This is a genomic window from Olleya sp. AS48 (genome assembly GCF_038900355.1).
Taxonomy (GTDB): Bacteria; Bacteroidota; Bacteroidia; order Flavobacteriales; family Flavobacteriaceae; genus Olleya.
Map to the genome: position 1 here is coordinate 1 of NZ_JBBMRD010000009.1, position 57671 is coordinate 57671.

40 protein-coding genes (1 of these 40 running past the window's edge) are annotated in these 57671 nt (G+C 30.7%); 4 read left to right on the forward strand and 36 right to left on the reverse strand.

The genetic code is table 11. From position 1 onward, the window contains the following. From WNY60_RS11570 to tssO, 4 genes are all read left to right on the forward strand, one after another. Positions 1-730: phage baseplate assembly protein V (locus tag WNY60_RS11570; RefSeq protein ID WP_342862465.1), on the forward strand; the 730-nt coding region annotated here is incomplete at its 5' end. Positions 731-744: 14 nt separating this feature from the next. Continuing rightward, positions 745-1578: a hypothetical protein gene (locus tag WNY60_RS11575; RefSeq protein ID WP_342862466.1), complete on the forward strand. Its 834-nt coding sequence runs from the start codon at positions 745-747 to the stop codon at positions 1576-1578. Continuing rightward, a complete protein-coding gene (locus tag WNY60_RS11580; RefSeq protein ID WP_342862467.1) occupies positions 1578-1859 on the forward strand; it encodes a hypothetical protein in 282 nt (93 codons plus the stop codon). The genes WNY60_RS11575 and WNY60_RS11580 overlap by 1 nt, the downstream gene beginning before the upstream one ends. 718 nt (positions 1860-2577) lie before the next feature. Then, positions 2578-3087 (forward strand): type VI secretion system TssO, encoded by a 510-nt coding sequence (gene tssO / locus WNY60_RS11585; RefSeq protein WP_341588505.1) that lies wholly within the window; start codon positions 2578-2580, stop codon positions 3085-3087. Positions 3088-3159: 72 nt separating this feature from the next. Here the strand turns inward: tssO and WNY60_RS11590 are convergent, their stop codons facing one another. The 36 genes from WNY60_RS11590 to WNY60_RS11765 all read right to left on the reverse strand — a co-directional run. Then, complete coding sequence (locus WNY60_RS11590; protein ID WP_339809329.1) at positions 3160-4518, reverse strand: DUF5458 family protein; 1359 nt, start codon at positions 4516-4518, stop codon at positions 3160-3162. Between the two features lie 2 nt (positions 4519-4520). Further along, positions 4521-4970, reverse strand: coding sequence for a hypothetical protein (locus tag WNY60_RS11595; protein ID WP_339809327.1), 450 nt, complete (start codon positions 4968-4970; stop codon positions 4521-4523). A gap of 71 nt (positions 4971-5041) precedes the next feature. Further along, positions 5042-7513: an ATP-dependent Clp protease ATP-binding subunit gene (locus WNY60_RS11600; protein WP_342862468.1), complete on the reverse strand. Its 2472-nt coding sequence runs from the start codon at positions 7511-7513 to the stop codon at positions 5042-5044. Between the two features lie 224 nt (positions 7514-7737). Then, positions 7738-8547, reverse strand: coding sequence for a glycoside hydrolase family 16 protein (locus tag WNY60_RS11605; RefSeq protein ID WP_342862470.1), 810 nt, complete (start codon positions 8545-8547; stop codon positions 7738-7740). Then, positions 8544-10844, reverse strand: coding sequence for a beta-glucosidase BglX (gene bglX, locus WNY60_RS11610; protein WP_342862471.1), 2301 nt, complete (start codon positions 10842-10844; stop codon positions 8544-8546). Before bglX ends, WNY60_RS11605 begins: the two co-directional genes overlap by 4 nt. Before the next feature lie 2 nt (positions 10845-10846). Then, the gene (locus tag WNY60_RS11615; protein ID WP_342862472.1) at positions 10847-12478 is read right to left on the reverse strand and encodes a glycoside hydrolase family 16 protein; all 1632 of its coding nucleotides are present in this window, start codon (positions 12476-12478) and stop codon (positions 10847-10849) included. A 48-nt stretch (positions 12479-12526) separates the two neighbouring features. Continuing rightward, positions 12527-14539, reverse strand: a complete 2013-nt coding sequence (locus WNY60_RS11620) for a carbohydrate binding domain-containing protein (RefSeq protein ID WP_342862473.1) — start codon at positions 14537-14539, stop codon at positions 12527-12529. A gap of 10 nt (positions 14540-14549) precedes the next feature. Next, a complete protein-coding gene (locus tag WNY60_RS11625) occupies positions 14550-16016 on the reverse strand; it encodes a RagB/SusD family nutrient uptake outer membrane protein (protein ID WP_145001353.1) in 1467 nt (488 codons plus the stop codon). A gap of 3 nt (positions 16017-16019) precedes the next feature. Next, positions 16020-19070 carry a TonB-dependent receptor gene (locus tag WNY60_RS11630; protein ID WP_342862474.1) on the reverse strand — a complete coding sequence of 1017 codons (3051 nt, stop codon included), beginning with the start codon at positions 19068-19070 and terminating at the stop codon, positions 16020-16022. 231 nt (positions 19071-19301) lie between these two features. Next, entirely contained in the window at positions 19302-22067 is a 2766-nt protein-coding gene (locus WNY60_RS11635; protein WP_342862475.1) for a triple tyrosine motif-containing protein, read from the reverse strand. Between the two features lie 250 nt (positions 22068-22317). Continuing rightward, complete coding sequence (locus tag WNY60_RS11640) at positions 22318-23148, reverse strand: hypothetical protein (protein WP_342862476.1); 831 nt, start codon at positions 23146-23148, stop codon at positions 22318-22320. 75 nt (positions 23149-23223) lie between these two features. Further along, on the reverse strand, positions 23224-23610 hold the full coding sequence (locus WNY60_RS11645) for a hypothetical protein (RefSeq protein ID WP_145001346.1): 387 nt from the start codon (positions 23608-23610) through the stop codon (positions 23224-23226). 3 nt (positions 23611-23613) lie between these two features. Beyond that, positions 23614-24033: a hypothetical protein gene (locus WNY60_RS11650; protein WP_292949293.1), complete on the reverse strand. Its 420-nt coding sequence runs from the start codon at positions 24031-24033 to the stop codon at positions 23614-23616. Between the two features lie 11 nt (positions 24034-24044). After that, a complete protein-coding gene (locus WNY60_RS11655; protein WP_145001342.1) occupies positions 24045-24464 on the reverse strand; it encodes a GreA/GreB family elongation factor in 420 nt (139 codons plus the stop codon). A 16-nt stretch (positions 24465-24480) separates the two neighbouring features. Further along, positions 24481-25785: a Glu/Leu/Phe/Val dehydrogenase gene (locus tag WNY60_RS11660; RefSeq protein ID WP_145001340.1), complete on the reverse strand. Its 1305-nt coding sequence runs from the start codon at positions 25783-25785 to the stop codon at positions 24481-24483. Positions 25786-25960: 175 nt separating this feature from the next. Continuing rightward, on the reverse strand, positions 25961-26125 hold the full coding sequence (locus WNY60_RS11665; RefSeq protein ID WP_186439174.1) for a hypothetical protein: 165 nt from the start codon (positions 26123-26125) through the stop codon (positions 25961-25963). A gap of 187 nt (positions 26126-26312) precedes the next feature. Continuing rightward, complete coding sequence (locus tag WNY60_RS11670) at positions 26313-27641, reverse strand: sigma-54 dependent transcriptional regulator (protein WP_342862477.1); 1329 nt, start codon at positions 27639-27641, stop codon at positions 26313-26315. A gap of 9 nt (positions 27642-27650) precedes the next feature. Further along, the gene (locus WNY60_RS11675) at positions 27651-28739 is read right to left on the reverse strand and encodes a HAMP domain-containing sensor histidine kinase (protein WP_342862478.1); all 1089 of its coding nucleotides are present in this window, start codon (positions 28737-28739) and stop codon (positions 27651-27653) included. 48 nt (positions 28740-28787) lie between these two features. Then, positions 28788-29105, reverse strand: a complete 318-nt coding sequence (locus WNY60_RS11680; protein WP_145001334.1) for a hypothetical protein — start codon at positions 29103-29105, stop codon at positions 28788-28790. Positions 29106-29286: 181 nt separating this feature from the next. Continuing rightward, a complete protein-coding gene (locus tag WNY60_RS11685; RefSeq protein ID WP_339809305.1) occupies positions 29287-30051 on the reverse strand; it encodes a hypothetical protein in 765 nt (254 codons plus the stop codon). Positions 30052-30286: 235 nt separating this feature from the next. Then, complete coding sequence (locus tag WNY60_RS11690) at positions 30287-31759, reverse strand: hypothetical protein (protein ID WP_339809303.1); 1473 nt, start codon at positions 31757-31759, stop codon at positions 30287-30289. Positions 31760-31820: 61 nt separating this feature from the next. Continuing rightward, complete coding sequence (locus WNY60_RS11695; RefSeq protein ID WP_145001328.1) at positions 31821-33269, reverse strand: cell wall anchor protein; 1449 nt, start codon at positions 33267-33269, stop codon at positions 31821-31823. Between the two features lie 2 nt (positions 33270-33271). Continuing rightward, a complete protein-coding gene (locus WNY60_RS11700) occupies positions 33272-35233 on the reverse strand; it encodes a T9SS type A sorting domain-containing protein (RefSeq protein ID WP_342862479.1) in 1962 nt (653 codons plus the stop codon). Between the two features lie 68 nt (positions 35234-35301). Further along, the gene (locus WNY60_RS11705; RefSeq protein ID WP_145001325.1) at positions 35302-35718 is read right to left on the reverse strand and encodes a hypothetical protein; all 417 of its coding nucleotides are present in this window, start codon (positions 35716-35718) and stop codon (positions 35302-35304) included. Positions 35719-35725: 7 nt separating this feature from the next. Then, the gene (locus WNY60_RS11710; protein ID WP_342862480.1) at positions 35726-36145 is read right to left on the reverse strand and encodes a hypothetical protein; all 420 of its coding nucleotides are present in this window, start codon (positions 36143-36145) and stop codon (positions 35726-35728) included. A gap of 184 nt (positions 36146-36329) precedes the next feature. Then, positions 36330-40814: a sigma 54-interacting transcriptional regulator gene (locus WNY60_RS11715; protein ID WP_342862481.1), complete on the reverse strand. Its 4485-nt coding sequence runs from the start codon at positions 40812-40814 to the stop codon at positions 36330-36332. Between the two features lie 6 nt (positions 40815-40820). Beyond that, on the reverse strand, positions 40821-41201 hold the full coding sequence (locus WNY60_RS11720; RefSeq protein WP_145001319.1) for a response regulator: 381 nt from the start codon (positions 41199-41201) through the stop codon (positions 40821-40823). Positions 41202-41277: 76 nt separating this feature from the next. Continuing rightward, a complete protein-coding gene (locus WNY60_RS11725; protein WP_342862482.1) occupies positions 41278-43806 on the reverse strand; it encodes an ATP-binding protein in 2529 nt (842 codons plus the stop codon). A gap of 28 nt (positions 43807-43834) precedes the next feature. Further along, entirely contained in the window at positions 43835-45229 is a 1395-nt protein-coding gene (locus WNY60_RS11730; RefSeq protein WP_342862483.1) for a PAS domain S-box protein, read from the reverse strand. Between the two features lie 258 nt (positions 45230-45487). After that, positions 45488-45847: a hypothetical protein gene (locus WNY60_RS11735; protein WP_145001313.1), complete on the reverse strand. Its 360-nt coding sequence runs from the start codon at positions 45845-45847 to the stop codon at positions 45488-45490. A 228-nt stretch (positions 45848-46075) separates the two neighbouring features. After that, entirely contained in the window at positions 46076-47659 is a 1584-nt protein-coding gene (locus WNY60_RS11740; RefSeq protein ID WP_342862485.1) for a hypothetical protein, read from the reverse strand. Then, a complete protein-coding gene (locus WNY60_RS11745) occupies positions 47649-49772 on the reverse strand; it encodes a tRNA (adenosine(37)-N6)-threonylcarbamoyltransferase complex ATPase subunit type 1 TsaE (RefSeq protein ID WP_342862486.1) in 2124 nt (707 codons plus the stop codon). The genes WNY60_RS11740 and WNY60_RS11745 overlap by 11 nt, the downstream gene beginning before the upstream one ends. Positions 49773-49836: 64 nt before the next feature. Further along, positions 49837-52014: a response regulator gene (locus tag WNY60_RS11750; protein ID WP_342862487.1), complete on the reverse strand. Its 2178-nt coding sequence runs from the start codon at positions 52012-52014 to the stop codon at positions 49837-49839. After that, entirely contained in the window at positions 52011-53321 is a 1311-nt protein-coding gene (locus tag WNY60_RS11755) for a hypothetical protein (protein WP_342862488.1), read from the reverse strand. Before WNY60_RS11755 ends, WNY60_RS11750 begins: the two co-directional genes overlap by 4 nt. Before the next feature lie 9 nt (positions 53322-53330). Then, positions 53331-54500, reverse strand: a complete 1170-nt coding sequence (locus WNY60_RS11760; RefSeq protein WP_342862489.1) for a reverse transcriptase domain-containing protein — start codon at positions 54498-54500, stop codon at positions 53331-53333. A gap of 358 nt (positions 54501-54858) precedes the next feature. Next, positions 54859-57671, reverse strand: partial view of a type I restriction endonuclease subunit R gene (locus WNY60_RS11765; RefSeq protein ID WP_342862490.1) — the 3' portion only. Its footprint extends 475 nt past the window's final position; only the last 2813 of its 3288 coding nucleotides appear in the window; its start codon lies beyond the right edge, outside the window — the gene reads right to left on this strand; it ends in the stop codon at positions 54859-54861.

Here is a 57671-nt window from a genome sequence, read left to right on the forward strand (position 1 = left end):
AACTGCAGATTTTGATGCCTATCCAAACACCAATATCAATGCTTTTCCTAAAAGCGAAACACAGACTGCTATTGTTATGGAAAATGCAGATCCTGATGGTTTAGGCAGAATACGTGTACAATTTGCTTGGCAAAAAATAACTGGAGAGATGACTCCTTGGATACGTATAGTAACACCACATGCAGGAGGAGACAAAGGGTTTCATTTTATACCAGAAACAGGAGAAGAAGTCTTAATAGGTTTTGAAGGCGGTAATGCAGAACATCCTTATATGATGGGTAGTTTATATAATGGTTCTGGAAAAGCAGGCGCTTTTCAAAATGCTAATAATGATATTAAAGCACTGCAATCTAGAAGTGGAAACAAAATGGTTTTTAATGATAATGAAGGATCAACAACCAATACCGATTCTGGAACAGCAGGAATAAAACTTGATGGTTCCGGTACAATAATCAATCAGGCAAATGATAAGTTTGAAATAAAAATTGGTGACAACTCTGCTATAATGATAATGGATAACGAAGGAAATATAATTTTTGAGGGTAAAAAGCAATTTCAAATAATAGTTGGTAAAAGCTCAATTATACTAAATGAGGATGGAAATATTGTTTTAAATGGAAAAAACATTTTGATTAATGGATCAGAAAGTTTAGATAGTCGCTCTAACGGTAGTCAAATTTTATTAAATGATAATGCCAAAATTACAGGTAGTAAAGTCGATATAAATTAATTCAAAACTGAACAATGAAAACTCCCGAAAGAAGAAAAAGAAAAAGTTTTTTATTAGATGACGATAATGATCAAAAAAAATCATCTGAGGCTATTTATACAACACAAGATTCCAAAACACTAGCTAATAAGTATAGAGCTGTTCAAATCAACTCTACCAAAATTGAAGATGAAATAAGAAGTCATTCTGAACTTAAAAAACAATATGAAATCATTTTAAATAAGTCAGGTAACAATGCTTCTGTAAGCCTTTCGGATTTATATTATGAATTTAAACCTCATGTTATGAATAAGGTTTACGAATTTGTTTCTGCTACAGAATATATTCGTAATAATGTCAAATTTAATTTAGATAAAAATGGTAGATTAAGAAACATTTCAAATAAAGAAGAGTTATTTCAAAATTGGACAGAATTTAAAAAAAAAGATCTAAAAACCATTGACTTTATTACAAGTTTAAAAAAAGATAATAAGTCACAATATGATCAAATTCTAAAAGAAGGAGATCAGCAATTTTCAACTTCAAATAACCTTATGGAGCTTGACTATCAAAGAGACTTGTTATATATGATATTATTTGACAAACATATAACAGCTCCTAACCTATCAAATATTGCTCCTGAAGAATATATTTATACCTCTCAATTATTTCCTAGAGTTAAAGTCCCTATCACCACTAGGTATGATGTGATAGAAGATAATGATAATTTTACAACAATTAGAAAGGTTGCTGATAGTATATTAAATGAAAAATTATTGAAAGAAATTGAAGAACAATACAATACCCTTCATAAACCATTAATTAAATATAGTTTTACGGAATATAAACTCACTTTCAGAACAAGGTAATGAGACGAAAAGGTAGTGGCGAGATTTTACCTAGAACAAAAACTCAAAATAAAGGTAATATAGTTACTGCCAATCATCGTGGCAATGCTCAAGCAGCAAGATCGCAAGCTATGTGGGGAACAAAAGCCAAAGGATTTTCAGACGGAATGGCTTTTAATGGCGTCGCATTAATGCTTCCGTTATTAATAACCCCTTTAGATGAATACACTATAAAAGCTATAGCTGACTTTGCAGAAGAAGATATTGCTAATGGAAACTCAATTACCTCAACAACTCATTAAATTTTAAGTTCTGGACCAAACTCATATTATATAATTTAATTAGTGCTAATGGTAAACAACTGCAAAAACACCAATTTCATGAGCACTAAAAAAGAAATAAATTTAATTACACGAAATGGAACATGTCTTTTTGATACAAACCAAAATAATATTTCAAAAACAATGATTATGTAACAAAAAAAAATCGTTTTAAAGTATTTGAATTTGTAACAAAAAACGGACTTAAAATTAAGATTATTACTAAAGATTAAGACCAAAATGGTACTTTTAACTTACTAATTAGTGCTTAATTAATAAACTAATGAAATTTCAAATAAAAAATGGTAAACAATGACATGCTTTTATTATGAAATTTATAAAAAACAAATCCTTAATACATTCAATATATTGTAAGATATTTTTGCTAAGTATCAGTATGGGATTATATGCTATATGGTTTAAATATATAAGCTGATAAGACATTTCAATTTAATAATGTATAAGTTTATTTATTTATTTATTTATGTAAAATTTCTTATGATTTGCATACAAAAAACATCTAAAAAATAGAGTTAGATTTCGCTAGGATTATTTAGATACGCTTAACACTAAAATGAAACAGTAATAAAAAAATGCTTAATGCTATAACTGTAGTTTGTATTTAAATATTAACTGCACCTTTTTTTAAATCATTTACTATATTTGTATACTACGTAATCACTTACATGATAAAAAACATATGAAACCAAAAAACACTAAAGATAGAAGAAATAGCTTTCTAAAATTTTTGCTCCTTTTTTTATTAACTACTGGAACCATAATTACTGCTATATTCTTTAATTTTAAAGTTCCGGCTAAAGAAAATGCCTTGTTAAAGGAACAGTCCAAAATGGTTAAAAAAGAAATGGATTTTCAAAGTAAATTTTCTAAAGAGATGTTTGAAGTTAAAAGCCTTTTTGATTCATTAGAAGTAGCAGGTTCTAATCGTACATTTAACAACTCATTAATTAGTAGTAAGTTGGTAGATATGCAAAAATCTATTCCTACTAAAGACTCTACCTTTAGGTATGATATGTACACAAGAATTGTGGATTTACAGGTTGAACTTCAGAACACAAAAAAGAATTTACATGAATTAAGAGATGCTGAAGAAAAAATTAAGGAATATAAAGAACTATTAGACAAGTGTTTAGATGAATATAAAGATTTGCAACGTCACAATGCGCTTTTAAATTCTAGATCTAATTAATATAAAATACTTGAGTAATAAAAAAGGGTTTGAAAAATTTCAAACCCTTTTTTATTTACAAATACTAATCAATTATTTTTTTTCTTGCTCATACTCAGCGTCCCACTCGTTTCCATTATCCCCTTTTTGACCATCCATTTTAATTAAAAAGTTTTTAGCTGGAAAATACGGTTTCATGTGTACGTCTAAATAAACACGATCTTTTTGATTTGGATCTTGTTCAAATCTTTTAATTGAAAAATCTTCAATTAATTTATCAGGACCAGTTATGTTATCTAAAAACTTAACAATCTGTCCCATTAATTCTTTTCTAGTTTTAGCATTAAAGTTTTCAAAAGCACGACGATTTAAAAAGTCCATCAATACTTTAGTTACATAATCAAATACTCTAACTACAGAATAAGTTTGTAATCCAAGATTATCACCATTAAATAAAGTCTTAGCAGAAAACGCCATAACTTTACCATACTCGTTAACCATTGGTACTAAACCTAACTTTTCTAACTGTGCAATTTCACTTTTCTTTAAGTCAAATCTTACACCATCAATCTCGTTAATTCCACCATGTTTTTTACCAGCTGTAACCTGAGACATTAATGTGTTATAAATTTTACCTGCTAAAGCACCAGAAGGCGGTACAAATAAATCGTCCTCTTCTCCTACCTCATCATGTTTACCTCTACCTACTAACCAGTTACAAGACATTATAACGTTAGATCTATATTTGTCTCCTCCAGTTAAGTTGGCTGCTTCAAACATTTCCATAACATCATCTGGCTCATCCAAGTGTGCAAAATCTGTTACTAACATTACTTTATTTTCGTAAGCAATTTTAGCCCATTTTTCAACTACTTTATTTGACCCTAAATAACCTGGTATAACTAATAAACCATAGTTTTCACGTAAGTCTAAACGATCATAAGATGCATTCAACTCCTCAGCTACTGCATCAATAAATCTAGTATTATCTAAATCTTTAACCTGATCTAACTCTGCATTAACTATAGATATATTTTTAAGCTTATCTGACTCAGTATTTTTGTAAAACAATGCTACTGATCTGTATGAACGCTCCAGGTCTCTAGTCGCATTAACTGCCTTACCTAGATTTTTTTCTAAAGATGCTCTTGCTATTTGAGAACGTTTTTCTGAGTCCTCAACAATATCTGTAATATTATCTGACTGTGATAACGCATTTGCCCATATCTCTAGGGTTTTCTTTAAGGTATCTCTGTCCTCCTTTTTAGCATTTTCAGTTAAAAAGATTTTTTTTCTTGCTTTACGACTTGGGTTCATGTTTTGAACACCTTCTACACATGCCTCTAATAAATCAAACCCACCATATTTAGCTAATTTTTCATTATTTTGTTCTAAGTGTTTAGCAGGATTCTCTACTGGACTAAACTGTTGTGCTTTTTTAGATTCAGCCATAATTATTTGTTTTCTTCAATTTCGGTTATTAATGCACGAATAGATTCTAATAAAGCAGCTTTTGCTTCAGCATCAGACAATGCAGCTTTTAAAATTTTATTAGTTTTTAATTGCTTAATTATCTTTACATACTGATCTTTTTCAGTATTTAAATCTTTTAAAAACTTACTTTGTCTAGTAATTCCTTTTGCTCCAAAATCACCAAGGTGATTAAAGTTTAAGGTTTCTTTTTTTCCAACGCCATCTTCATCTTCAAAGTCAACATCTATTTCAGGTTTAAAATGTTCAAAAACTTCATCAACAGTTTTTAAACCTTTAACAACTTCTGGTTTGATAGGTTGCGAATCTGTTAGTTTTTCAACTAACAAAGTTCTGTTTTGTGGTATTTCCTGAATGGCTTCATTAGCATCTGTTTGTACTTCTGTACCACCAAGTCCATATGTTTGACTCATAACTACGCGCTTTTTTTATTAATGTATGTTTTATAAATATAATACTTTTTTTGAACGAAAAAATACACTTATTAATATTTCCACTTTAACTGTTCGTTTTTATCGATATCTAGCACAATTTTTGTCCCTTTTTTAATCTTTCCTGAAATTAATAGCTTAGAAAGTGGTGACCTTAAATCATTTCTTATTACTCCTCTTAACGGTCTAGCTCCATATTTTGGGGTAAATCCTTTTTTAGCTAAAACGGTTATTGCTTTTTCCGAAAGTTCTAAACTAATATCTTGTTTGGCTAATGCTTTATATAAATCTTTGAGCTGAATTTTGAAGATCTTAGCTACATTATCCTCTGTTATTGGAGAAAATGGAATTATTTCTGTCAATCGTCCTAAAAACTCTGGTCTAAAATGGTTACCCATCATTTCTAATAAATCACTTGATTTAGGGATTATACCTTTACCAAAAGTTTCTACAATGTGGTTACTTCCAATATTTGAAGTAAATAATATTACTGCGTTAGAAAAATCGCCTTCTTTACCAAGTCTGTCATGTAATTTTCCTTCATCTAAAATTTGAAGAAAAATATCAAATACAGAAGGGTGTGCTTTTTCAATCTCGTCAAATAACACAATAGAATAGGGTTTTTGTCTAATTTTGTTAACTAGTAAACCTCCTTCTTCATAGCCTACATATCCTGGAGGTGCACCATATAATAAGGCAGCAGAATGCTCTTCTTTAAATTCTGACATGTCAAATCTTATGATATTAGTTTCGGTTTGAAACAAAAACTCGGCTAATGCTTTTGCTAATTCAGTTTTACCTGTTCCTGTTGGTCCTGAAAAGAAAAATGAGCCAATGGGTAATCCTGGTTTACTTAGTCCAGAACGCGACTCTAAAACTGCTTCTGTTATAACCTTAATTGCGTGATCTTGACCAATTACGCGCTGTCTTAATACGTCTTCCATATTAAGTAAACGTTCCTTTTCATCGGATTGCAATTTACCTGTCGGAATCCCAGTTTTGTTTGCTATTGTAGAGGCGACATCTTCTTTAGAGACACTTTCTTTTTTCTTACTAGCTAATTTTTCTAAAGTTTTTAAAATCTTTTCTAATAGTTTAAAGCCTTCTTTAGAGGTTTTAATGTTTTGATAAGTTAATGCTTCTGGTATTTCATCAAATAATAAATAGCTAAGCTTATTCTTCATTTGTAGATAAAACCAAGACTGCTCTAACAATAAATCTTCCTCTTTTAATGTACTTGTCTTTAAGGTTTCCAATTGACCTTTTAAAACTTCAATTTCTGCTTTAGATGTTTGTACCATAAACTTAATTGCAGACATTGTTCGGTCTATTAAATCTATTGCAGAATCTGGTAGGCTTCTTTCTTTATTATAACGTTTTGCTAGTCTTATTGCTTCGCTTATACTGTCTTTTTCAATATTTAATTGGTGATGATCTGTGTAGTAATTAATGGTATTAACAATCATACGCAACGCTTCATCTTCCGATGGCTCATGCAGTCTAACCACTTCAAATTGTCTAGATAAACCTTCGTCTGTTTCTATATGCTTTCTAAAGGCATCGTTTGTTGCGGTTCCTATAATGGTTAAATCTCCTTTAACCAATTCTGCTTTTAAAATATTTGCTAACCCTTGATTTCCAGAGTTTTTATCTGTAAGATTATTAATTTCATCTATTAACAAAATGGGCTTATCATGTGCTTTTACTGCTGCTATTACCTTTTTAAGTCTGTCCTCAATTTCTCCTTTATAACCTGCTCCAGATACTAAATGAATAAAATCTAATTCAAATACCTTAGCATTTTTAAGGTGTTCTGGTATGGCATCATTTAAAGTCGCATATGTTAATCCATTTAATAATACGGTTTTACCTACTCCTGGATCACCTAAAACCAAAACGTTTGGCTTAGAGCGTCTTCCTAAAATTTCTGTAATCATTTTGATTTCAGAGTCGCGACCCGAAATTTTTTCTAAACTTTCATTTTTAGCATGTAAAGTTTTATCCACGCAATACGTGTTTAAAACCGAATTATCTGAGACAGAATTAGCTTTTTGTGTTGTATCTATTTGGTCAGCAATTAAATTATCAACATTTCCTGAGTTTGCAAAATGACTTAACAACTCATTTGGAGTTAGCGTCAATGTTTTTAGTTGTTCATAACTAAAACCAACACCAGGTGTACAAATAGCTATTAAAACGCAAAACTCATTTAATGTTTCCGTTTTTATTTTAAGCTTAACACTTTCTGCTTCATAAAAGATTGCTGTTACAGCGTCATCGCCAGAAATATTATCCGATGGTTTGGAGGTTTTAGGTAAGGATTCCAAACGGACTTCTGCCCACTCTTCTACATAATAGCCATCTTGACCAATGCTTTCTAAATACTTAAGCATTCCAACGTCTTTATGCAGTAATGCCTTTAATAAATGTGCTGACGAATACTGTTTATGTGAGTATTCTTTAGCTATAGATTGCGCAATATGAATCGCTTCTTTTAATTTATCTGAAATTAATTGATCAGTCATTTAAACACTATATTTTATAGTGATTAAAGCTACTAAAAAAATTAAATTAAGTATTAGAATATAACGAATAATTAAATTTAAATTAAATCACACCTATTTTGACTTGTTTTTTTTATTGTTTTTATATGAAAAAAGTAATAATAAAAATCTCCTTTTATTTAATCAAAAAAGCCATATTACTGTTGTAATATGGCTTTGCACTTTGGCTAGTTATATTTACTTTTTTATTTTAAACCTGAAACCTTTACATAATCAATAATAAACTCTTGCGGAAAAATAGAATCGTCCACTTCTGGACCTCCAAAGTTACCTCCAATTGCAAGGTTTATTATTAAGTAAAAAGGTTTATCAAAAGGCCAAGTTTTTTCGTTTTTAATTTCTGGTGAAAAGGTGTACACTAAATTATCATCTATATAAAATGAAATAGAGTCTTTAGTCCACTTTGTTTTATAATTATGAAATCCTTCCTCAATATCTTTTATTGTTGTAATTTTTGTATTAACAGATTTACCATAACTATCAGGCGTATGTAACGTCGTAAAAATTTGATGTGGTGCCTTACCTACATATTCTAAAATATCAATTTCACCGCAAGCTGGCCAAGTATTAGTATCAATATCATTACCTAACATCCAAAATGCAGGCCATAATCCTGATCCTTTTGGCAATTTAGCGCTAACCTCTACTGTACCATATTGAAATTCAATTTTGTCTTTACTAGTGATTTTTCCCGAATAATACCCAACCGAATCCTTAGTTGCTTTTATTACTAGTTTTCCATCCTTTACTGTAATGTTTTCTTTAGTATAAATTTGTCTTTCGTTGTTTCCCCAACCACATAAGTTTGGACAACCATCTCCTAAATCGTAATTCCAATTAGCATCGTTTAATTGCGTCCCATCAAATTGATCTATAAAGTTAAACACTTGATTATTGTTGTCTAACTTTGTGTCAAGCTTAACTACTTCCTTGTTTTCTTCTTTACAAGCCAAACATAGCAATGCGACTACTACTAATTTAAATACTTTTATCATAATTTAAATGTGTCTGTTAAAACAGTTTTAGAGCTTCCTCCAATATAGACTTCAAAATCTCCAGTTTCGACGTTAAACTCACCTTGATTATTGTAAAAACCAAGTTCTGCTTTAGTCAAAATTAATTGAATAGTTTTGGTTTCATTTGGATTTAATTCAACTAATTCAAACCCTTTTAATTCTTTAATTGGTCTTGTTACACTAGCAAATAAATCCTTTAAATATAGCTGTACGACCTCTTTACCCTTAAATTTACCTGTATTAGTTAAGTCTACAGAAACTTTTATGGTTTCATCATCAGAAAAGGTATTACTAATTTTTAAGTTACTATACTTAAACGTCGTATAACTTAAACCATGTCCAAAAACATATAATGGATCATTTGTTTCGTCTTGATAATGTGACCAAAACACCACGTCCTTACCTGGTAAAGTAGGCCTACCTGTACTTTTGTAATTGTAATAAATTGGAACTTGACCAACGTGTCTAGGAAAAGTCATTGGTAATTTACCACTTGGATTATAATCGCCATATAATACTTGAGCAATAGCGTTACCACTTTGTGTACCTAATTGCCAAGCCTCTACAATTGCAGGAATATTATCATCTGCCCAAGTAATAGTTAAAGGTCTTCCATTGTTTAAAACTAAAACTATGTTTTTGTTAACTTTATAAACCGCTTCAAGTAACTGTTGTTGGACACCTGGTAAGCCTAAGTCTGTACGACTTCTACCTTCACCACTTTGATAACCATGTTCTCCTAAAACCATAATAACTATATCTGCTTGCTTTGCGTTTTTAATAGCTGCATCAAACTCACTTTTATCAGTGGTGTTTATATTTACTTCAATCGCAAATTCGGTTTTACCTAAAGCGACATCTGCACCTTTGGAATAGGTAATTGTGTTTCCTGAATATTGATTTAATCCCTCTAATACAGAAATAGCTGTGCTATCCTTAGCAGCTATACGCCAACTTCCTAATGGACTTGTTTTATCTGAAGCCAAAGCACCAATAACTGCTATTTTTTGACCTTCTTTTTTTAATGGTAAAAGGTTATTTTCATTTTTAAGTAATACAATGGACTTTTTAGCCATATCTAAAACTGCATCCTGAATTTCCTGGCTTCCAATGACTAGTTTCTCTCTGGTTTCATCCAAATATTTATAAGGATCATCAAATAGACCCAACTCAAATTTCACGCGTAAAATTCGGCTTACAGCATCATCAATAAGCTTGATATCCACTTTACCTTCGTTAACTAAACCTGCAAGTTCTTCTACATACAAATAAGATTCCATGTCCATATCAGAACCCGCATTAACTGCTAATTGGGCAGCTTGTTTACCATCTTTAGCATAACCATGAGCAATCATTTCTGTAATTGATCCCCAATCTGAAACCATAAAACCATCAAAACCCCATTTTCCTTTTAAAATATCGCGTTGTAAATATTTGTCTCCAGTTGCAGGAATACCGTTAAGCTCGTTAAACGAATTCATAAACGTTCTCACACCTGCATCTTTGGCAGCTTTAAAAGGCGGTAAAATAATATTGTTTAACGTGGAAGTCCCTATGTCTGCTGTATTGTAATCACGTCCAGCCTCTGCAAACCCATAAGCTGCAAAGTGTTTAGCACATGCTGCAATTGAAAAATGAGAAGATAGGTCGTCACTTTGAAACCCATTTACCCTAGCAATTGCAATTTTAGACCCTAAATAAGTATCCTCTCCTGCACCTTCCATAACGCGTCCCCAACGTGCATCTCTAGAAATGTCCACCATTGGTGCAAATGTCCAGTTTATACCTGCAGCAGACGCTTCCTTAGCTGCAACTTCTGAAGATTTTTTAATCGCTTCTAAATCCCAACTTGCTGATTCTGCTAATGGAATAGGACTTAATGTTTCGTAACCATGAATTACATCAAAACCAATGATTAAAGGAATCCCTAGACGCGTTTCTTCTACTGCAATTTTTTGCACAGCTCTTACGTCCTTTACACCTCTAACATTAAGCATGGAACCAACATATCCTTTTCTTAAATGTTCGTATTTTTTAGCTTGGTCTCCATTTTCAGGAACAGGACCTGTTACATCCCAAAACCCATTATACTGGTTCATTTGACCTATTTTTTCTTCTAAAGTCATTTTGGCTAGCAAATCTGATACTTTAGTTTCGATATCCGAATTTTTAGAGGTCGTATTGGTTTTTAAAGCTAAGTTTTTCTCATTATCATTATTACATGATATAATGAGAAAACTAGCTAAGACTAATACATAATACTTTATTTTTTTCATATTTATTGATAAACTCTAACATATTCAATTTCCATAGACGATTGTGTAAATGCTGGATCTATGTCTCCACCAAAGGTTCCTCCCATTGCTACATTTAATATTAGGAAAAATTCACTATTAAAAGGTGAAGCACTAGTATTTGTATAGGTATGATATACTGTATCATCTACCAATATTTTTATTACATCTGGAGTCCACTCTACTGTATAATTGTGAAATTGATTAGCAACAGCATCTACAACCGTTGTACTACCATCTGCACTACCTGCAAACGCTTCTGGATAATGTAACGTACCATGTATTGTGTTTTGCTCGTTACCTTTATGTTCCATAATATCAATTTCTCCACAAGCTGGCCATACATTTGTCTGATAATTAGCACCTAGCATCCAAATTGCAGGCCAAGTTCCTCCTCCTGTTGGAAGCTTTGCTCTAACCTCTACACGACCATAAGTAAAATCATAAAGACCTTCTGATTTTAATCTTGCAGATGTATAACCACTTCCTGTTGAGATTGCTGTAATTTTTAACATACCATCTGCTACTTCTGCGTTTTCTAAATTGTTGGTATAGCTTTGCGCCTCTTGGTTACCCCAACCATCAGTACCATTACCTAAATCGTAAGTCCAATTTGCTGGGTTTGGTGCTCCATTGGTGTCAAACTCGTCTGACCAAACTAAATCTGTATAAATAGTTTCGAATCCTGTGGTGGCTCCTTCCTCTTCAGAAGTTATTATAAACCACCAATCAAACTCGCTGTTACCATCTGTTGTTCTAATAGTAAACTCGTTAGGTATATCACGACTAAAGATTTCATATTTATGATTACCACCTGTATAGTATCCAATAAAACCTAAGCCTGTAATGTTTATTGTTTCTGCTCCTCCAGGTGCTGTAATTACCCAGTTTTCTGAATAATCTTGATATGGATAGTTTTCTATATCTGCTCCAACAGGTGTCTCGCTGTGTGGACCTAATTCTGTAATTAAAGGTTCTCTTCCAAAAACAGTACCTGTTACATCCACTGAAGGATCGTCATTAGTGCTATTTACGATGTGTGTAAATGTACCATCTGCATTAAAAACATAACGATCATCATACATTCCTGTCGTTGCTTTCTCTCCAGGACCAGCTGCATACCACTCTGCAGCAACCTCACCTCCAACTGGTCCAAGACCAAAATGCGCTTGCTTTTCTGACTTAATTCGCCACGTTTTAGAACCATCACCAACCAATGCATTTAATAAATCTGCTGGAGGAGCGTAAGTTGCTAAAACATCAATATCTATAGTAGCTGTTGAAGAAACACCACCTGTACCATATGCTACCACTACTACTGTGTACGTATTAACTCCTAAATTTGAATAGGTATACGATGTTACTCCTGAAGGAGCATTTTGCTCTGCATTACCAAAACTAAATTTATAACTTAATGCATTATCTGCTGTTGCTGTAAAGTTAACCACACCACTACCATCTCCATTTGGATTAGTTGCATCTTGACCAACTATTTCTGGTACAATAACAATATTAGATGGTGCGACGATGTTTCCGAAAGTCTGATCTTCTTCTTGGCAACCTATAAATAAGGCTGTTACAAGAATGAATGCTATTATTTTAAATTTATTTTTCATCTTCTATTTTTTAATATTAACTGCTATAAATAAAGCATAGATCATTAACTAGTTGCTTGATAAAGAAACATCGTCAATATTAACCATACCTATTTGTGCTCCTAAATCAAAAAGAACACGAGCATCTGGTGCTCCAAAATCCGTAGCTACCAAAGTCAATGTATAAGTTGTTTTAGTTGTAGTAATATCAACCGTTTGTGTAGCATTAGACCAAGGGTCTGCACTTAAACCAATACCAGCAACAATTGCTCTATCTACATCTGACCAAGCATCAAAAGTTAATGTGTAAGTATTACCCTGAATAATTTCTAGCTTTTGACTAAGATTTACGTCATAAGAATTTCCTGCTGTTGCAACATCTACTGAATAATATGTATTACCTGCTACTGTAACCACAGGTATTACAGACGCATCATCAACACCTATTATCCAAGAATCACTTCCATTTTCAAAATCACCATTAACGACAGTGTTACCTGTGCCTATAATTAATGATACATTATCAATATTAACCATACCTACTTCTGCACCTAAATCAAAAATTACACGAGCATCAATAGCTCCAAAATCTGCTGCACTAAGTGTTAAAGAATATGTCGTACTAGTTGTTGTAATGTCTACTGATTGTGAATCATTAGACCAAGGGTCTGCACTTAAACCAATTCCTGCAACAATAGCTCTGTTTACATCTGACCATGCATTAAAAGTAAGAGTGTAAGTATTACCTTGAATAATTTCTACTTTTTGACTTAAGTTGACATCGTATGAATTTCCTGCAGAAGTAACATCTACAGAGTAGTAAGTATTACCACTATTAGTTACCACAGGAGCAAGAGCTGCATCATCTACACCAATTATCCAAGCCTCGCTTCCATTTTCAAAATCACCATTAATTAACAATCCATCATCAAATGTTCCAGTAGAAACACTTTGCTTATAAAAGTAAAAGTTGTCTATATAAACTATATCTGCAACAACATCTGCATCAATTAAGATTTGTGTAATTTTTTGCGTGTTGGCTAAATTTCCGCCATCAAAACCTGTCATGTCAATATCAATACTTTGCCAAGAACCACCTACTGTTGCTCCTAAAGATTCGACATCCTCACCACCATCAATGGTATTAACAATTTTAACTAATAATTCGTTTTCTGTTCCTGAGGGTACCCAATAATCAATATGTAACATTTCCATAGCTGAAACATCTACTCCGTTATCATAGTTACTTACCATACCAATAAAGTCTAAATTGGTTAATCTCCAAACATTATCACTATCTACAGTAGTAGCCTCAAATCCAGAAGCAGACCAATCCGTAGGTAATTCGTTTAAAGTAATATTAGCATACGCATCACTAAAAATAGAAACTACATCACTAGCGTCTCTGTTAGGAGGCGTTGGAGCTGGAGTTAAAGGAGCTAATATTTCTGTTACTTGAAATTCTTCTGTGTACGAAATAGTATCTACAGACCCACTATTAGCTGTTACTGTAATTGTGTAAGTCCCAGCTGCATCATATACAAATGATGTTACGTCACCAATATTAGATGTTAAAACCGTTGCTGCTGCATCTCCAAATTCTACTTGATAAGACACTGCAAAATCCGCTGTAGCAGTTACATTTACTTGTCTAGACACTGTTGGGTCATTCTCTATTGTAACTACTAAGTTTTCTGGAGCTTGAAATGACACTACGATAGTTTGTGCAACAGTAGTTGTTTTACCATTTATACCTGAAGCAGCAATTACGATGTCGTAAGTTCCTTCTAGATACGTGTTTTGAGTACTTTGTCCAGGATTTAAAAGTCCTGAATCTGCACCTGAGTCATCACCATAATTAACTCTAAAATTAGCTACATTTTCTCCTGTTGGAGTAATGGTAACTAAACCAGAATTATCTTGAGCAATACTAATTACTGCTGCAACATTAGTTGGTGCTGGTAATGCACTAACATCTGGTAAATCATCATCTTGAGAGCAACCAATTACTGAAGCTACTACTATGAATAAACTAAGGATGTACTTAAAATTTTTCATGCTATGTTGTGTTTTAATTTTCATATTTATTTTTTTAATAACCAGAATTTTGTGTCCAACGATTACCTGTTAACTCTATTTCTATTTGTGGTATAGGAAAAACCTCATGTTTGCCTGTCGTAAAACCATCAATTTCTGAAGCTGCACGACCTGTTCTAACTAAATCGAAAAAACGATGTCCTTCACCTACTAATTCCACACGACGTTCTTGATAAATAGCATCTGTTAAGGCACTACCTGTAGCTGTAATGTTGTGATCCATATCTCCAAATGCGCGTTGTCTAACTTGATTTAAATAATTTTGAGCTCTGTCATCTGCTATAGATCCTCTATTTAAAGCTTCTGCAGCCATTAATAAGACGTCTGCATACCTAATAGCTCTGTAATTATTAGGGTTGGTCAAGTTTTGATCACCAATATTAGAATCGCCTTGACGCGCTATATATTTTCTGTTATAATACCCTGTGTGCTCATTACCTGTTCCAAAAGTTGCACCTGTTGCTGTAGCCCAAGCATTAATATCTAAGATTGCAGTATCTATTCTTGGATCATCACTCTCAAAAGCATCCACAGCTTCTTGAGTTGGTACATTAAAACTAAAACCGGAATCAAACAATGGTCCATTATAATTACGGATTCCGTTAAAACCAACAGCCACGTTACCTTCACTACACTGTAGACAACCAAACCCTGCACCTTCTAAATCTGCATATTGCACTTCAAACACAGACTCGATACTATTCTCATTATCGTTTTCAAAAATGGTTGTGTAATCTGCTACTAAATCATGAGGTCCAAAATTTATTAAGTCTTCTAAAACAAGAGCAGCAGCTCCAAATTTATTTTGATACAAGTAGACTTTACCTAATAATGCTTCAGCAGCTCCTTTAGTTACGCGTCCTAATTGTGTTTGCGTATATGGTAAATTATCTGCTGCATACATTAAATCTAATTCAATTTGCGCGTAAACTAATGCTTTAGGTGTACGGTCCACTTCAAATTGATCTCCAAATAAGAAACGTTGATCAACTACTAAAGGCACATCTCCAAACCATTTTACTAATTCAAAATAGTAATAGGCTCTTAAAAATCTAGCTTGTGCTAAAACATTTTCTTTTCCGCTAAAGTCTATTTTGTCCTGAAATTCTAAGATGTAATTCGCACGATTAACACCTGCAAACATCCAGCCCCAAATTGAGCGTAACTGTTCGTTATTAGCAGTATGAATCATATCATCAATTTGCTGTATTCCTGGCACATCTGTAGCACTTTCACCTCCAGCTAAAGTATTATCTGAAGCGATTTCGCCTAACATAACATTTAAATAGGTTGATTGTAATAAATCGTATGCACCAATTAAAGCATCTTGGTAATCTTGCTCTGAATTAAAGTAGTTTTCTGAACTTTCATTTTGAGAAGCGACATCCACAAAATCATCACTACACGATATTACTGTAAAAGTCGAAACTAAAAAGACGATTATATATTTTATTTTTTTCATTGTTTAAAATTTTACGTTTGTTCCGATTAAAAATGTTCTTGGGTTTGGATAAAAACCACTATCAATTCCGTCTCCTATTGGAGCTCCATTTGATGTCGTTGGGTCAAAACCTCTGTATTTTGTTAATGTAAAAGCATTACTTACAGACGCATAAACCCTGATATTATCTAAACCTATATTTTGTAATTTATCTTGATTAAATGTATAACCTAATTGTACATTTTGAGCTCTGATGAATGAACCGTCTTCAACAAAATAATCTGAAAATACACTATTAGAAGTTGCGCTATTTGTTACTCTTGGATCTGTGTTTGATGTTCCTGGACCAGTCCACCTATCTAAAACATAACTTGTAAGATTAGTTTTGGCACTGTTTCTATCATAGTTTCTAACAATATCATTACCTACTGACGCAAAGAAATAGGTTTGAAAATCGAAATTTTTATAATCAAATGATAAATTTAAACCCATTGTAACATCCGGAATTGGGTTACCTATAAATGTTCTGTCATCTGCATCAATAACTCCATCTTGGTTAACATCCACAAATCTTATATCTCCAGGTTGTGCGTTAGCACCTAAGTCTAATTGTGATGGATGCGCATCAACTTCGGCTTGGTTTTGAAAAATTCCATTGGTTTGCATTCCATAAAACACACCTATTGGTTGTCCTACTTGCATTCTAGAAGGTGGATTTGCTTGACCAATACCAAAGCTTCCTCCAACTTCATAACCTATGCTATTGTTAACTTCAACTACATTATTATTTAAAGTTGAAATATTATAGCTTACATTAAACTTAAAATTATCAGATAATTGATCTTTATAAGATACCGCAAACTCTAACCCACTATTTTCTACCGTTCCAGCGTTTACAATAGGATTTCCTGATCCTGGAGCAGCTCCTCCTAATATTAACGAACTTTCAACAGGAAGTAATAAATTTTCTGTGGTACGTTTAAAATAATCTGCTGTAATATCTACTTTGTTGTTAAATAATCTTGTTTCAAACCCTATATCAAATGCTTTTTGCTCTTCCCATTTAATTTCTGGATTAGATATCGCACCAACTGCTGTACCAAGTGCTAATGCATCATCTAAAACGTAAACACCTTCACCATCTAATAATGATTCAAATCTAAAACCAGGAATTCTATCATTACCTAAAACTCCATAAGAGCTTCTAAGTTTTAAGAAATCTATGGTATTACTACTTGATAAAAAGTCTTCATCAGAGACAACCCAACCAATTGAACCTGAAGGGAAAATTCCGAATTTATTTTCTGGACCAAAAGCTGTCGAACCATCACGTCTAACTACTGCAGAGAATAGGTATTTTCCTTTATAGTTATATTGCAATCTTCCAAAATAAGATAATAATCTAGAATCGAAAAAACGATTACTTATTTGAGCATAAGGATCTGTAATGGTAGTAGCATCATTAATATCTGCATCACTGAACATTGTATTTTCAGGCATACCGTCTCCAACAGATAAGTAATAATCTCCTGTTGATTTAAAAACTGACGTCCCTAAAGTTGCTTTAATATTATGAGTATCATCATTTAAAGATGTTTCATAATTAACAAAAGCATCAAACGTATAATCTCTAAAAAAGTTTATGCCTTCTGTGAATTGTAAATTTTCGGTATTATCAAATACAGAACCATTTCCATATTCTACTATAGGGTTAAGACCTCTTGTTCTAACTTCTGAGTAATTCCATTGGTAGTTAGCTTCTGCACTAAAGCCTTTTAAAAACTTATAGTTTAACCCAAAAACACCACTTAGTTTATCAACTTTTGTTCTATTAAATGTATTTTCGATTTGCTTTAATGGGTTTACAACCTCTATTGGATAATTAGCAGAAGAAGTATACTCTCCATTTTCGTCTCTTGGCGCATCTGTTGGTGAAAAGTTAACTGCATTAAATAAAACAGATCCTAAGCCACCTTCTGGTAACGCTTTTCTTAATGTCCCAGTATATATAAGATTAGCCTTTAAGTTTAAACCTTTAATAATCTCTAATCCATAATTAGCACGTGTTGTGTAACGCGTAAAATTAGCTTTACTACCTCCTATAATACCATCTTGAGTTAATAAAGACGCTCCAAAAGAGTAGGTAGATTTTTCAGTACCACCACTTGCAGTAATAGCATTATTAAATATTGGTGCAGTTTCAAACACCTCGTCTTGCCAATCTGTTCCTTTATTTAATCCAAATGTATCAGGAAAAGGTAAAGTACTTCCGCTAGCTGCAGCAGCTTCGTTTTTAATTAAAGCATACTCTGTAGCATTTAGTAATGGTATTTTTCTAGTCGTTTGTTGAAAACCAACATACGAATCATACTGAAATGTCATTGGTTTATTTTTGCGACCAGTTTTAGTCGTAATTAAAATAACTCCGTTGGCAGCTCTTACACCATAGATACCTGCTGTGGCATCCTTAAGTACTGTATAACTTTCTATATCACCTGGATTTACAACACTTAAATCTTCAATAACATTACCATCTACTAAGATAAGTGGTCTATTGTCACCATTAGTGGATACACCTCTAATTCTAATATTAGATGCACTACCTGGAGCACCAGATTGTGATGTAATATTAACTCCAGCTACTTGACCTTGTAAGGCTTGTTCTATACGTGTAGGTTTAAGCGCTTCAATAGTTTCACTAGAAACCGTTGATACTGCTCCTGTTACTTCTTTACGTTTTTGAGAACCATAACCTATAATAACCACTTCCTCTAGTGCCTCAACATCTTCAGTTAGTTGCACATTAACTGGATTACCATTAGTTACTACTACCTCTTTTGTTTTGTAACCTATATAGGAAAAAACTAAAGTTGAATTTTTAGATACGTTATTAATAGTATAATTACCATCAAAATCTGTGGTTACACCATTAGATGTATTTTTAACTAGTATATTAACCATAGGAATAGGTAATCCATCCTGTTGACTAGTTACATTTCCTGTTATTATATACTCCTGAGCAAAAGCAGAGAAAGTCATTAAGAATAACAAAAAGGAGAAAAAAGTTTTTTTCATGTTTAAAAGTTTTTGTGCTTTTATCAAATTTAAGCAGATATAATGCTGATTTGATAATTTTAACCGCTACAAAAAACATACATCACAAAAAAAAGTTAGTTTAATTATCTAAATCTCATTAAAAACAAGCATTAACCTTATTTTAACATTTATATAAAGAAAGTCCATTATTACTAGTAAAATTAGATTTGTTGTGGTAATGTATAGGTATTTCAACTAATTGTAGTGTTATTATATACTTAAGATGTAGTCTGTTAAATTAACATCATGCTCTAATTCCATCTTTTTACGCAAACGATATCGTTTGACCTCTACACTTCTTGGAGATATATTAAGTAAAGGAGCAATCTCTTTTGAAGATAAATTTAGTCTTAAATAAGCACACAATCTTAAATCGTTAGATGTCAAGGCTGGATGTTTGGTTTTTACCTTTTTCAGAAAGTCTTTATCTGCATTATTAAATGCTTCTTCAAACAAATTCCAGTCATCTTTATTATTAATATTTTTATCAATAATCCTAATTACGGATTTTAGATTAGTACTTTCTACCTTTTCATTTAGCTCGCTTTTAATGGTATTTAAAAATTCATTCTTTTTAATCAAGCTCATGGTAGAAATTGCTAATTCTCGGTTTTTATTGTCAATTTCTTGTCTTAATTTATCATTATTTAAAGCCATTAATTGTTGTTTAGTTTCTAAATCTTTAAGCTCTAACTCACGTTTTGATTTTAGGACTAGTTTTTCTTTTTGCTTTCTATAATACAGTTTATAAAAATAATTTATTAAAAGAATAATAATGAAACCCATCACACAATAGACCATTATCATTATGTTGGATAAAAACCAAGGCTTGTCTATTGTAAATGTAAAACTGTCTTGATTAGTCACCTCTACACCTCCTACTCTAGCCTTAACAATAAAGGTATATTCACCATAGGGTAAGTTTTTATACAATACTTCTGCATTTGTACTCCATGTACTCCAATCCTCATACAAACCTTCTAGTTTATGCGAATATTCTGCTTCTAAATATTTATCATACTCTGCAACACTGTATTTAATTTCGATGTTATTCTCATTATTTTTAAAAGCATTTTCATCTTTTAAGCTAATTAACCGTTTCGACTTTTGAAGCGGTGTTTTATTTATTGTATTAATTTCAACTTGATACGTTTTAGGTTTTATCTTAGAAAGATTTAAAGTTATATAACCTTTAGAAGTCCCAAATAAATATAAATTAGGTTTTAGGTTAAAGATGCTTTCGTAACCTGATAAACCTTCCCTAAGCGAACTTGGCAACGCTATGAAGGAAATATCTGGCGTTGTGCTTAATTTACCTGGACTTACGTAATTAATCCCTTTTTTAGTAATTAACCATAGTGCATTATTTGCCTGATCTGTAATAATTTTACCTGAAGAATAGCCTTGCGTTTTATAAATATTACTTAAAACAGTGTCTTTAACAAATGTATTATCCTCTAAGTGCTTTTTAAAAACACCTTTATCTGTTGCATAATACAACGTGTTATTATTAGTTGTTAATGAAGAAAACAAGCCTTTTTCTAAAGTTTCAATTTTAGAAATTTGTGTTGTAGTTGTGTAATCCGAATCTATTTTAATTTTAAAAACACCTTTATACTCATGATTTACTAATATTTCATCCTTTTTAGAAAACACAAAAAATCTAGACGAATTATTAAATCCTTCAATCTTGTTTCTAAATTGCCAAAGACCTGCTTTTTTTTCTAAAATATTAAGACCATTATAGTTACCCTGTATCAATAAGTTTGGATTATCACTAATTGTTTTAATATCCCAAGTACCTTCTACTGATGCAATACGATTTGCTACATTGTTATTAATTATAAATGTGCCTGAATTATGACCGCAAAACAATTGATTATCAATAATTTTAAGACTCCATACTTGACCGTTAGTATTGACTACAGGTTTAAACGCTGTTTGACCTAATTTTTTATAAAACAATCCTTGATTAGTCCCTAAGTACAACGTATTGCCATAAATTAAAGAGGTATAAACAGTACCCAAAACACCATGATCATCGTTAAATATTCTGAAAGGAGAGTTAATATTTACACAGTTTATACCATTATCTAAAGCTAGCCAAATATTACTTTCTATATCCTGAAATATTGACAACACAGTATTGTTGCCTAATCCATTGGCTTGGCTAATTTTTTGAAAAATATTACCATTTACATCAATTTGTATAATTCCGTTAGAGATAGTCCCTAGAATTAAGCTATCGTCATTTAATTGCAGGCTACTATATATGCGATACTCTTTTAATTGCGAGTTTAAATTAGCATTCCAGTCTTGTACTGCATTATTATTTATTGTTACAATCCCATGATTTTGAGTAACAACAAGCAAGTTGTTTTTTAATGTATAAACACCAGCTATTATCTTATTTTTAAAATAATTAGATTGTAATATAGCTTTAGGTTGTCCATTTTCTAATTTTAATAATCCTTCTATTCTATCCTGATAATAAATGCTATTATCAACCTTAAACATCTTGATTATACCAGCTTTAGATTCTGTAATTTTAAATTGATCGGTTTTAGTGTTATAAATATAAATGCGACTAAGCGATTGAAACAGTATCCAATCATCTAAATGAGTTATTTTCCAAAATTGCTCGTCCTCCAATAAAGTGCTACTAATTTTTTTAGAAAGTGAGGTGTATTTTAAATCGCCAACATCTGTTCTGGTCCAATAACCAAACTCCATATAACTACCTGTATAAACCCTATCACTAACAACATTAACAGATCTTATAATGGTCTGATTTGGTGATGGATATAAAATCCATTCTGAACCATTAAACTCTAATAATCCTTTAGAATTTGCGACATAAATATGTTTGCTCTTACATTGGGAAATTTCCCAATTTTGATTTTCGGCATTGTATTGTTTGGGAGAAAAATATTGTATAGGAGGTAAATCTTGTGCTACAGATTTTGTAAACAACATTAACAAACTTAGTAAAACTAGGGGTTTACTAAAGTCACACCAATTATTAGGATTAAATTTAAGCATTAAGCAATATACAACTTTGTATGGTTAAATTATACAACGTAATTAAACTATACTATTGCTTATGTGCTATTAAAATTACTTTTACATAATTGGTGGTGGTACCATTAAAGATAATATTGTAATAATTATGATTGTAATTACAATGATAAGACCATTAAATTTCCGGTTACTCATAACAAAATTTTTATTGGTGAACAGTTAACACTGTGTTAGTATGTAGTTGTTTTAAAGTTGAAAAAATGTCTGATTTAAACACTCCCATTTTTCTTAATAAATGCGGTTTTTTATCAATTACACACATAATACCATCTAAATGCGATTGCGCATAAGCCTTTAAATTATAAGAAGACGCTGTGTAGTGTAATGTTGCTGTATGTCCTGAAATTTCTTTTAGATATCCTAGCATAGTCTCTAAATTTTTAGATGCGCAATCGCTTATAGCATTTTGTTTTGCTAAGATTAAAACTGTAATTTCTAAATTGGTGTTTTCCAAAATATTTAAAAACTTGTCTATTTGACGCGTGTTTATTTGCTGTTTAAAATCTGAGGCAATAGTTATATTAATCTTATTGCTTGCTGAAGCATGTGGAGGCACTATTAATACTGGACAACATCTAATTTTTTCGACTATATTTTGTGTTATTTTTCCTAAATTTTGTTCCTTTTTACTTGTCAAAATAACCAGATCTATGCTTAACTGTTTAATGTTTTTTTGAATGCTTAATACTAAATCAGAACAGTCAGATATTGCAAAAAACTGATGATTTAATGCTGGACAATTTAAAGTGTAGCGCTCAACTAGTTTTCCTAATTGCTTTAACGCATTCTGTTTAGGCTTATCAAACCAATCGTCGTCTGCTTGAAGCATTTGTATGGCATCTAAACCATTAACATTGTATGAATAAGTATTTAAAAAATAAAAGTCGCAGGTTTCGTTTTTAAATAGTTTGATCACATAATCTATAGTTTGAAAACTATTTAAAGTAAAATCTGTTGGAATCAATATTTTTTTCATCTTATTACTTTTTAAATTAATATTTAGCCTATACTTTTAACTGAGTTATCGTTTAAACAACTACGGTCACTTTAGCTACCTTTTATACCTTGCTAGCATAGTATAAAACCTAATTCTAAAGTCATGAAGCTCGTTTAAAATTTGGATATACTGCTGCCTTTTTAATTCGTGCACCTTGGCACGACTATCATTATATTCTGTCTTTCCGTATTCTATTTCATTTATAATCTCTTGTTCATATTTGCAAAAATCAGCCATGCTTAAGGTGAATTTTCTGCGTAAAGCCAACATATTATTAGATGTCTCTATATTTTTTATTAGTTGTTTTTCTATAACATAAAAATGTTCAAACTCTTTAACCGCTAATTCTAGTACAGAAATCCAATGATTGGCCTCCTTACAATCTTTAACTAAGCACACGCGTCTGTGTGTCTCTATTTTATAGGCTGAAGCTGTATTCAATTATTAATTAACTTTTAAAAGCGTGAATTTACCTTGTACTTTATTAAAAAACTCGTCCTTAAGTCTTCTGTATTTATCTAAATGATACAGGTAGCTGCGTCTATAACTTTCATGCTCTGTGATGTATATCATATCACATTGCGTGTCTTCACACTCGATGATATTTAGTCTTGATTTAGAATAAGTGTTTAATGCGTTTAAAAGCGTTTCGTTTTCTATCTCTTTTTTCTCAAATTTATTTGCTACACTTTTGTCATCTAACTTATCTTTTAATTCGTTTTTACAAATATTGATAAGGTTAGACAGTTCTTTTTTTATGTATTTTAAATGATTAATCCAATTGTCTAACTCCATTGTATTAATTTTATGTGTCACATCTACATTAGTATCATGATCAAAAATTTGTATGTTTTCTGTTTTCATAATAATCTATTTTAAATATTTATATCAACACCTTTTAAATTCTCCTGCTTTTGGACATCAATAATTTTAATTTTTTGTGCTCCACCAGGAAAATCCCAATCAATTGTATCATTTTTAGAATAACCTAAAAGCGCTGCTCCCATTGGAGCTAAAACGGACACTTTGTTAAGTGCCACGTTTTTGTCCATAGGTATAACCACTTGTAATTCTTTTTCCCAACCATTATCCGACGCTATAGTCACTATACTATTAAAACGTACTATATCCTCTGGTACTTGGTCGTCATTTACAATTTGTGCAGTCTTTAACTCTTCTGATAACTTTACTAAAGATTTAGTGACGCTTGTATCATCTCCATAACCCGAAATATTGAGTATGCGTTTTAGGTACACATACTCTTTTTTTTCTAATATTAAACTTCCGTACTTCATCTTCTTTGTTTTAAAATCAAGGAAAAATCCCTCTTTGTATGTATGCTTTTTCTATGCGTTGTATGGCTATACAAAATGCAGCTGTACGTAAATCCACAGTTTCATTTATAGCATAATCAAACACTTTATTAAAAGATTCATTCATTTTTTTATCCAATTTGGCCATCACCTCGTCCAATTGCCAAATCTCTCCATTTCGGTTTTGTAACCACTCAAAATAACTGCCTACAACACCACCAGAATTACATAAAATATCAGGTATAATTGTAATACCTCTTTCTAATAAAATCTTTTCGCCTTCAACATTTGTTGGTCCATTAGCACCTTCTGCAATTAATTTTGCTTTAATTTTTGGTGCATTTTCTTTAGTAATTTGGTTTCCTAAGGCAGCAGGAATACAGATATCACAATCCAAAGCAAAAAACGTATTGCTATCTACTGTTTTAGAATCGGGAAAGTTTACAATACTACCATCGTTAATTTGACTGTATTTAAATAAGTCTTCAACCTTGATGCCATTTTGATTTTGAATACTTCCAGAAGCATCTTGTACTGCTACTAATTTTGCACCATCTTTTTCTAAAAAATGAGCTGCCCAATAGCCAACATTACCAAATCCCTGAACAATAAACTTTTTACCAACTAAACTAGTATTGCTTTTTTCTGCCCAAAATTTAATGGACAAATACACACCATAACCTGTTGCTCTGTCACGTCCTTCTAATCCGCCACTTGCATCAGGCTTACCTGTTACTACATGTTGATTTGCAGTACGTTCTGCTGGTGGACGTGTACTCATGTAAGTATCTGCAATCCATGCCATAGTTTGACTACTAGTGTTAACATCTGGAGCAGGAATATCATGCTCTGGTCCAATATTATCCGCTAACGCAAACGTAAAACGTCTTGTAATACGCTCTAACTCTGATTGCGAATATTTTGAAGGATCTATTTTAATACCACCTTTACCTCCACCATATGGCAAACCTGCTAATGATGTTTTCCAGGTCATCCACATCGCTAATGCTCTAGCAGCATCAATATCCACTGTTGGATGGTAACGTAAACCACCTTTATATGGTCCTAACGCATTATTATGTTGCACTCTGTAACCTGTAAAAATCTCGACGTCTCCATTATCCATTTTTACCGGAAAGTTGACTAAAATCTCGTTGTTAGTAATGCTTAATATTTTTCTAATATTTGGATGTAAATTGATATGGTCGGCAGCACTATTAAACTGCTCCATAACATTATCCATCATACCTCTTACAGGTACTTTTTTTGTTACTTTTTTCAAATCTGCTGTTACTGTTGTCATTGTAAAGTGTTTATTATTTTATTTGAAATAGCGATTGATTATTGATCTTTCGTGATATTTTTGTGAGATATACTTATCTCTAGATTGGCTTTTATTAGATTTTTTTTCTAAAGAATTTTTACTGCCAAATACTGAAACTATTGTGTTAAAAAACATAGCTTTTATTATTAAATGATTAAACTAAAACTAACTCTTGATCTGGTTGTTTTACTTGTTGTAAAGTTGGTTGGTTTGGTTTAAAGGCATCAAACTCGCTACAAGACCAAACGGTATCTTTTTGGGTTGTCAATACGCAAGAATTGCGATGGATACAATCTGGGCAAATATTAAAATGACTCATAGGTGTAAAATTTATAATCGATTATACTCCAATTTGCAATGCTTGTGCCAAAGGAAATTCACACACTGCTACAAATGCAAAAAACCCTTTAAAATAAAGGGTTTATAGAATAATATAGTATAAAATACAAAATAACAAGTGGTACATAATTACCCAACTGGGTAAAAACGCACCAGTTTTAAATAGCTTATTCAGATAATTTTTGACGAATTGTTTTTCTGTCTATTTGAAGAATTTTGGCAGCTTTGGTTTTATTGTTTCCAGTAGCTTTTAATACTTTTTCTATGTATTGCTTTTCAATAACTTTTAAAGGTTGTAATGTGTCCGAAGTGTGTTGTATTGTATACTTTAAATGCTCTGGCAAATGACTAACGTCAACGGTTTTATCACTTAATATCACTGCACGTTGTATGATGTTTTCAAGTTCTCTAATATTTCCTGGCCAATCGTAACGCTCTAATATTTTTAAAGCATCTGGAGTTATTTTTACATAGCCATCTTTATACTCGACGCCATATTTAAATAAAAACTTATCAACCAATAATTTAATATCGTCTTTGCGCTGTCTTAAAGGAGCCACATCTATCTCTACCACTGTTAATCTGTAATACAAATCTTCCCTAAAAGTTTGCTTTTGAATCATGTCGCGTAAATCACTATTGGTTGCCGCAATTATTCGTAAATCTACTTTTTCAGCTTTTGTAGATCCTACTTTTACCACTTCTTTTTCTTGTAAAACACGTAGTAATCTAGATTGCACAGTTAGTGATGCGTTACCAATTTCGTCTAGAAAAATAGTACCACCATTTGCAGCTTGAAAAAAACCTTCGCGATTAGTTTCTGCTCCTGTAAACGCACCTTTTAAATATCCAAATAGCTCTGCTTCAAGTAAGTTTTCTGGTATTCCACCACAATTTACTGCAACAAAAGGCGCTTTAGAAAACTTACCTTGGTAATGGATGGCACGTGCGACAAGCTCCTTACCTGTACCGCTTTCACCTTTAATAAAAACTGTTGCTTTGTTATTTTTAACACGTTCAATAACTTGAATTACAGCATTAATTTTGTCGGAATGACCTATAATTTCGCCGTAAGGCTTATTATTATTAATTACTGAATTTTTAGATGATTGCGCTAGATTATCTGCATTTACCAAATATTTGTCCAACGCCATTTTAAGCTCGTCTTTAGTAAATGGTTTGGTTAAATAATCTACTACACCTGATTTTATGGCAGCCAACGAATCTTGAACCGATGGATAACCTGTAACCACTAATTTAGGCAATTTAGGATAATGCTCTGACACAAATTTAATAAGCTCTGAGCCATCCAATTCCGGCATTTTTAAATCGGTTATTAATAAATCTATAGTCGAATCCCTTAAAATACTAACCGCTTCTTTAACAGAAAGCGCTTTAAACACATGATAATTCCAAGATTGTAAATGACGCTGTAATAACTCAAGGATATTAATATCGTCGTCAACTATAAGTATGTTTTCTTTACGTAATTGCATTAGAAAATATTATTTTGGGAGTGTTATGGTAAAGGTAACGCCTTTATTTTTATTATTTTTTGCAGTAATAGTTCCTTTATGCGATGCCACAATACCATGGACGACACTTAATCCTAATCCAGAACCGTCACCTATAGGTTTGGTAGTAAAAAAGGGTTGAAAAATTTTATCTAAATCTGCTTGATTAACACCTTTACCTTCATCTTTAATTTTTAAAACAATTGCTTTTTTACTGGTTTTAGCCTCAATAGTGACCAACCCTTGTTTTGGTGAAAAATAAATAGCATTAATTAGAAGATTAAAAATAATTTGGGTTAATTGTATTGGATCTGCACGCAGTAACAAGTTTTCTTCTTCTATTTTAACAACGTATTTGACCTCTTCTTTTCTAAAAGTAGCATCTAATAAATTTATGGCACTTTTAATGTTAGGCACCAAATTTACTTCTTTCATTTCCTGAGGCATTTCGCAAGCAAAAAACATTAATTTTTTAACTACTTCTCTAGAAAATATGGCGTTTTTAATAATCTTATCTAAATCCAAAGAGGCATTTTTATCTGTTTTAAAATCCTCTTTTAGCAGCTCTGCAAAGCCTAAAATATTAGCCAAAGGGGTATTTAACTCGTGCGCTATTCCAGCTGTTATTTCGCCTAAAATACTTAAACGGTCGGCATGTTCCATCTGACGTTTCAAGGATGTTTCGTTTTTCTGAATTTCGATACGTTCTAGAAAACTTCCTATTTTTAAAGCTATATTATCTAACAGTAATTGCTCTTCGTTTAAGAAATCCTTTTGAGAATACTGTTCTTGATTTAAATAGGCTATTAACTGCCCTTTTTCTTCATTAAATAATTTTATTTTAGATTGAATACTAATGGTACTTTTTATAGCATTAGCGGTTGAAATGCTATTATTTTCAGTGTGAATCTGAATATTTGTTTTTTTAGGATACTGAAATCCTTTTTTGATGCTAAACACTATGGCTTGCAAAGTATCCTCGATTAGCTCTTCGTTTGCGTTTCCTATTATTGAAGATACCTCATAAAGACAAGTTAACTCCTTAATACGTTCTTTTAATGCTTTTTCAGTGGTATTCATTGACATTAATTTTAAAGCAATTATTTAATTTACGTTTTGAGTATCAACTTATATTTTTTTTAAATATAGATATTCTGACGTTTTAAAAATCACGTAATAAAAAGCAAACAATAATTTAAAGCCAGTTAGATTTGAGCCTAATTCTAGTTTTGATATAGCGTTTTCTTTTGTGTTAATTTTAAGTGGTTTTGTTTTGCACCAATCAATTTTTGCATACACTTCGTTTTGAATAGGATCCACTTGAAAAGATTTGGTTTCTCCATCTCTAATAGTATCTGTTTTTTTGTTATTTATATAAATTTCGATTGCTCTAGCTTTATTAGCATATTGCTTTATTCGTTTAATCTCAATTATACTATTTGACATTTTGTAGTGAATTTTGATTTATTACAACAACCATCTAAAAATATAATAAACTGTTTATTTAACATACTACTTTAACTTTTAAACTTGATTTGAATTAAAACTATTAATAACAGAAAACAAAAAAGGTCTAACCTATAAGTATTAGATTAGACCTTTTTAAATGTATTATTTAAAACCGCTTTTACTGAATATAATTTTTCAGGATTTTTTTAAGTAATGCGACATCCTCTGTAGTATTGCGTTTTAATTTTCCTTTGTTATCCGTTTCAAATAAAGTGTAGTCAATGGTCACTAAATTGATATCCTTTTTAGAAATCATTTCTTTTCTTCTGTGATTGTACTTTTCTATTTGTTGACCTCTAGTGATACCACTTGTGGTTAACGCTTCTAATTTTTCTAATTGCGCTTCGGTTTTATTTTTCTTTTCAGCGAATTCAATTACTAAATTAGCGTCTTTATAAAACGCAGCTACAGGTAACAATGTTCTTGTTTTACCTTTTTTATGCATATCTCCAAACAACCAAGCAAAGGTATGCTTGCGTGAAGCTTCTTCCTTTAAAACCTCATCACATAAATTAATTATGTAAAACTCGTCTGTACTTTCGCGTTTAGCTTTAGCAATATCTTTTTTTGAAACTGTACTAATATTTTCGTTTTCAGGAAATGTAGCACCTTCTCTTAAAAAGTACCAATAGGTAGCTGCTTCGGCACGTTCTGGATGTACCCTTGGTATTGCTTTTAGGTTGTCCTCTTTATCTAATACTCTCAGGATTTTTCTAAGTGGTAATCCCTTTTTTTGATCTTTTACAAAAACACCTGCATTAATTAAATCAGACATGATATCTTTTGCAGGTATCCAATCTTTATCTGTATTAGTCGCAAAGTAATGATCTATTACTTTATTAATTTGAGCGACTTTATCCTCGTTATTACGATTATTATTCATTTTTATAACTTTTTATATTACTTGTATTAACTACAAATAAAACGCTGCAAGATAAGCCAATATTTTTTTGGATTAATTATCCTGATTATTTAATTAAAAAATAATTTTTAAACCAACTACTTAAGTGATATTAGACTTAAAATTACTGGTTATTATATTTACAAATAACATAAAACCTTCTGTTAAAACTAACAGAAGGCCTTACTAACTTAACTAAAAAACTACTATTAATAAATTACTTGATATTAAGGTTTAAAGAAAATACTGTTATCGAGGTTGTACCAGAACTTGTAAGTCGTTGTCCCCAAATCTCAATATAATCGTTTGGAGCCAGCTCTACTGTTCCAGAAATAGACAAACTGTTAATGTCTGAAGTATTATTTACACGCATTAAAGAGTTAGTTTCTACTAAGGTAGTTCCAGTTACCGTTACCCCATTTTTTCTAATAAAAAAACCATAAAAATTCCCGGTAGTTGTATTACCTCTAACAGACAACGAGGCACTAATCTGAAAAGTTCTAGTCTTTTTCCCTAAGTACGTTAGCCTGTTATCCGTACTAGAACTCATCCTTAATAAATTTACTGCTGTTGTCGAATTTGATCCTGAATTACCTGTCAAATTTAAGGGATTATTATCTGTAATATTTTGTACAAATCCTGTTGTTATTGTACCATCATAATAAATGTTACCTGTTGCTACTTGATCTGACTCCACTGGTATACCAGGACAATCAACTGTCCATGCATTATTAAAATTAAATCCTGCATACGATCCAGTACCATAACGCTTAATATATTGAGTACTTGTACCACTAAAACTAACTCCTGTTAAAACACCATTACTTACCGCAGGATTGCTAGAAACATCAATCCCTATAGCTGAGCCATTAACCTCTGAAAAACCACCTTGTTTTTGAATAATATTAAAGGTCCCTGTAAATGTTTCATAAGTACCGGAATTTGAAGACAACCATCCCATATTACTTAATAATAAGTTGGTAATATTATTGTATATGATACCTGCTCCGTTTCCAACAAACTGAACAATACTTACAAACGCTAATCCAAAACCACTAACAGTACCAATAGATCCAGAACCATATACAACAGCATCCCTAAAAATTAAATTTTGTGTATTTGCTCCGGATAAAGCAAAAATAGTACCACCTGGAGCTGTCAAAGAAATCCCTTTAATACTTCCTCCTGTAGATCCAACAAACATTGTTCCTCCAGCTTTAGATAATACGTCTTCGTTTGTATCAAACCCAACGATATACGCGTTATTTAAATCAATTGGGTGCAATAATGCAATTGTACCATTAATTTCGTACAAAGTATCTGAAGATAAAAGATAAGTCGATCCTCCTCCTGCTACTAGCTCTGCTGCTAAATCTGCTTCAGATTGAATTAATTTATGCATGCTACGTTTTGCTGAATCTATTTTAGACCAAACGCTAGATTTGTAGAAATAAAAAGCATTTTCGGTTGTATCATACACTAGTAATCCATTAGCTGGACTAGAAATTGCTATACGTTGCACAGATGTCATTCTTGGTGCTAACATCCCTTTATCTGTGGATGATATATCTAACATTGAAGATACTTCTGGATTTACAGTACCAATACCAACTTGGGCAATAGCTACACTTGATACACCTGCAAATATTGCTAGTGTAAGTGTTATTAATTTTAGTTTTGAAATATCCATAATTTATAGTTTTTAAAATTTTATGAAATCGTTTTTATTATTGAATTTATAGCGCGATGAACTATTTAATTATTAAATTTAAAGAGACTAACAGTAGACTTCCTGCACCAGAATAACGTTCGGCCCAGACCTCTATATAATCGCCTTGATCTAACTTTACAGACCCAACAACAGATACAGCTCCTACATCGTTATTGCTACCTACTTGTCTGTATACTTTTGAATCGTTTTGAACAACTCCGTTTTTTGCTATGTAAAAAATATAGATGGAACTGTTATTATCACCTTGGAAGGAAATGCTACTAGAAATCTGAAAACTTCTAGTTTTTACTCCATCATAAACCAATCTATTGTTGATTGGTGCACTAAATCTAAATAAGTTATTAGAATAAGATAAGCCTTCTAATTTTGTTGGTACTCCAGATCCTATTGATGTAAAATCTGTTTGAAAACCACTACCAATAGGAGATTCTAAATGTATATCTCCAATTGAGGCATCATCCGTTTCTAACTGTAAACCTGTTGCGTCTACATCCCAATTGCTATTAAATTTGTAGCCTGCGTACGTGTTTTCTGTGTAGCCTTTTAACCTACTACCACCTCCTGTAAAACTTACTTGTGCAATAGATGCAGAAATATTAATAGTTGGGTTACTGCTTACATCTATTCCTGTTTCACCAGAATCTACAACTACGCGACCATTGGCTATCTGTAAGTTACTAAATATACCTGAAAACTTCAAAAATGTACCACTATTTCCGTCTGTCCAAAAGACTTTATCCATATAATAATTAGAAATATTTGAAGCTGATATACCGTCTCCAGTCCCTAATACTTGTAAAACTTCAAAATAAAAAGTGTTTAAATTATTAAATGTTCCGACAGAAGAAGCACCTACTATTACTAAGCTATAGGCAATTAGATTTTCAGTTCCAGATCCTGAAATATTAAAGACTTGCTGGTTATTACCACGAATGACAATATCTTTAAAATGCCCTCCTTTTGAGCCACTAAAAAAAGTTGCTCCAGAATTATTTACTAAGGCATCTTCACCTGTATCACGACCGCTAACGTAAGCACCATTTAAATCGACTGGAAAATCAAAGTTGATATTTCCGTTTATTTCGTACAAGTAATTTTCGTTTAAGACATATTTTGATCCTCCACCTGAGACTAATTCATCTGCTAAGTCTGAAATGTCTTTAACTAACTTATAGTTACTACGTTTGATTTCTGCTTTTAAAGCTGTCCAAACATTGCCATCATAAAAGTAAAACACATTAATATCTGTATCAAACACTAACAATCCTTCCGCTGGATTAGAAATTGCTATACGTTGCGCAGAGGTCATTCTTGGTGCTAACATCCCTTTTTCTGTTGAGTTTACCTCTAACATAGCAGATGTATCTGGAGATAATGTTCCTATCCCAACTTGAGCTACTGCCTGAAAATTTACACTAATAAAAACTACTATTAGCGCTATACTGATTTTTAGTTTTAATATACTCATAATTAGTAGTTTATTATTTTTTGAGTTAATTCACCTGTTGTTGTTACAACCTTTACAAAATATATTCCTTGGCTTTGATTAAAAGGAATTTTCACTTTGTTGGAGTTATTTATATTATCATTTAACCTTGAAATTTCTTGCCCCAAAACATTGTATATCGTTATGTTTTTAAGTTGCATTCTATCCTTATTATTAACTACTACATTTTTGTTTCCATCATAAAACACCGTAAGATTAGACAACGTCTGATCCGTTGTTGATAATGAGTTTTGAGGCACAAATACTAAAGAGTATCTGTCTAAGTGATTACCAATAGGCAGGTTTACATTAAAATTAGCATCAGATAAATTATGTGTTGTATTTAGAATATTATCTTTTAAGTAAATCGTGTGTTGAAAATTTTCAACCTCATCAATCATTATTTGATGTAATCCTGTTTCTGATATTAATATGCCTAAAGGAAACTCCATAGTATCGTTAAAAGCATCAACACCTTGAATTGCATATTTTTTATCTAAATCTTGTTCAATTACAAAAAACATTTCATCATCTCTGCATATTTTAAGTAATGCATCATAACCTGGATTATAATTTACATCTGCAGTAGAATCTGGTAAAAAACCTAGAAGTAATTGCCTATGAAACCCTTCTGGATCTTCATAACCTAATCGTATAAATTGATCCTGATTTTCTGTTTGATCATTTTGATTTCTATAAAAAATAGCCTCTCCTTCTGACTCTTTTTTAAAGTCCCTTTGAGAGTTATTAAACACTATGGATCCTGACGCATATGCTTTAATAAAAAAGCCTTGACCAATTGGCGCATATCTTTTTGGCACAGTAATACTTCCTGCAGAACCCAATCCTCCAATTAAAGTAGAAAACACTGAAGGTGGAGTTCCTCCTGTTAAATTTCTAATAGCATAACCACCTAAATAATTAGATAAGATATGTGATGTTGATCCACCATCTACCCAAAAATATAATGCATCAAATACCGTAGCGTTATCCAAAATAAACTTATTAGTATCCAAAGCAGATGGATATGGATTACCTACTAAAGATTCCTCTCCTACATTAATAGAAAATGTATACTCTCCATTATTAGGCGCACCATAAAACACGTAATTTTGATCAGCTCCTGAAGCTCCAGAACCTTTCATGGAGAAACCCTCTCCTGGATTTAATGCACTGTTTTGATCTAACGCTACCCAGTCATAATAAGATCCAGACCCTTGTATGTACTTGTATAACCACATTGTACTTATGGATAATGGCGTTGTTACTTCTCCTGAAACATTAGTGATTGCAGGTAAACCGTTATAAGGAGAACCAGAAATAAATGCTATTTGTGAAGGTGCAAAAGGATTAATGTTAGCATCTGTACCATCATACATACCTGATAATAATGAAAACGTTCCGCCATTGTTAATAGGTGACGTCCAATAATTATATTTGTAAGCCGAAGCATACCCTTGTTGATCCACTAATATTTTTCCTGAGGAAACTGCATTAGCGTCTAATCCAACGTGGGATTGTATTAATTGAGACTCTCCATTTAGTCTTACATCTCCATTTACCAAATTTAGTCCATTAGAAATGTTTAATAAAAATCCATCCGAAACAGACAATCCTTTAGTATTTGCAGCTGTAATATCTACTTCTAGATTATTAAAGTTGATTGTATTTGAAGATCCAGAAATACTTAATAATGGGTTTGTATTGCTTTTAAAATAGGTTGTCCCTGAAGTGGACGTTGTTACTCCATTATTTATAAAACTATTGTTTAGGTATAGGTTACCGTTAGTACTTAGCGTAGCACTAACTTTGTTTGTGTATTCATTTTCAAAATACACATCTGTTGCATTCGAAATTTGTAAAACACCTTCGTTTACAATTTGCGAATAAACACATAGTAGATTAAAAATAATTAGACAATGAGATAGAACATATTTTTTTCTCATAGGTAGTAGGTTTGGGGATTATTAAGGGATTAGTAAAAAATAGTTAGTTATTATTAGTTTGTTTTACATCAGCTATCTTTATCGTATAATTCAATATTTTCAATAGAATATTGCTTTGCTGTCTCAATATCATTGCAAGTTATATGTGGTGTTAAGGGATCGTATATTCTTTTATAAGACGCTATTAATAATTTGGTTCCTATTGAATTTAATATAAATGCTTCAGATATTCTTAATTTAATTAAGTCACTAGATTTAGCTATAAAGTTTGCAGCCTCTGTAGAGAATGTACCATGAAACCCTCTTAAGTCTATTATAAAAGACATTGGTCTACCGTTACACAAGTCCATTATTACGCTTACATATTTTTTTGCTGCAGTTAAATCAAAAATGTAATAGTCCTCAATACTATTAAATTTAAGATTTATAATATTATTATCATCTTTCCAAAATTTTGCATGTCCTACTGTTTGTATGTTTTTCATGTTTTTTTTAGTTTAATGAGTTATACGTTCGGTTATCCTCTATGCAATATTGTATTGCCGACTTATTACATTTAAAAATCACATCAGGAAGTGAAGGATTACAAATAAAACTTTGAATGTTTAATAGCATTTTTAGTTTATAGGAGTTAACTAAAAATGTTTTAGACAACACTAATGATTTAATTAATGTATTTTTAGATAAAAACGTAAATACCTTAATAGCGTTAGAAAAATTTAACTCTTTTAGGTCAATTAAAATTGGCATGTGCACATCTTTAGATAGCATAAATATTTTATTTAAAAAAATGTGCTCGATATCTTTTATTTTATTATCATCTAAATCAGTTAAATCATTCAAAATTTGGCAATAGATCACATCTTGATCTACCCAAAACTTGAAATTTTCAATTAATTTATCGTCCTCCATAACTATTGATTTGTAAAGTTTAAACCAATACGGATGCCACAAATAATTTTTAAGCAAAAAAAAATTACAAAACATTGATTTACAGTGTTTTATAATTTTTAAGAATTTATTACTAATAAATAAAGTGTCGGTATTCCGTGTATTACTTTTGTGTAAACAGACAACTCACGGAATACCGTTAGTTTTAATTAGGCTTAACTATCCCTAATTTGTTCATTTTATCGCGTAATGTGCTAGGTTTTAATCCTAATGCTTCAGAAGCACTGTTAGATCCACTAATTTTCCATTTACAATCTTCTAAGACTTGTAAGATATGATTGCGTAAAACTGTATCTAAATTTAGGTCTACACTGTTAATGCGTTGCTTAGATTTTTGATTAGTAGTTTCAAAACCGGGAATAATTAAAGTATCGCTATTAGATAGTATTAATGCGCGCTCAATTAAGTTTTCAAGCTCTCTAATATTTCCAGGCCAATTGTAAGCTTTAAGTTGGGACATCGCATCATCAGATATATATTTGATCTGTTTTTCATAGGTTTTACCAAATTTATCTACAAAATGCTCTACTAACAATGGAATATCATCCTTACGATCTCTTAAGGCTGGAACCGCAATTGGAAAGACATTTAATCTAAAGTATAAATCTTCTCTAAATTGCTTTTTCTCTATCTCTGCCAATAAGTTTCTATTGGTTGCTGCAATAACGCGTACATCTAATTTTTTAGATCCTAATCCACCAACGACTTCAATTTCTCCTTCTTGTAAAAATCTTAGAATTTTAGGTTGCATGTCTAATGGTAGTTCTCCAATTTCATCTAAAAATAATGTACCACCATCCGCAAGTTCAAACTTACCAATTTTGTCACTAAAGGCTCCAGTAAACGATCCTTTTTTGTGACCAAATAATTCGCTTTCAATTAACTCTCGTGGTATTGCAGAACAATTAACTTTAATTAATGGCTTGCTGTTTCTGTTACTTATATTGTGTACAGCTCTAGCCAACAACTCTTTACCTGTACCAGATTCTCCTAATAATAATACTGTAGCATTAGTAGGCGCGACTTTTTCTATTTCGTTTAATACATTACTAAATTCTACACTACCATAAACCATCTCTTCAAAGTTAAAAACCAGGTCAAGCTCGTTACGTAAATAGACGTTTTCTTGCTCTAATTGGTTTCTTAAAACGTTTAACTCTTTATTAACTTCTAATAGTTTTTCATTGGCTAGAGCTATTTTATTTTCTGCAATCTTACGTTCCGTACCTTCTACCATTAAAGAAATTATACTAGCAATGGACGTTACAAAACTCTCTTCGTCTGCATTAAAGGTTCTATTAGTGGCTTTAGTTTCAAAACTTAAAATACCGTAATGTTCATTTTGACCATAAATTACAACATCAATTCTTGAAGAAATATTAAGAGGCTCAAAAAATTGTTTAGCAAAAGCTTTTGTTATGGGATTAGATCTTACATTACTAATGTTAATACTAGTCCTATCTTTGAAAGCTTCAAAATAATTGGGGAAGCTTTCTTTTTTAATTAATAACGCTTCACTATCAAATATTTTATCTTCTGCATTGTAAAACAATTTACTGACTAACTCTGTTTTATCCATCTTATATTCCCAAATGGTTACTAAATCTGCTTGCAAAGCTTCTGCAGATGTAATAGCAATCTTTTTTAAGGATGCTTCTAAATCTTCGCCAATAAGACTTGCTAATTTTAATATAACATCTTTTTTCTGCGTGGATTTTAAAGCGATTTGTTTTAAAGTTTCTTTTATTTTTAGTTCTTCAGAGATGTCTTTTATAGTAGCAAATATTGCAATAACTTCATTTTGGTTATTATAAATAATACCTGCTAAAAACGACGCTGTAAATCTGGTTCCATTTTTTCTAATAAATTCTAGTTGAAATGAAGGTGCTTCGCCATTTGCTACTTTATCTTTAATCTCCATCATAAGCTCATAATCCTCTGACCTTGCGAAAGGGTAAGGTAAATCCATGCCAAGAAGTTCCGCTTCGGTATATCCTAATAAATCACATAGTGACTCATTAACCTTCATGATAGTACCATTAAGATTAACCATTAGTAGACCTTCTTGCATTGACATTACAAGGCTTTCAGTAAAATCGTTTGCTATTTTTAAATCTATTTCTGCTTTTTTACGGTCGGTTATATCTTGGATTGTTCCAACAAAGCTTGATGGAATATCATCCACGTAAAAGACCTCTCCTAAACCATGAATCCATTTAACTTGTTTAGTTTTAGTACTAATAATTCTATATTCTAAATCAAACTTTTTATTTAATTTTTCACTTTTTATTACTGCGTCTTTTATTATTGCTCTGTCATCAGGATGCACTATATTTTTCCAAAAATCAAATGATATTTTTTTATCCGTTTCATACTCAACTATTTCATTAAAAGTATCCGAAGTTTTAGCTATCAAGTTTATAAGGTCAAGATTAAAACTTCCTATTTTGGCTATTTTTTGAGCAGTAGATAATGATTGTTCACTTTCTTTAATTTTAATTTCGGCAGTTTTACGCTCTGTTATATCTTGGATGGTTCCAAAAAAGCTTTTTGCTTTACCGTTTTGATAAGATACTTCTCCTAAACCGTGTATCCATTTTAATTTATTATCGGTTTTAGAATAAATTCTATATTCCAAATCAAACTCTTGTCCTGTTCTTATACATCTTTCAATCTCAGCACTATTTATTTCGGCATCTTCTGGGTGTGTGATATCTTTCCATAATTTTCGAGAAATAGTATCTTTTTTCTCTAAACCAGCAATCTCTTTAAAGGTTATTGAGGCATGAGCTAAACTGGTTTCTAAATCTAAATAGTAGCTTCCTATTTTAGCTATTTTTTGAGCTTCTAGTAATGATTTTTCATTTTTCTGCAGTTTTAATTCTACTGCTTTACGCTCTGTAATATTTTGCATAGTCCCTATCATTTTAATAGGATTAGAGTTGTCATCAAATAGCAACTCTCCTACACCATGTACCCAAATTTCTTTTTTAGAATTATATTGAATAACACGATACTCTTTATTAAATCGTGTATTGTTTTTTACACAGCTATCAAAATAATTTAAAACGTCTATTTTGTCTTCAGTATGAATAAGATCAACCCAGCTATCTATTGTTCTAACGAAGGATTCATCTATTCCTAAAATTTGATATAACAACTCAGTACAATCCCAAGTCATTGTTGTTAGATCCACAGCATATGATCCTAGATTTGCAACTATTTGGGATTGTCTTAAATTATATTCGCTTTCTAATAATTTAGCTTCTGCTTTTTTACGTTCTGAAACATCACGCACTATAGCTAGAACTTTACCATCCTTTTGAAGTTTTGCCGAAACCTCAACGTCTATTATTGTTTGGTCTTTACACACTAGTTGTCTATCAAAGACAACAGCTTCACCTTTAAGTATAGCGTCACGGGTTACGTCATTTTGAATAACATCTCCAATTATAAAATCTTGAATTTTTAATTTTAAAAACTCCTTTTTTGTATATCCTAGTGTTGTGTAGGTTGCTTTATTAAAGTTATGAATGACTCCATCATAAGTGTAGGTCAGGATAGCATCTGTAGCTTGCTCTACTAAAGACTCATAAGACTCTTCTTTTTTCTTTACTTCTTCAGCCATATTAAACTTTACGATAGCCATTTTTGCTAAGCTTACTGCAGAGTTTAATTCTCTTATGTTTTCAAAAGTCGGCGTTTTTACACTGCTACTATAAATTGCAAAGGTACCAAAAACCTCATTTTTTTCAGAAAGTATTGGAATTGACCAACACGATTTTAAATCGTGGTTAACTGCTAAATGTCTATAATTTTCCCAAAGCGGATCTGTACTTATATCAGATACGATGATTGGTTTTTTTAAATATGCAGACGTACCACAAGATCCTATATTCTCGCCAATTTTTAAATTTTTAATCGCAGCACAATAGTCTTTTGGCAAGTTTGGTGCAGAAATTAGCCTTAAATGCTCCTTATCGTCTTCAAGTAAACTAATGGATAAATAAAATTCTGGACGTAAGGATTGGTAGTTATGTATAATGTGATTAAACACCTTTTTAATTGAGGTGTTATTGGCTATTAAATCTAATATTGCGTTTTCATTAGTTAGTTTTAACTCTATTTTGCTACGCTCAGTTATTTCTTTTTCTAATTCTAAATTTTTTTGTTCTAATTTACTTATTAGTCGTTTGCTATATAGTTTTAAAACTTCTTCTTCTGTAAACTCGGTATTATTTTTTGCTTTATTTTTTGGGTTTGACGTATCCAGAAGTCTTTTTATTAAAGCTATTATGTGATCTGGATCTGTTGGTTTTCTTAAAAAGCGTGCTGCACCTAATTTTAATGCAAAGTCTTCATCTACCTTTTCAGTATAAGTAGAGGTATAAAATACAAACGGGATATCTTTTAATTTTTCATCTTTTTTGCAAGCTTGACAAAACATGTAACCATCCATTACTGGCATTAATATGTCCGAAATTATTAAGTCTACCCTATTTTCGGTTAATTTATCTAATGCTTCTTTACCGTCATTAGCTTCTACCACATTATATCCTGCTTGTATAAGAATTACCCTTAATAAATATAGATTTTCAAAAACATCATCTACTATCAAAATTGTTTTCATACCTATTTATTTCTGGTTTTTTGCAAGATACATTTCTTGCATTTGGTTTATAAATGTATCGGGATTTATGGGTTTTTCTATATAACCATCCGCTCCTACTTGCATCGCTTTTTCTTTATCACCTTCCATTGCATATGAGGTTACAGCTATGATTGTGGTGTTTTTTGGTAAATCACTATTTCTTAGCTGCTCACATATTGCATAACCATCCATGTCTGGCAACTGTATGTCTACCAATATTATTTCTGGATTATTTATGTTTGCTAATTTTAATCCTTCAGATCCATTGTAAGCTTTTAAGACTTGGTATTGATTTTTTTCAAGTAAATAAGATAACATATACATGTTTTGCTTGTTATCTTCAATTATTAAAATAGTAGGCATCATGGGCTTTGATGATTAATAATGGTAATAGCTTTATAAATATATTATTTTTTAGTATTTAAAATAATTTTTGACAGTATTATTTACTACCAGAAGGCATTAATGGTAGTGAAAAGGTGAAATTACTACCTTCTCCTAAGGTGCTTTCTACAGATATTGTACCTCCTAGTTTTTCAATTAAGTTTTTACTTATTGACAAGCCTAGACCTGTGCCTTCATGGTGTCTATCCAAACCACCTTCTAACTGTGTAAAAGGCACAAACAGTTTATTGATGTCATTTTTATGTATTCCAATACCTTGATCGATAACTTGTGTAATAAGATTATTATCTTTTATATCTACTTTAACTGTTATGGTTCCTTTTTTTGAAAACTTTATAGCGTTAGACATTAGGTTTAATAATACTTGTTCCACTCTGACCTCATCACTATTTAAAACAATATCTAAGGTTGAAATTTGAGGTAAAATAGTAATTCCTTTTGCTGAAGCTTGAGGCTGCAAAAAGTTAATTGTATTTTCTAATGAAGCTAAGTAATCAAAATTATTATAAGTCACTTTTAACTTACCTGCTTCAATTTTAGAAATATCTAAAATATCGTTAATTAAACCTAGCAGATGCTCTCCGCTATTTTTAACCATTTTAATTTGCTTTTTTTGTTCTGGATTTAATGGACCAGCTAACTCTTTTAGTAAAATACCTGTAAATCCTATAATAGAGTTCATTGGTGTCCTTAACTCATGCGACATTGTGGCTAAAAATGCAGATTTCATTAAATCTGCAGATTGTGCTTTAGCTTTTTCTTTTTCTAACTCTAAGGATTGGAAATTTAGATCTTCAAGCAAGTTTAGTAAAGCATCCTTACTATCTTTAAGCTCTTCTGTCCTAACGTTAACTAACTCTTCTAAATTGTTTTTATATTTTAATAATTCTTTCTCGTTATTTATTCTTTCTGTAATATCTGAGGCTATACCAATATATCCAAAAACATTATTTTCTTCATCTAAAAGCTTTGTAGCCTTTACGGTCAAAAATGTGATTTTACCCGTATTATCTTTAAACCTAAGATCTGTTTTAAATTTGATATTTGATGACATTGCCTTTTCCCATTCTGCAATCACCTTTTTTTTATCCTCTGGATGAAAAGCTTTTAACCAACCTTGACCCATAGCGTCTTCAAAACTAATACCTGATAATTTAATCCAATGTTCGTTTACATAGGTACACTCGCCTTTATGATTTATGTTAAATATTGCAATTGGCGCGTTTGAGGTTAAACTACGATACAATAATTCGCTTTTTTTAAGTACCTCTTCATTTTTTATTCGTGCTGTGACATCTTGAATTATTCCAAATGATTTTTCTGGCATTTGATTTTTATCATAAATGGTTTCGCATTGTTCGTCTATGAATTTAATTTGATTGTCATCTAATTTTAAACGGTATGTGATGCGATATGGTACTTTATTTATAAGCGAGTCCGAATATGTTTTGGATACAAAATCCCTGTCTTCTGGATGTATAATATCCAACATTGCTTGGTGTGAAACTTTAAAGTGTTTTGGATTTTTTTTAAAAATTCTAAACATTTGTTTAGACCAAGTAAGCTTGCTAGATTCTAGGCAAAGCTCCCAATTACCTAGTTTGGCTATACGTTGGGCTTTATTTAGGTTAGACTCACTTAGTTTAATTTGTCTCCTACTAGTTTCATATACTTTAGTTAATTGTGACTTTTGCTTTTTAAGCTCGATGTTAATTAATTTATGAATGCGTTCCGAGCGTCCTGCAAAGTACCAAACGCCAAAACTGCTTAATAGGGTTAATAAAAATCCTACGATAGCAAAAATAATTGCTGTATTAAAATCGTGTTTTGTGGGAATCACATATAGCTTCCACTCGCCAAATGTCATCTCTATTGGCACAGCATACGCTTTGTAACCAGATACATCATTATCTAAAAAATAGTCCTCTTCTCCTGTCTTTTGGTTTACTCTAGATAATTGATAGATGTATTGCTTATTATTGGAAGGATTGATATTTAAATCTTTAAAAAAAGTTGATAATTTGGTTACTACCGCAGAAAATCCAGCAAATTTATAATCAATAATAATGGGTTGGCGACTAACCATTCCAATACCTCCTTGTTTAAGGTTAACTGGGCCTGCAATAAAAAAATCGTTTCTTTTAATTGTTGCTAAAGCACCACTACTAGCCTCCTTACTATCTATAATATTATACCCAATTACATCATTATCTTTTAATGGATAGACATGGGTTATAAATCCTTTACGATCTACTAACTCTACAACATCAAAATATTTACTGCGACTTAACAACTCTACAGCTATATCATCAAAATCTTCCGGAATCCCATTTCTTTCTACTATATATGCAAGAGATTTAGTTGCTGAAAAACTAAACATAATTAAAGATTGTAATTTTTCTTTAATTAAATTTACTTGATTAGAAATTTCTCTTTTTTGATTGTTTTCGTTTATATAATATTTCTGGAACGTTATATATTGCGTTAAAAATAACAATAGTGCAAACGTTATAAAACCTGCAACTAATGGTTTTTTTAATATTGAATAAATTGGACTACGCTTCATATTTAAAAAGAATCAAAAAAATTAGGCATTATTGTTTAGTTAAGTTATCGTTTTCTTCTTTTAATTTTCCAATTCTATTTTTTAATTCTTTCATTTTTAATTCTCGTCCAATAAACAATTTATTCATACGCTGTAATTCGGCATTTTTGATATTTATCTCTTCTGTCCTACTATTAACAAGCTCTTCTAATTGATGTCTATATAAATCTAATTCTACTTCTGTTTTTTTACGATTAGTAATATCTCTAATCGTGCCAATTATAAATTTACTTCCATTTGTATCAACATATCTTGTTTTTCTTGTAGAAATAGTTCTAGTATTGCTATTTTTAACAGTAAGGGTTTCTTCACTTATGTTTTCAATTCCCGTTTTTAAAACTGCTTTATCTACTTTTAAAAAAGTTTCTCGCTCTTGTTCTGTTACGTCTTCGGCTAATGTTTTACCAATTACAAATTCCCTATTAGTCTCAAACATTTTACAAAAGGCATCATTTACTAAGATTAAACAGCTTTGGTCATCTTTTACAAATAATGGATCACCAATGTTATTAATTATTGCGTTTAAATCGTTCTTGCTTTCAGATAGTAATTCTTCTGTTTTTTCTTGTTCAGAAATATCTAGAAAATAAATAGTTATACCTCCTTTAGCTGTTGGATAAAATCGGCAATCATACCATTTTTCATAAGGCTTAAAATGTCCTCTAAAATATTGTGTTGTTTGGGTTTCAATTGCCTTGCAACATGTTTTGTAAAAAGGGTGTCCTATGATCTCTGGAAATGCTTTCCAAATGTTTTCGCCAATTAAATCCACTCCTTTTTTACCTATTAATTCTATTGCTTTATCATTAATGTAGGTATAACATAAATCTTCGTCTAAAGTGACAAATCCATCAGATATATTATTTAAAGTGATTTGTAATTGTTGATTTATTTTTCGCTCTAGTACTAAGTCTAAATATTTTTTTCGATAATTTAAAATTGTAAAAACTTCTTGATTATCAGATGGATTATTTAATGTTTTATAATCAACACCTTCTATATTTTGAATAAAGCCTATATAGGCTATGACCTTATCCTGATTATTTTTAATGCTTGCAAAAAAGACAGTAACAGGAAAGCGTTTCCCGTTTTTGTGCATGTAAATAACTTTAAATTCTCGTTTAACATGTTCTTTTGAAAGCTCTTTAAAAAGCGATTTATAATCGTCATGTAGTTCTGGAGGCCAAAAAGGGAAAGGTAATAAGGCTCCTGCCAATTCTGTTTTATCATAACCTGTTAAACGACACAAGGCATCATTCATTAAAACAATTTCGCCTTTAGGCGTTATTATTATTAATCCATCTTGAAGCGACTCTATAAAATTATCAGAAAATCCATATAGATGCTGTAATTGTTCTACTAATTTAGTGTTTGTATCGCTCATAAAAACATATTGTTACTCTTAAAACATTATATGACAATTCATTGAATAATTAAAAATTAAAAATCAACAATTTACACTTAAAAGATAAATGAATTTATTTAAAACCACGAATGTTTTTTTGCAATCTTACTACAAACAAGAGATAACAAGCACCAAAATCTAACTACATCAATAATTTTAAATTATTGATATACAAGCATTTAAATCGTTACCAAATTTGAAGCGCAACAATAAAAACTTAACCTAATAATAACCTACTTAATTTACTAATTGGTTGTTGGTTACTATTCTAAAGCATCGCTCTTGACCTAAAAATAAAGGATTACCATGTTTTTCAGACCAGAATCCCTCTAATATATCGTTAGTAATGCACTTATAAACGACAACACCTTTATAAATTGCGTCATCCTCTCCTTTATAATTAAAATTTATAACAAGAATATTATCTTTAAAAAAACCTGTCCCGAACTGCTCCTGACTATTATTAATTAACCATTTAGCTACTACTCTATTGTTTTGGTCTAAGGTCAGGCTTAATTGTCCTTTATAGGTTACACCTTCCACATCTTGATTACTACCAATTATATTATAGGTGCCTGGAAGTTGGTTAATTGTCATTTTTAGAAATTGTGTTTTTTGGATAGCCTTGCTTTATTTACCAATACAGAAAGTGATTATTGAGTAAAATAAGCACTTTACAAGATATGAGGTACAAAATAGATACAAGATAAAATAAATTTACATTTTATTTTCTTTATCATATTTTAATTTTACCCCAATAGATAATGTCGCCTGTAATTTCTCCTTAATTAATATATTTGATAATGCTCAAACTACATAAAATTATTAATCCTGAGAAATTTTAAATGCTTTCCAGCCCCATTCATTTCTTTTTTTATTGAAAGATAAAATTGTTGTAGCATTAACAATATCACCATTTTTTAAATGGTTATTACTTATCAAATCAGGAGTTATAAAAACGTCCTGAATAAAACCAAAATTATTGTTTTCTATTATTCTTAAATTTCCTGAAACAAAACTAACAGATTCAGAAACTGATTGAGAACTTAACTTAATAGTCAAAACTTTAAAAAACCCTTCTTCTCCAATTGGGTTTAATCTTACTTTATAAACACTACCTACTTCAGGATTTATATTTAAATGTTTATAACTAAAATAGCCGAACATTTCTTTATTTTTAATAAAATTAACCACTTTCTTACTATCGTTTACATACTCAATTGCAATTACAACCTCTTCATGATTATTATATAATAGTTCTTCTGCCAATTTTGATTGGTTTAAATAAAAATTAGAATTATCACCTTTACCCACCTCTTTGTTATACCAAACTTTATTCATTAAATTATTCAAATCATTAGTGATTTTCCAATTATTCTTCTTTCTAATTAAGTAGGTGTTCATTACTTCAACAGATGCTTCCGCATACAACTCTTTACTTATTAATGAATTAGCTAATTTTTCATGAACTTTCACAAGAAAAGCCTCTTTTGTGTTTAAAGTAAGACCTTTACACAAACAACCAATTTGTAAGTCGACATCATCAGGAAAAGCTTCTGCTAATAATTCCCAAACCCAAAATTCATTTTTCTTCTTTTTTACAAAAGGAATTAAAGTATTTTTAGCCTCCTCTAATCTCTCGATAGCAAGTAATAATTTAGATTTATAGTATAAAGTATACTGATATTCAGGATGTAAATTAATGACCTTATTCAAAAAAACTAAAAAAGAGTCAACTTGACTTACATTTATTATTCTTTTACTTAAATATGACAAGTTCTCATTAGACTCATCAGACTTGAGAGGTTCTCCTTCCAATAAAACTTTAGAATATGCAATTATAATCTGTTCTACAAATGAAATTATTCTTCGACCGTTAACTTCATTTGGTAAAAAATCTTCCTCATTGAAAAAATTAAATCCACTCCATAAAATAAATTCACTATATTTTTTAGAAAAGTTTATAAAATTATCATCGTTAAATCCCCCTTGAATCTTAGCACCTTTAAATTCATTATGAAAAGATTTCAAAAGGAAACTATAACCTTTAGAAGGTGCCAAACTTAAATTTTTAACCTGATCAAAGGTAGATTTTATTGCTAAAAACTTAGTTAACGTTACTTCCTCTTCTTTTATTATTTTAAAATTATGCGTTCCAACTACCCAACAAAACTGCTCATAAAACATGTTTTCATTTTCTGGTAATTTTAGTTCTATTACCTTAATTAGGACACTCAAAAATTCATCTTGATTCCCTTGATGTTTTTTTAAAAGCGAATAATATACCCAAGCTAAATTTCTCTTTGTCCAAATATTATCGGGCGCTACATCAAATTCGTTTTTAGCCATAATTAAAGCTTCCTCCAATTTCCCTGATTCTCTTAATTCTTTAATCTCTTTAGCTGGCATACTGTTCTAATTTTTCGATTAATAATTTTAATTTTATATCATCGTCACATCTGTAGGTTCTAGGCATAACCTTAGAAAAACTTTCGTTATTCTTGAAATAAAACTGAATGCTAGCACTTAAACTATCTGTAACTAAAAAATATTGAACAAAATACTTTCCAACTTGTTCATCAATATTTGTAATTGATATATTTAAAGCCTGACAATAGGTTCTCATTACAAAGTATAATGATTCTAGAAACTTAGCACTTGGTGTATAATCAATACTTAAATCAGATGAGTAGTTTTGATTAAAAATGGTTTCTAGTATCTGCTCCTCTTCAATCCCTATTTTATTTCTAACCTCAAATTGATTTATAAAATGACCTGAACCGCGATGACTCGCTTCTAAAATATATTCTTTATTTGAACAATTTGCAACAGTATATTTTTCTAGAAAACCACTTGTTTCAACATTGACTATATTAAAATTTGTTGATTCCAATCTGTCCTTTACTTCCCAAAATTTTAAGCTTTTAGCTTTATGCTGATCGCTTTTATGATAAGGAGAGCAGTTTACATTATTTAAATATAGAGCTTGATTTGGTATTTGACCTACATTAATAATACTTAAAACCTTTAACTTACTAAAGGTAGATAAATGTGGCGGATTGATAGCATATACAGTATTTATACCTCTAGTGGTAGCGGTATAACTCCATTTTAAAACATCATTAGACAATCCAGTTCTTCCAGTATAATCTATAAAAACTTTATCCCATTCGCCTCCTTGTGACTTGTGACAAGTTATAGCATAGCCATATTTAACTTTCAAAGCATTATAAAAAGGATCTTTAACTAACTCATCCTTAAACTCATTAGAGCCTACTTTGAATTTTTCTAGACCTAATTGTTTTCTTTTCTCTTGTTCGTTATTAAACCGCATCACAAAATTTATATACAACATCCTTGTCATATCTAAAGTTAAATCTCGGTCTATACTATTTAACAAATCATCAATAATATAACAGCTTATTTCTTCATCAAAATGCGGCACTCTAAACTCGATTTTTCTAAATTTAAGTTTAATTATTTCTTGAGTCACTTTTCCGTTTTTCTCAACATATACAGGAGCAGATTGTTCCACAACTTGGTTTGAAACGTACACCACTTTTGCTAAATCACCATTAAACAATTGTGTTTTGTAAGTATATTGATTATTGTTATTAATCATTATTATATCGCCTTCAACAATATCTTTATTTTGAGGATATAACTGTTCTCTTATTGCAAAATTATACTGGTAGCATTGAGCATTTGAAAAAGATATTATAACACCATCACCTATCTGAGGATTTGGATATAATTGTGTATACTTATTTACAATATCATATGTATCTAATTTAACAAAGCTGCTATTATCATACTTTAATTCAATTGTATTTCTATATGATTGCTTTAATAACCCTCTAATTGTATTTGCATTTTCTAAAATCAAGTTATCATCTTGTCGCATAACTTGTGTTAATTGAGCATCTGCACAAGAATAGCCTAATTCTTTAAAAAAGGATGATTCTAATGCCTTGGATTGATTATCACCCACTGGAGGTAGTTGAGCAGGATCACCAACAAAAATAATTTTGTTGTTTTTATTTGTTTGAAATGTATGCGACAACAAGTCGTTTAAAAGAATATTTGTTCCAAAATCAAAAAGTTCGTTTTTAGATTCTCTACTAGATATCATAGAAGCTTCATCTACAATCAAAACCCTTTCTACATTATTATCTAAATCGATAGGAAATAGATATTTTATATTATGCTCTGCTAATTCTTTTGAATCAGAATTAATTGATTTTAAATCTTCTAATTTATAAATACTACTATGTACAGTTTTACCATAACCCGTTTTATCTCTTAATACTTTGGCAGCTCTACCTGTTGGTGCCATTACATTAAACTGCTTATTAATTTCCTCCAAAAAATTAACAATTCCTTTAATTAAAGTTGTTTTACCTGTACCTGCATACCCTTGAAGAATGAAAATATTATCTTCACTTTTTAAAAAATCACTTATTTTATTAATAGCTAACTGTTGATCTTGGTTAATATTTATATGTCGAAAGTGATTGTACATGTTTTTTGGTTTCTTAATTGATACAAATGTAATTTGGTTGTGTGCAGTGTATATGCATATAAAATCACTCTTTCATCTTTTTAGTAATTATAATCATTAAATCAATTATCATTAGTAATTCATTTTGATCAAAGCTTTGTTTCTTTCCATGTATATAATAGTTTCTCTTATCTTTAATTTTATTTAAATTAATAATCTCTCTATCATCATTTTTAGAAACAGAAAAATAATCAATTAATATACCCGTTAGCGTCTGAAACCAACTTGGATTGTCGTTTCTATTAATTCTATTGAATTGTCCTTCATTTATAACTTCTCCCTGAAAAAATTTATATCTATTCATCTCTATTTCTTCAATTCCTAAAATGAAATTATAATCTAACTCTCTCAAATAATAATTTTTAAAGAGTTCTAAAAAATTATAACAATTTAAAAAGACAATATCAATTGTAGAAGAATCAATAAGAGAAATCTTATTTGCTGCCTTTAAAACAAGTTTAATTTGACTTTTCAAATGCAATATAAAAAGAGAATAGTCAGTGTCGTCTTCATACTCCAGAGTATCTAAATTCTTTGATATTACTGCTAATTTTAAAAAAACTTCTTTCAAAAATCTTCTCTTTAAACCTGTTTCAGTATTTATTAAAAAAGAATTAATCAATCTTGAAGATAAATTTTCATCAATACTGTTTTCTGGGAGTTCTTTTAAAACAAAACTATCGGATCCTGCATGTTGTAAAGCTTCAAAATTCCATACTTTATTGGTCGCAGAAAATATAATTACCTGAATACCTGGGTTTATTTTTTTTATTGCTTTTAATAACTTTAACCCAGACACTTCTGAAATATCTTTAACTTGGAAATCTTCAGGTAGTAATCTAAAATCCAAAATAACTAAATCGATATCCTCTTCTTTTATTTTAACAATTGTTTTTTCAATTAGGTTTTCTTGATTAGTTTCTTTGTAATTTATATCTAAAACTTCAAAGTGTAAATCATTTATATCACCTAATATATATGAAAAGATTTCTTCCCAACCTTTTTCAGCTTCATCGTCTATATATAATATCTTCGGCTTACCTGAATAATTAATTTTAAGTTCGTCTGTATTTATTGTTCTAGACTTACTTATTGGATATATTGTTTGTAAATATTTAAAGTATAAATTACTGTCTATTCTATTCTCAATCTTGTCAATATTATTATCAGATGTGTTAATAGTTCTTGCCCAACGATAAATTGCCCATTCATTAGCTATACTATGAGAATCTTCATAATTCTTAGGAGGATCCAAACGAATTTTACTAATTTCTAAAGGCAGTTCTTCTTTTAAAATTTTTTTTGTTTTTTGATCTACTGCTTCTTTAAACGCACTTTTTTTATAATCTATTAATTGAATGTTTTTTGTTTTTAAAACATCAAAATATTCATTTTCAAATAGCATAGTATTATCTCCTATAAAACTATATAAGAAAATATTTTTTAGTTGATTAGGAGTATCAGTACATCTAATATGTGCAGCAAATCTCAATCCATTAAAATCAGACAAGGAATTACCGAAGCATAAAGGAATAAAAATACTATCATACTCTTTAGTAGTGAACCATTCTAAAACTTTGTCATTAAGATATTCATCATTTATTGATGAATCATATTTTTCGTCTAGAAAAAAAGTACCATTATCTTCCGAACCAAACACATCATCAATTTCATTTTCAAGCGACTTAGCAATAAAATTCGCACTTGAAACAACATGATTACTATCTTCTAATAAGTCATTAGCGTTTAGCAATTTGTTTAATAATTCTGATTCGATGTTAGGCTTTTCACCAAACAACAAATACCTAAAATCTTTTTGCCCTTCTTGTGTTTTTTGAATAAAAACCTCTAAATTTTGGTACAAACTAGAAACAGGTAAGTAAGCTACATTATTATCAAGCTTCCTCGAGTTCTTAGATCCACTAAAAAAAGACAGCATGAAACCTTTATTTTCATTTGAAAGTTTATTTAAACTTTTTCTAATATCTACTCCATCATTCTTATGTTTATTATCTACACTATCAAAGAAGGATTCGTGAAATAATACTATATTATTTTTAGAAAGTATTTTCTCACTGGACACCTTTTTTATCTCCTCGTATAAATATAGGGGCGTGATAAAATCTGAATACTTTTGAAATAATTGTTCATTCCATCCGTAATCTAATTGTCTACTTCGTTTATCATCTATTAAATAAATCATTGTTTAAAAAGTAATATATGTTGTACACCTTCAAATTTAGCTATGGGTGTTTGTTTTCTCTCTTCTCCATCCCATAAATTAATAAGAGCGTACTGATTATTATCAAAATCTGCTTTTATATGCAAATCGCAAAGACCATTGACTAGTTTTTTAATCAAAGCAGTATGAGATTCACCTATTCGGTTAATTAAATTATTCATTGTTTTTTTAAAGACTGTATTTCTATGATGAATAGATAATTCAACATAGTCCCCTTCTTCAATAAAACTAATTTTAATTTGAGGTTTAGGTAAATTAAATTCATTAACCAAATCTAAAATCATAGTAATGATATTGTCATAAGCTTGTAATAATTTATCTACATCAGTAAACAATTCTATATTAGTCCAAAAACTATCATTGTCTATTTGAAATTCAACTTTATCATTCCATTTCTTTAAATTTCGATATTCAATTAAATCCTTTAGAGAATTATCTGCTCTGATATGAAACAAGTTTTTAAAATGAATTACTAATTGAGAAAATGTTTTCACCTTCTTCCCTGTTATGTTAGATTTAAAATAATCGAACTGAAACCCTCTCGATTTATAAGAATTGGAAAGATTTAACCCAGGGTGCGGAACCATTTTTTTATTTACATCACCCCATTCTTGAAGCTGTGTAGATTTCCAGTTTATACTAATATTATCGGATGACCAAGTACCATTTCCGTTTAGGTATGTATTAATTAGAGAATAAATTTTCTTATTAATTTTATGCTTTTTTAATAAAGAAACAAATGCCAGACTAATCCTTTCTTGATGTTTATTGATTTCATACACCTTCATTTCTTCTTCTTGAATCAACTGATTTACAACATCAATATCATCTATTTGATGACAAGTATACTTTAATATTGGATCTTGATTGTAATCAATCAAAAATGCTCGCAATCCTTGAGGAGACAAATATTTTAACTCCTCATTTTTTTTTACAGATGACATTTTATCTTCATTAATTTGATGAATTGAATTGTAATCTATTTTAATATCGTTTGTTGTCTTGTTAATATTATCACACTTTTTAATATCTAATTCTATTTTCTCAATATCTAATTTCTGAGTTACTGAATTAACAACATCTTCAGTCATTGTTTTTTTATCTAAGCCTAACGTTTCTTTTATTTCCTTAACATCATTAATTAAACCAACTTCTAATTTATTTGTTGTTTCAAGTTCCTTAGAAACCAAACTTAAAAACCTATCCTTTTGAGAAGTATTAAACTTCTCGTTCTCTAGCAATTGCTTAATAAATTTAAATTTATTCATAATTAAAAACTAATTGATTTTAGCTAATTTATAAATCTCCATAGCCTTTTCTATGCCTTCATTCTCCCATGCTTTTAAAGTTTGTTCTAGTTTGCTTTCCGTTTTAGATAGTTTAGTAAAACGAGTGTTCAACTTTAAATAGGTACTATCGTTAAAACCTTTCACCATCTTTAAATATTCTAACTTACCTGACAAAACATTTTGAAAATTTGGTTTTGCAGTTTTTACATGCCCTTTCTCAACAGCATAATCTCTTAAAAAAATAGATTCTGCTTTATTAAAACCATATTTCTCCCAATAATACAGCCACATGCGTAATTGCTTTATATAATGAGAGTTCACATTAACTTTAGTGTTCACTGTTAAACCAGTAACTTCTTGTTTAATACCCGATTGTTGAAGACGCGTTTTTTTATCGTTTAAAATCAAGTTTTGATCTTCTACAATAATTCTATTTAACTCCTTTAAAAAATCAGCATCATTAAACACATTTACATTAGATGAAAATGTTATATCATCGGCGTAACGAGAATAATCAACTTTAAAGCGTTTTGCTAAACCATTTAAACGCCTATCTAGCTTTACACAAAGTATATTGGTTATCGTTGGAGATGTTGGTGCTCCTTGCGGTAAGACGGTAACAGTATGACCATCCACTTCAAAAGGATGTGTACATAGTGATGCTAGTAAAAATGCTAATGGCTCTAAATGGCCACTTAAATTAAAAGGGGCATAAATAAATCCTAGCTTTACTTTGTTTCTATCAAAAGAATGGAAAAAATCTTTTAAATCAATATTGTATACATAATGTTTACCAACATGTAATTTAGCATTATCTACTATTGATTTACCTATTACAAAACCTGTAGCTTTTGCATGAGGTGTTGAAACACAGTTTAATATAATATTTAAAGGTTTTAAAATATGCTTTAATCCATTTACAGGTGCATTAATAATACGCTCACCTCCGCTTTTCTTTTTGATAGAAAAACTAGAATATCTATTATCACTATATTCTGGATTAGCATAATAATTAAGTCCCTTAACAGTTAATGATATAAACTTATCTCCATATAAGATTAAATTAACCTTATTAATTAATACAACCAAATCATCCTTAGTCCTTAAGGCTTTAAATTGCTTTATTATCTGCTCTGTATGTTGTTTTTCTAATTTCATAGTTATAAAATTCTAGAAAAACCTAAACGTCTATTCTTTTTGTATGATTTTAAACTTAATATAAATAGATCTAAATAATAATAGAACTAAATAATATATAAATAATATAATGTTATCTATTTAAAAATTAAACCATTTTTTGTGTTTTAAACATTGTGGACTAATTAATAAATAACATTCTTATTCTAATCGAATACACGATCAGAATATATGCCGATCGTTGTCTAATTATTACTAATTAAACCAGCATACGCGATCAATACTTTTGTTTAGGTTTTTCAAAGAACTCTGCAAATATATTTTGCTTGTGTGCAGTAGAACTGCATGGTTTAATTTTTATAATATAATTAGTTCTGATTTACGCTGCAAAACCTCTTCCCTGCTCTGCTAACTCATAAAAATGTTGAAACACTATATCTGTTTTTTCAGCAAAAATATTTCTATCATAAGACTGAGGTAAATCTTTATTCAAAATCTTTTTAATCTCTTGTCTTACCATTTCTTGAGTAGCCTTTTCTTTATGCCATTCTTGAATTAATATATTATTTTCAGCATCAAATAAAATAACTAACAACTCTGTAGCCGCAAGTTTTACATTTTTTTCCTCTTCTTTGGTTAATTTATCTTTCTTTAATAAATCAAACAATTCTTGTTGCTCTTCCGTCATGCCATTTTTAGCTGCTCTCTCTTGCTCTTCAGACATATTTTCTGCCTGCTTCATCAAATCTTCATAAGCTTCTTCTATTGATAAGCTACCAGAATTATAATCTTCAATAATCCTTTCAAAACGCTCTAAAAAAGAACCTCTTGTTTTGTTTTGCGCCAACATTTGTTTTAGCTTAACCTCCATCAATTCTCTTAAATCTGCAAACTGAATATTCTTATGTTTCTTTTCTGGAAACTCTGCTCTTAACTTACCAAAATCTAACTTACTTAAATCTATTTGAGTAGAGTTATCAATTATATAGTCGTGTGTTTGGTCCTGCAAATCACCTTTACCTAATACGCTAGAGTCTAATAAATCATTTAAATTCTTTTTAGCTCTCTCAATAGCCTCGTCTTGATCTACATGTCTATCAACTACCTTTCTTAAATATTCAAAAACATCTTTTTCTCTTTTTATTTTAGGATAACCATATATTTCTGGTTTTGCAGAGTCATATAAACTAACTATTGTGTTTACAAATAAGCTCAATTGTTTTTTATATTCATCCTTCTCAAGAATTATATTAGCATATTCCTCAAACAATTCTACTTCTTTAAATCCTTTTTCTCCTAAATTTAAAATAGAATCAATATCTGCCCCTAATTCTTTACAGTATATTTTTGTTTCTAATATAACCTGATCTAACAACGCCAATAAATCATCAAATTCTTTAACCGGAAACTCATCGTCATCATCCGTTTGATTTTTGCCTTTTGTTCCTTCAGCATAATCTGCTAATGCTTTTTTAAGATTTCTAAAAACCCCAAAATAATCGACTACCAAACCATTCTTTTTCCCTTCAAAAACACGATTTGCTCTTGCAATAGTTTGCATTAGGGTATGATTCTGTAAAGGTTTATCTAAGTATAACGTAGATACTGCTGGCGCATCAAAACCTGTTAACCACATTGCAGTAACAAAAACGATACGGTATTGGCTATTTGGATCTTTAAAATAATCTTCAATATTACGACCATCTTCATCTGGATGATCCATCAACTTTCTGTGCGGCGTTATATTCAATCCTTCTTTCTCAAAAATCTCTTTTTCTTCTTTGTCAGATCCTTCTTGACTCACTACAGCAGACATTTTGGTTTCTTCCATAAAAGTAATTGCTCTTTTGTAGCGTTCTTTTGTTTCTGGATCCTTGGTCTTAGCAATTTTCTTTCGTAAATCTTTTATTTCTTCTTTTTGCGCCAATTGCACAAACTCATACATTCTAACTGCTGTGAACTTATCAATACAAACCACCATTGCTTTCATTGGCTTGCGTTGCTTGTCATCATTAAGAACATCTAAACGGTACGGATAATGTTGTACTATGTGTTTTGCAATTTCTTGTAGACGATCTTCTCTACGAACCACCTGCAATAAGGTAGAATACTCTCTATCCAGTTTCTTTTTTTGCTCCTCCGTTAAGTTCTCGTTTTCTAAAATTTCAGCAGCAGCACCAACCAAATCTTCATTAATCTGTTCTACTCTTGGAACAGATTTTTTATAGTATAATGGAACAGTTGCACCATCTTCAATACTTTGCGCAAAATTGTATTCTGATACATAGGGGCCAAACCAATCTTTAGTTAATTCACTACGTAACAATGGTGTTCCTGTAAAAGCTATGTATTGTGCATTTGGTAATGCAATTCGCATATTCTCACCATACCCTTTGTATTGTGTTCTATGAGCTTCATCAACTATTACAATCCAGTTATCACGATCTGTAAGTTTTGGGTAAGTTTTTCCTTTTTCTATACCAAACTTATGTATTAAACTAAATACATATGATCTATTAGACTCTAGATACTCCCTTAACTTATTTCTACTACTAGGTCTGTAATAGTTTTCTTTTTGTTCTTTGGTTTCTAAAACAACTTCCGTTTCCTGGAAATTTCGATAGATCTGACTGTCTAAATCTGTTCTGTCTGTAACAATTAAAAACGACCAATTCCCTTCTACTTTACGTTCAATCTTTTGAGAAAAGAAAATCATAGAATACGATTTACCAGAGCCTTGCGTATGCCAAAATACACCTAATTTTCCTTTTTTGTCTTGTTTATGTAATAATGATTCTATAGCATTATTAACTCCTAAAAACTGATGATTTTTCGCAATAATTTTCACCTTATTTTTATGGTAAAGCACAAAATTCTCAAAATAATCTAACAGATTTTTCTTATTACATAGTCCTTCTCCAAATAACTTTAAGCTTAATCTATTATCTTTTTGCTTACTTTCTTCCTCTATCTCTAATTTAGATTTTTGTGTATTGGATACTGCTGTATCTTCTAATTTTACCCAAGAGAAAAAATGCTCCCAAGGTGCATTAAAAGATCCCACACGTGTTTGAATACCATTGGAAATACAAACAAACATATTATACCAAAACAACTGTGGAATATCTCTTTTATAACGCCTAAGATTAGTATCATAACCTCCTTTAACTTTTTCGGTGGCATTTTTAAGTT

Excerpts from the sequence above, each read along its gene's own strand:
- WNY60_RS11575 (WP_342862466.1), top strand. The coding sequence starts at position 745 with ATGAAAACTCCCGAAAGAAGAAAAAGAAAAAGTTTTTTATTAGATGAC.
- WNY60_RS11580 (WP_342862467.1), top strand. The coding sequence starts at position 1,578 with ATGAGACGAAAAGGTAGTGGCGAGATTTTACCTAGAACAAAAACTCAA.
- tssO (WP_341588505.1), top strand. The coding sequence starts at position 2,578 with ATGAAACCAAAAAACACTAAAGATAGAAGAAATAGCTTTCTAAAATTT.
- WNY60_RS11590 (WP_339809329.1), bottom strand. The coding sequence starts at position 4,518 with ATGGCTGAATCTAAAAAAGCACAACAGTTTAGTCCAGTAGAGAATCCT.
- WNY60_RS11595 (WP_339809327.1), bottom strand. The coding sequence starts at position 4,970 with ATGAGTCAAACATATGGACTTGGTGGTACAGAAGTACAAACAGATGCT.
- WNY60_RS11600 (WP_342862468.1), bottom strand. The coding sequence starts at position 7,513 with ATGACTGATCAATTAATTTCAGATAAATTAAAAGAAGCGATTCATATT.
- WNY60_RS11605 (WP_342862470.1), bottom strand. The coding sequence starts at position 8,547 with ATGATAAAAGTATTTAAATTAGTAGTAGTCGCATTGCTATGTTTGGCT.
- bglX (WP_342862471.1), bottom strand. The coding sequence starts at position 10,844 with ATGAAAAAAATAAAGTATTATGTATTAGTCTTAGCTAGTTTTCTCATT.
- WNY60_RS11615 (WP_342862472.1), bottom strand. The coding sequence starts at position 12,478 with ATGAAAAATAAATTTAAAATAATAGCATTCATTCTTGTAACAGCCTTA.
- WNY60_RS11620 (WP_342862473.1), bottom strand. The coding sequence starts at position 14,539 with ATGAAAATTAAAACACAACATAGCATGAAAAATTTTAAGTACATCCTT.
- WNY60_RS11625 (WP_145001353.1), bottom strand. The coding sequence starts at position 16,016 with ATGAAAAAAATAAAATATATAATCGTCTTTTTAGTTTCGACTTTTACA.
- WNY60_RS11630 (WP_342862474.1), bottom strand. The coding sequence starts at position 19,070 with ATGAAAAAAACTTTTTTCTCCTTTTTGTTATTCTTAATGACTTTCTCT.
- WNY60_RS11635 (WP_342862475.1), bottom strand. The coding sequence starts at position 22,067 with ATGTTGTTTACAAAATCTGTAGCACAAGATTTACCTCCTATACAATAT.
- WNY60_RS11640 (WP_342862476.1), bottom strand. The coding sequence starts at position 23,148 with ATGAAAAAAATATTGATTCCAACAGATTTTACTTTAAATAGTTTTCAA.
- WNY60_RS11650 (WP_292949293.1), bottom strand. The coding sequence starts at position 24,033 with ATGAAAACAGAAAACATACAAATTTTTGATCATGATACTAATGTAGAT.
- WNY60_RS11655 (WP_145001342.1), bottom strand. The coding sequence starts at position 24,464 with ATGAAGTACGGAAGTTTAATATTAGAAAAAAAAGAGTATGTGTACCTA.
- WNY60_RS11660 (WP_145001340.1), bottom strand. The coding sequence starts at position 25,785 with ATGACAACAGTAACAGCAGATTTGAAAAAAGTAACAAAAAAAGTACCT.
- WNY60_RS11665 (WP_186439174.1), bottom strand. The coding sequence starts at position 26,125 with ATGAGTCATTTTAATATTTGCCCAGATTGTATCCATCGCAATTCTTGC.
- WNY60_RS11670 (WP_342862477.1), bottom strand. The coding sequence starts at position 27,641 with ATGCAATTACGTAAAGAAAACATACTTATAGTTGACGACGATATTAAT.
- WNY60_RS11675 (WP_342862478.1), bottom strand. The coding sequence starts at position 28,739 with ATGAATACCACTGAAAAAGCATTAAAAGAACGTATTAAGGAGTTAACT.
- WNY60_RS11680 (WP_145001334.1), bottom strand. The coding sequence starts at position 29,105 with ATGTCAAATAGTATAATTGAGATTAAACGAATAAAGCAATATGCTAAT.
- WNY60_RS11685 (WP_339809305.1), bottom strand. The coding sequence starts at position 30,051 with ATGAATAATAATCGTAATAACGAGGATAAAGTCGCTCAAATTAATAAA.
- WNY60_RS11690 (WP_339809303.1), bottom strand. The coding sequence starts at position 31,759 with ATGGATATTTCAAAACTAAAATTAATAACACTTACACTAGCAATATTT.
- WNY60_RS11695 (WP_145001328.1), bottom strand. The coding sequence starts at position 33,269 with ATGAGTATATTAAAACTAAAAATCAGTATAGCGCTAATAGTAGTTTTT.
- WNY60_RS11700 (WP_342862479.1), bottom strand. The coding sequence starts at position 35,233 with ATGAGAAAAAAATATGTTCTATCTCATTGTCTAATTATTTTTAATCTA.
- WNY60_RS11705 (WP_145001325.1), bottom strand. The coding sequence starts at position 35,718 with ATGAAAAACATACAAACAGTAGGACATGCAAAATTTTGGAAAGATGAT.
- WNY60_RS11710 (WP_342862480.1), bottom strand. The coding sequence starts at position 36,145 with ATGGAGGACGATAAATTAATTGAAAATTTCAAGTTTTGGGTAGATCAA.
- WNY60_RS11715 (WP_342862481.1), bottom strand. The coding sequence starts at position 40,814 with ATGAAAACAATTTTGATAGTAGATGATGTTTTTGAAAATCTATATTTA.
- WNY60_RS11720 (WP_145001319.1), bottom strand. The coding sequence starts at position 41,201 with ATGATGCCTACTATTTTAATAATTGAAGATAACAAGCAAAACATGTAT.
- WNY60_RS11725 (WP_342862482.1), bottom strand. The coding sequence starts at position 43,806 with ATGAAGCGTAGTCCAATTTATTCAATATTAAAAAAACCATTAGTTGCA.
- WNY60_RS11730 (WP_342862483.1), bottom strand. The coding sequence starts at position 45,229 with ATGAGCGATACAAACACTAAATTAGTAGAACAATTACAGCATCTATAT.
- WNY60_RS11735 (WP_145001313.1), bottom strand. The coding sequence starts at position 45,847 with ATGACAATTAACCAACTTCCAGGCACCTATAATATAATTGGTAGTAAT.
- WNY60_RS11740 (WP_342862485.1), bottom strand. The coding sequence starts at position 47,659 with ATGCCAGCTAAAGAGATTAAAGAATTAAGAGAATCAGGGAAATTGGAG.
- WNY60_RS11745 (WP_342862486.1), bottom strand. The coding sequence starts at position 49,772 with ATGTACAATCACTTTCGACATATAAATATTAACCAAGATCAACAGTTA.
- WNY60_RS11750 (WP_342862487.1), bottom strand. The coding sequence starts at position 52,014 with ATGATTTATTTAATAGATGATAAACGAAGTAGACAATTAGATTACGGA.
- WNY60_RS11755 (WP_342862488.1), bottom strand. The coding sequence starts at position 53,321 with ATGAATAAATTTAAATTTATTAAGCAATTGCTAGAGAACGAGAAGTTT.
- WNY60_RS11760 (WP_342862489.1), bottom strand. The coding sequence starts at position 54,500 with ATGAAATTAGAAAAACAACATACAGAGCAGATAATAAAGCAATTTAAA.